Annotated in this window: 61 protein-coding genes (2 of these 61 running past the window's edge); 31 read left to right on the forward strand and 30 right to left on the reverse strand. The window is 64.9% G+C overall.

Features of this window, described 5'->3' with window-relative positions:
* The 3 genes in view from ABID37_RS15295 to ABID37_RS15305 are tightly spaced (at most 1 nt apart) and all read left to right on the forward strand, a layout consistent with a single transcriptional unit that may run on beyond the window.
* Positions 1-905, forward strand: partial view of an ABC transporter permease gene (locus tag ABID37_RS15295; protein ID WP_354196236.1) — the 3' portion only. It extends 103 nt beyond the left edge of the window; only the last 905 of its 1,008 coding nucleotides appear in the window; its start codon lies beyond the left edge, outside the window; its stop codon occupies positions 903-905.
* A gap of 1 nt (position 906) precedes the next feature.
* Positions 907-1,818 carry an ABC transporter permease gene (locus tag ABID37_RS15300; RefSeq protein ID WP_354196238.1) on the forward strand — a complete coding sequence of 304 codons (912 nt, stop codon included), beginning with the start codon at positions 907-909 and terminating at the stop codon, positions 1,816-1,818.
* Complete coding sequence (locus ABID37_RS15305; protein ID WP_354196240.1) at positions 1,815-3,449, forward strand: ABC transporter ATP-binding protein; 1,635 nt, start codon at positions 1,815-1,817, stop codon at positions 3,447-3,449. Before ABID37_RS15300 ends, ABID37_RS15305 begins: the two co-directional genes overlap by 4 nt.
* Positions 3,450-3,471: 22 nt before the next feature.
* Here ABID37_RS15305 and hemN read toward each other — a convergent pair whose 3' ends face one another.
* Complete coding sequence (gene hemN / locus ABID37_RS15310; RefSeq protein WP_354196242.1) at positions 3,472-4,818, reverse strand: oxygen-independent coproporphyrinogen III oxidase; 1,347 nt, start codon at positions 4,816-4,818, stop codon at positions 3,472-3,474.
* A gap of 154 nt (positions 4,819-4,972) precedes the next feature.
* On the opposite strand from hemN, the gene ABID37_RS15315 reads away from it, so the two are divergent.
* Positions 4,973-5,695: a Crp/Fnr family transcriptional regulator gene (locus tag ABID37_RS15315; protein ID WP_354196244.1), complete on the forward strand. Its 723-nt coding sequence runs from the start codon at positions 4,973-4,975 to the stop codon at positions 5,693-5,695.
* A gap of 42 nt (positions 5,696-5,737) precedes the next feature.
* On the opposite strand, the gene ABID37_RS15320 is transcribed toward ABID37_RS15315, so the two are convergent.
* Positions 5,738-6,232 (reverse strand): hemerythrin domain-containing protein, encoded by a 495-nt coding sequence (locus ABID37_RS15320; RefSeq protein WP_354196246.1) that lies wholly within the window; start codon positions 6,230-6,232, stop codon positions 5,738-5,740.
* A gap of 207 nt (positions 6,233-6,439) precedes the next feature.
* Here ABID37_RS15320 and ccoN point away from each other — a divergent pair, with 207 nt between their 5' ends.
* The 8 genes from ccoN (at position 6,440) to ccoS (ending at position 14,462) form a co-directional block, all read left to right on the forward strand.
* Entirely contained in the window at positions 6,440-8,062 is a 1,623-nt protein-coding gene (gene ccoN, locus ABID37_RS15325) for a cytochrome-c oxidase, cbb3-type subunit I (RefSeq protein WP_354196248.1), read from the forward strand.
* 12 nt (positions 8,063-8,074) lie between these two features.
* Entirely contained in the window at positions 8,075-8,806 is a 732-nt protein-coding gene (gene ccoO / locus ABID37_RS15330) for a cytochrome-c oxidase, cbb3-type subunit II (RefSeq protein WP_354196250.1), read from the forward strand.
* 13 nt (positions 8,807-8,819) lie between these two features.
* Positions 8,820-8,972 carry a cbb3-type cytochrome c oxidase subunit 3 gene (locus ABID37_RS15335; RefSeq protein ID WP_354196252.1) on the forward strand — a complete coding sequence of 51 codons (153 nt, stop codon included), beginning with the start codon at positions 8,820-8,822 and terminating at the stop codon, positions 8,970-8,972.
* Position 8,973: 1 nt separating this feature from the next.
* Positions 8,974-9,828, forward strand: a complete 855-nt coding sequence (gene ccoP / locus ABID37_RS15340) for a cytochrome-c oxidase, cbb3-type subunit III (RefSeq protein WP_354196254.1) — start codon at positions 8,974-8,976, stop codon at positions 9,826-9,828.
* A 194-nt stretch (positions 9,829-10,022) separates the two neighbouring features.
* Positions 10,023-11,579: a cytochrome c oxidase accessory protein CcoG gene (gene ccoG, locus ABID37_RS15345; RefSeq protein ID WP_354196256.1), complete on the forward strand. Its 1,557-nt coding sequence runs from the start codon at positions 10,023-10,025 to the stop codon at positions 11,577-11,579.
* Between the two features lie 5 nt (positions 11,580-11,584).
* Positions 11,585-12,076 (forward strand): FixH family protein, encoded by a 492-nt coding sequence (locus tag ABID37_RS15350; protein ID WP_354196258.1) that lies wholly within the window; start codon positions 11,585-11,587, stop codon positions 12,074-12,076.
* Positions 12,073-14,304: a cation-translocating P-type ATPase gene (locus ABID37_RS15355; protein ID WP_354196260.1), complete on the forward strand. Its 2,232-nt coding sequence runs from the start codon at positions 12,073-12,075 to the stop codon at positions 14,302-14,304. The genes ABID37_RS15350 and ABID37_RS15355 overlap by 4 nt, the downstream gene beginning before the upstream one ends.
* Entirely contained in the window at positions 14,301-14,462 is a 162-nt protein-coding gene (gene ccoS / locus ABID37_RS15360; protein WP_354196262.1) for a cbb3-type cytochrome oxidase assembly protein CcoS, read from the forward strand. The genes ABID37_RS15355 and ccoS overlap by 4 nt, the downstream gene beginning before the upstream one ends.
* A gap of 12 nt (positions 14,463-14,474) precedes the next feature.
* Here the strand turns inward: ccoS and ABID37_RS15365 are convergent, their stop codons facing one another.
* Positions 14,475-15,506: an AraC family transcriptional regulator gene (locus tag ABID37_RS15365; protein ID WP_354196264.1), complete on the reverse strand. Its 1,032-nt coding sequence runs from the start codon at positions 15,504-15,506 to the stop codon at positions 14,475-14,477.
* A gap of 128 nt (positions 15,507-15,634) precedes the next feature.
* On the opposite strand from ABID37_RS15365, the gene ABID37_RS15370 reads away from it, so the two are divergent.
* Genes ABID37_RS15370 through ABID37_RS15380 form a run of 3 tightly spaced genes read left to right on the forward strand, consistent with a single transcriptional unit; the run spans position 15,635 to position 20,162 of the window.
* Complete coding sequence (locus ABID37_RS15370; protein ID WP_354196266.1) at positions 15,635-17,914, forward strand: TonB-dependent siderophore receptor; 2,280 nt, start codon at positions 15,635-15,637, stop codon at positions 17,912-17,914.
* A complete protein-coding gene (locus ABID37_RS15375) occupies positions 17,908-19,095 on the forward strand; it encodes an ABC transporter substrate-binding protein (protein ID WP_354196268.1) in 1,188 nt (395 codons plus the stop codon). Before ABID37_RS15370 ends, ABID37_RS15375 begins: the two co-directional genes overlap by 7 nt.
* On the forward strand, positions 19,092-20,162 hold the full coding sequence (locus ABID37_RS15380; RefSeq protein ID WP_354196270.1) for a DUF2218 domain-containing protein: 1,071 nt from the start codon (positions 19,092-19,094) through the stop codon (positions 20,160-20,162). Before ABID37_RS15375 ends, ABID37_RS15380 begins: the two co-directional genes overlap by 4 nt.
* 32 nt (positions 20,163-20,194) lie before the next feature.
* Here the strand turns inward: ABID37_RS15380 and ABID37_RS15385 are convergent, their stop codons facing one another.
* From ABID37_RS15385 to ABID37_RS15405, 5 genes are read right to left on the reverse strand one after another with little or no spacing between them, the layout of a single operon-like run.
* The gene (locus ABID37_RS15385; protein ID WP_354196272.1) at positions 20,195-21,175 is read right to left on the reverse strand and encodes a branched-chain amino acid ABC transporter permease; all 981 of its coding nucleotides are present in this window, start codon (positions 21,173-21,175) and stop codon (positions 20,195-20,197) included.
* Between the two features lie 2 nt (positions 21,176-21,177).
* Positions 21,178-22,065, reverse strand: a complete 888-nt coding sequence (locus tag ABID37_RS15390; RefSeq protein ID WP_354196274.1) for a branched-chain amino acid ABC transporter permease — start codon at positions 22,063-22,065, stop codon at positions 21,178-21,180.
* A 7-nt stretch (positions 22,066-22,072) separates the two neighbouring features.
* Positions 22,073-22,780, reverse strand: a complete 708-nt coding sequence (locus ABID37_RS15395; protein ID WP_354196276.1) for an ABC transporter ATP-binding protein — start codon at positions 22,778-22,780, stop codon at positions 22,073-22,075.
* Positions 22,773-23,558, reverse strand: coding sequence for an ABC transporter ATP-binding protein (locus ABID37_RS15400; protein ID WP_354196278.1), 786 nt, complete (start codon positions 23,556-23,558; stop codon positions 22,773-22,775). The genes ABID37_RS15395 and ABID37_RS15400 overlap by 8 nt, the downstream gene beginning before the upstream one ends.
* A 14-nt stretch (positions 23,559-23,572) precedes the next feature.
* Entirely contained in the window at positions 23,573-24,781 is a 1,209-nt protein-coding gene (locus tag ABID37_RS15405; RefSeq protein WP_354196280.1) for an ABC transporter substrate-binding protein, read from the reverse strand.
* 341 nt (positions 24,782-25,122) lie between these two features.
* Here ABID37_RS15405 and ABID37_RS15410 point away from each other — a divergent pair, with 341 nt between their 5' ends.
* Entirely contained in the window at positions 25,123-25,284 is a 162-nt protein-coding gene (locus ABID37_RS15410) for a hypothetical protein (RefSeq protein ID WP_354196282.1), read from the forward strand.
* A gap of 59 nt (positions 25,285-25,343) precedes the next feature.
* On the opposite strand, the gene ABID37_RS15415 is transcribed toward ABID37_RS15410, so the two are convergent.
* The 6 genes from ABID37_RS15415 to ABID37_RS15440 all read right to left on the reverse strand — a co-directional run bounded on the left by ABID37_RS15415 (position 25,344) and on the right by ABID37_RS15440 (position 30,454).
* Positions 25,344-25,535: a hypothetical protein gene (locus ABID37_RS15415; RefSeq protein ID WP_354196284.1), complete on the reverse strand. Its 192-nt coding sequence runs from the start codon at positions 25,533-25,535 to the stop codon at positions 25,344-25,346.
* Positions 25,536-25,646: 111 nt separating this feature from the next.
* A complete protein-coding gene (locus ABID37_RS15420) occupies positions 25,647-25,883 on the reverse strand; it encodes a WGR domain-containing protein (protein WP_354196286.1) in 237 nt (78 codons plus the stop codon).
* Positions 25,884-26,012: 129 nt separating this feature from the next.
* Positions 26,013-26,888, reverse strand: coding sequence for a carboxylating nicotinate-nucleotide diphosphorylase (gene nadC, locus ABID37_RS15425; protein ID WP_354196288.1), 876 nt, complete (start codon positions 26,886-26,888; stop codon positions 26,013-26,015).
* A 2-nt stretch (positions 26,889-26,890) separates the two neighbouring features.
* Complete coding sequence (locus ABID37_RS15430; RefSeq protein WP_354196290.1) at positions 26,891-28,447, reverse strand: L-aspartate oxidase; 1,557 nt, start codon at positions 28,445-28,447, stop codon at positions 26,891-26,893.
* Positions 28,444-29,421 carry a quinolinate synthase NadA gene (nadA, locus tag ABID37_RS15435; RefSeq protein ID WP_354196292.1) on the reverse strand — a complete coding sequence of 326 codons (978 nt, stop codon included), beginning with the start codon at positions 29,419-29,421 and terminating at the stop codon, positions 28,444-28,446. Before nadA ends, ABID37_RS15430 begins: the two co-directional genes overlap by 4 nt.
* Before the next feature lie 64 nt (positions 29,422-29,485).
* The gene (locus ABID37_RS15440) at positions 29,486-30,454 is read right to left on the reverse strand and encodes an NUDIX hydrolase (RefSeq protein WP_354196294.1); all 969 of its coding nucleotides are present in this window, start codon (positions 30,452-30,454) and stop codon (positions 29,486-29,488) included.
* A gap of 388 nt (positions 30,455-30,842) precedes the next feature.
* Between ABID37_RS15440 and repA the strand changes: the two genes are divergently transcribed.
* The 6 genes from repA to ABID37_RS15470 all read left to right on the forward strand — a co-directional run bounded on the left by repA (position 30,843) and on the right by ABID37_RS15470 (position 35,809).
* Positions 30,843-32,045, forward strand: coding sequence for a plasmid partitioning protein RepA (gene repA, locus ABID37_RS15445; protein ID WP_354196296.1), 1,203 nt, complete (start codon positions 30,843-30,845; stop codon positions 32,043-32,045).
* Positions 32,042-33,073 carry a plasmid partitioning protein RepB gene (gene repB / locus ABID37_RS15450; protein WP_354196414.1) on the forward strand — a complete coding sequence of 344 codons (1,032 nt, stop codon included), beginning with the start codon at positions 32,042-32,044 and terminating at the stop codon, positions 33,071-33,073. The genes repA and repB overlap by 4 nt, the downstream gene beginning before the upstream one ends.
* A gap of 157 nt (positions 33,074-33,230) precedes the next feature.
* A complete protein-coding gene (repC, locus tag ABID37_RS15455; RefSeq protein WP_354196298.1) occupies positions 33,231-34,436 on the forward strand; it encodes a plasmid replication protein RepC in 1,206 nt (401 codons plus the stop codon).
* Positions 34,437-34,546: 110 nt separating this feature from the next.
* Positions 34,547-34,780, forward strand: a complete 234-nt coding sequence (locus tag ABID37_RS15460) for an AbrB/MazE/SpoVT family DNA-binding domain-containing protein (protein WP_354196300.1) — start codon at positions 34,547-34,549, stop codon at positions 34,778-34,780.
* Positions 34,777-35,181, forward strand: coding sequence for a type II toxin-antitoxin system VapC family toxin (locus tag ABID37_RS15465; RefSeq protein WP_354196302.1), 405 nt, complete (start codon positions 34,777-34,779; stop codon positions 35,179-35,181). Before ABID37_RS15460 ends, ABID37_RS15465 begins: the two co-directional genes overlap by 4 nt.
* 436 nt (positions 35,182-35,617) lie before the next feature.
* The gene (locus ABID37_RS15470) at positions 35,618-35,809 is read left to right on the forward strand and encodes a hypothetical protein (RefSeq protein WP_354196304.1); all 192 of its coding nucleotides are present in this window, start codon (positions 35,618-35,620) and stop codon (positions 35,807-35,809) included.
* 325 nt (positions 35,810-36,134) lie between these two features.
* On the opposite strand, the gene ABID37_RS15475 is transcribed toward ABID37_RS15470, so the two are convergent.
* The 3 genes from ABID37_RS15475 to ABID37_RS15485 form a co-directional block, all read right to left on the reverse strand.
* Entirely contained in the window at positions 36,135-37,286 is a 1,152-nt protein-coding gene (locus ABID37_RS15475; protein WP_354196306.1) for an FAD-dependent monooxygenase, read from the reverse strand.
* Between the two features lie 335 nt (positions 37,287-37,621).
* Positions 37,622-37,837: an amino acid synthesis family protein gene (locus ABID37_RS15480; protein WP_354196416.1), complete on the reverse strand. Its 216-nt coding sequence runs from the start codon at positions 37,835-37,837 to the stop codon at positions 37,622-37,624.
* Between the two features lie 54 nt (positions 37,838-37,891).
* Positions 37,892-38,590 (reverse strand): IS6 family transposase, encoded by a 699-nt coding sequence (locus ABID37_RS15485; RefSeq protein WP_354196308.1) that lies wholly within the window; start codon positions 38,588-38,590, stop codon positions 37,892-37,894.
* A gap of 70 nt (positions 38,591-38,660) precedes the next feature.
* Between ABID37_RS15485 and ABID37_RS15490 the strand changes: the two genes are divergently transcribed.
* On the forward strand, positions 38,661-38,765 hold the full coding sequence (locus tag ABID37_RS15490; protein WP_354196310.1) for an antitoxin Xre/MbcA/ParS toxin-binding domain-containing protein: 105 nt from the start codon (positions 38,661-38,663) through the stop codon (positions 38,763-38,765).
* The gene (locus ABID37_RS15495) at positions 38,747-39,226 is read left to right on the forward strand and encodes an RES family NAD+ phosphorylase (protein ID WP_354196312.1); all 480 of its coding nucleotides are present in this window, start codon (positions 38,747-38,749) and stop codon (positions 39,224-39,226) included. The genes ABID37_RS15490 and ABID37_RS15495 overlap by 19 nt, the downstream gene beginning before the upstream one ends.
* A gap of 31 nt (positions 39,227-39,257) precedes the next feature.
* Here the strand turns inward: ABID37_RS15495 and ABID37_RS15500 are convergent, their stop codons facing one another.
* The 5 genes from ABID37_RS15500 to ABID37_RS15520 form a co-directional block, all read right to left on the reverse strand.
* Positions 39,258-40,643 carry an FAD/NAD(P)-dependent oxidoreductase gene (locus ABID37_RS15500; RefSeq protein ID WP_354196314.1) on the reverse strand — a complete coding sequence of 462 codons (1,386 nt, stop codon included), beginning with the start codon at positions 40,641-40,643 and terminating at the stop codon, positions 39,258-39,260.
* Positions 40,640-40,918 carry a (2Fe-2S)-binding protein gene (locus ABID37_RS15505; protein ID WP_354196316.1) on the reverse strand — a complete coding sequence of 93 codons (279 nt, stop codon included), beginning with the start codon at positions 40,916-40,918 and terminating at the stop codon, positions 40,640-40,642. The genes ABID37_RS15500 and ABID37_RS15505 overlap by 4 nt, the downstream gene beginning before the upstream one ends.
* Entirely contained in the window at positions 40,899-42,008 is a 1,110-nt protein-coding gene (locus ABID37_RS15510; protein ID WP_354196318.1) for an NAD(P)/FAD-dependent oxidoreductase, read from the reverse strand. Before ABID37_RS15510 ends, ABID37_RS15505 begins: the two co-directional genes overlap by 20 nt.
* The gene (locus tag ABID37_RS15515; protein ID WP_354196320.1) at positions 42,005-42,718 is read right to left on the reverse strand and encodes an aspartate/glutamate racemase family protein; all 714 of its coding nucleotides are present in this window, start codon (positions 42,716-42,718) and stop codon (positions 42,005-42,007) included. The genes ABID37_RS15510 and ABID37_RS15515 overlap by 4 nt, the downstream gene beginning before the upstream one ends.
* A 95-nt stretch (positions 42,719-42,813) precedes the next feature.
* Complete coding sequence (locus ABID37_RS15520) at positions 42,814-43,755, reverse strand: 4-hydroxy-tetrahydrodipicolinate synthase family protein (RefSeq protein WP_354196322.1); 942 nt, start codon at positions 43,753-43,755, stop codon at positions 42,814-42,816.
* A gap of 208 nt (positions 43,756-43,963) precedes the next feature.
* Between ABID37_RS15520 and ABID37_RS15525 the strand changes: the two genes are divergently transcribed.
* Both ABID37_RS15525 and ABID37_RS15530 read left to right on the forward strand, forming a co-directional pair.
* A complete protein-coding gene (locus tag ABID37_RS15525) occupies positions 43,964-44,353 on the forward strand; it encodes an NAD(P)H-dependent oxidoreductase (RefSeq protein ID WP_354196324.1) in 390 nt (129 codons plus the stop codon).
* Positions 44,350-44,556, forward strand: a complete 207-nt coding sequence (locus ABID37_RS15530; RefSeq protein WP_354196326.1) for a hypothetical protein — start codon at positions 44,350-44,352, stop codon at positions 44,554-44,556. Before ABID37_RS15525 ends, ABID37_RS15530 begins: the two co-directional genes overlap by 4 nt.
* Positions 44,557-44,594: 38 nt before the next feature.
* Here ABID37_RS15530 and ABID37_RS15535 read toward each other — a convergent pair whose 3' ends face one another.
* Positions 44,595-45,350 (reverse strand): SDR family NAD(P)-dependent oxidoreductase, encoded by a 756-nt coding sequence (locus ABID37_RS15535; protein WP_354196328.1) that lies wholly within the window; start codon positions 45,348-45,350, stop codon positions 44,595-44,597.
* 66 nt (positions 45,351-45,416) lie between these two features.
* Here ABID37_RS15535 and ABID37_RS15540 point away from each other — a divergent pair, with 66 nt between their 5' ends.
* The 5 genes from ABID37_RS15540 (at position 45,417) to ABID37_RS15560 (ending at position 47,608) form a co-directional block, all read left to right on the forward strand.
* Entirely contained in the window at positions 45,417-45,623 is a 207-nt protein-coding gene (locus ABID37_RS15540) for a hypothetical protein (protein ID WP_354196330.1), read from the forward strand.
* Positions 45,607-46,011 (forward strand): baeRF12 domain-containing protein, encoded by a 405-nt coding sequence (locus ABID37_RS15545; RefSeq protein ID WP_354196332.1) that lies wholly within the window; start codon positions 45,607-45,609, stop codon positions 46,009-46,011. Before ABID37_RS15540 ends, ABID37_RS15545 begins: the two co-directional genes overlap by 17 nt.
* 194 nt (positions 46,012-46,205) lie before the next feature.
* Complete coding sequence (locus ABID37_RS15550) at positions 46,206-46,445, forward strand: calcium:cation antiporter family protein (RefSeq protein ID WP_354196334.1); 240 nt, start codon at positions 46,206-46,208, stop codon at positions 46,443-46,445.
* Positions 46,446-46,517: 72 nt separating this feature from the next.
* Positions 46,518-46,904, forward strand: a complete 387-nt coding sequence (locus ABID37_RS15555; RefSeq protein ID WP_435521570.1) for an ATP-binding cassette domain-containing protein — start codon at positions 46,518-46,520, stop codon at positions 46,902-46,904.
* Positions 46,901-47,608, forward strand: a complete 708-nt coding sequence (locus tag ABID37_RS15560) for an amino acid ABC transporter permease (protein WP_354196336.1) — start codon at positions 46,901-46,903, stop codon at positions 47,606-47,608. Before ABID37_RS15555 ends, ABID37_RS15560 begins: the two co-directional genes overlap by 4 nt.
* Before the next feature lie 76 nt (positions 47,609-47,684).
* Here the strand turns inward: ABID37_RS15560 and ABID37_RS15565 are convergent, their stop codons facing one another.
* The 7 genes from ABID37_RS15565 to ABID37_RS15595 form a co-directional block, all read right to left on the reverse strand.
* Entirely contained in the window at positions 47,685-47,924 is a 240-nt protein-coding gene (locus ABID37_RS15565; protein WP_354196338.1) for an FAD-binding protein, read from the reverse strand.
* Between the two features lie 391 nt (positions 47,925-48,315).
* On the reverse strand, positions 48,316-50,643 hold the full coding sequence (locus tag ABID37_RS15570; RefSeq protein WP_354196340.1) for a molybdopterin-dependent oxidoreductase: 2,328 nt from the start codon (positions 50,641-50,643) through the stop codon (positions 48,316-48,318).
* A gap of 16 nt (positions 50,644-50,659) precedes the next feature.
* The gene (locus tag ABID37_RS15575) at positions 50,660-51,622 is read right to left on the reverse strand and encodes an ABC transporter ATP-binding protein (protein ID WP_354196342.1); all 963 of its coding nucleotides are present in this window, start codon (positions 51,620-51,622) and stop codon (positions 50,660-50,662) included.
* Entirely contained in the window at positions 51,619-52,632 is a 1,014-nt protein-coding gene (locus ABID37_RS15580) for an ABC transporter ATP-binding protein (RefSeq protein WP_354196344.1), read from the reverse strand. The genes ABID37_RS15575 and ABID37_RS15580 overlap by 4 nt, the downstream gene beginning before the upstream one ends.
* A 3-nt stretch (positions 52,633-52,635) precedes the next feature.
* Entirely contained in the window at positions 52,636-53,460 is an 825-nt protein-coding gene (locus tag ABID37_RS15585; RefSeq protein ID WP_354196346.1) for an ABC transporter permease, read from the reverse strand.
* A gap of 13 nt (positions 53,461-53,473) precedes the next feature.
* A complete protein-coding gene (locus ABID37_RS15590; protein ID WP_354196348.1) occupies positions 53,474-54,457 on the reverse strand; it encodes an ABC transporter permease in 984 nt (327 codons plus the stop codon).
* A 99-nt stretch (positions 54,458-54,556) separates the two neighbouring features.
* Positions 54,557-54,877, reverse strand: partial view of an ABC transporter substrate-binding protein gene (locus ABID37_RS15595; RefSeq protein WP_354196349.1) — the 3' end only. The gene runs 1,281 nt beyond the window's last position; only the last 321 of its 1,602 coding nucleotides appear in the window; its start codon lies beyond the right edge, outside the window; the stop codon is at positions 54,557-54,559.

A 54,877-nucleotide genomic window follows, 5' to 3' on the forward strand; every position in this document is an offset into this window, starting at 1 on the left:
CCCGGCTCATCGCCGGTCCCAATGCCACTCCCGACATGGTGGAGACCATACGTACCGAATACGGGCTGGACAAGGGGCTGCTCGAGCAGTTCACCATCTATATGAGCGACCTCGCCCATGGCGATCTCGGCCGGTCTATGGTCTCGACCCGCCCGGTGCTGGACGAGTTGCTCCGCTACGCTCCCGCCACCATCGAGCTGGTGCTGGTGGCGATGGTCATCGGCATCCTGCTTGGCGTGCCCCTGGGGGTGCTGTCAGCTGTCTACCGCAACGGCCCGATCGACCATGTGACGCGCATCTTTTCCATGTCGGGCGTGGCCTTGCCCGCCTTCTGGCTCGGCATATTGCTGCAATTGTGGTTCGCGGTCGATCTCGGCTGGCTGCCCGTTTCGGGCCGCCTGCCGCTGGTGGCGACGCCGCCGCCGACCATCACGGGCATGTTCCTTCTCGACAGCCTGATCAGCGGCCAGTTCGACCTGTTCTGGACCGCGCTGAAATACATCATCCTGCCCGCCTTCGTGCTGTCCATGCCCTGCGTCGCCTCGATCCTGCGCGTCAACCGCGCCGAGATGATCGAGGTGCTGCAATCGGACCACATCGTCGCGGCGCGCGCGCACGGCATCTCGGCGCTGCGCGTGGTCGGCGTCTATGCGCTCAAGAACGCCATGCTGCCGACGCTGGCCATGATCGGGCTGCGCTTCGGCTGGATGCTGGGCACCACCGTGGTGGTCGAGACCGTGTTCGACTGGCCGGGGCTTGGCCTTTACGCCGTTTCCTCCGCGCTTTCCTCGGACTTCAAGCCGGTCATGGGCGTCACCCTGTTCATCGGCTTCCTGTTCATCGTGACCAATCTTCTGGTCGACCTTGCCTATGCCTGGATCGATCCCCGCCTGAGGAAAGCGTGATTTGACCTCTCCGACCGTTCCCTCGCAGCCGCCGACCTTCCGCGAGCGCCACGCCAGCCAGATCCGGCAATGGCGCCTGCACATGCATACCTTCCGCTCCAGCTTCTCCACCATGCTCGGCTTCACGCTGGTGGTGATCTTCCTTGTGCTGGCCGCGGTCGGGCCATGGATCGTGCCCTATCCGGAAGACACGATGGGCGCCGTGCACATGGGCAGCCGGCTGCTGCCGCCGAGCGCCGAGCACTGGTTCGGCACCGACGAGATGGGCGCCGATATCTTCTCGCGCGTGGTGGTCGGCGCGCGCACCTCCTTGTGGATCGGTCTCGTCATCACCGGACTGGCGGCGCTGATCGGCGTACCGCTCGGCATCATCGCCGGCTACAAGGGCGGCTGGGCGCGTGCCGTCATCATGCGGGTGACGGACCTGTTCCTGGCCGTGCCGGACCTTGCGCTGGCGCTGGCCATCGTGGCGGCGCTCGGCCCCGGCATCTTCAACTGCATGCTGGCGCTCGCGCTGGTGTGGTGGCCGGGCTATGTGCGCCTGGTCGAAGCCAAGACGCTGGCGGTCAAGGAAGAGCTGTTCGTGGAATCGGCACGATCCATAGGCGCCACCACGCCCTGGATATTGCGCCATCACATCCTGCCCAACTGCCTGTCGCCGATCATCGTCAAGATGAGCATGGACATGGGCATGGCCATCCTGGCGGCGGCCGCGCTCGGCTTCATCGGCCTCGGCGCGCGTCCGCCCGCGCCGGAATGGGGCGCCATGATCTCCACCGCGCGCAGCTACATGCCCGACTGGTGGTGGTATTCCTTCTTCCCCGGCGCGGCCATCTTCCTCACCGTGCTCGGCTTCAACCTGCTCGGCGACGGCCTGCGCGACATGCTTGATCCAAGGAGCCGGGAACGGTGAGCGCGCTTTTGAAGATCAGCGACTTCTCGCTGGATATAGACACGTTCGACGGCACGCTGCCGCTGCTGCGCAATGTCAGCCTCGAGATCAACAAGGGCGACACGCTGGGCATCGTGGGCGAGAGCGGCTCCGGCAAGACCATGCTGGTGCGTACGGTGATGGGCATCGGGCCCAGGCAGTCGCGCCGCACCGGCGGCGGCATAACCTTCGACGGCATCGACCTCACCGGGCTGGACGACAAGGGCTGGCGCAAGATCCGCGGCGTGCGGATCTCGATGATCTTCCAGGACCCGATGACCTATCTGAACCCGCTGTTCACGGTGGGCCAGCAGATCGTCGACGTCATCCGCGCCCATCATCGCGCCGTCGGCGAAAAGTTGCCGGGTCGGGCCGCCTGCCAGGCCAGGGCGGAGCAGCTTCTGGGACAGGTCGGCATCAACGATCCGGCGCGCGTCTACGCCCAGTATCCCCACCAGCTCTCGGGCGGCATGCGCCAGCGCGTGCTGATTTCCATGGCGCTCGCCGGAAAGCCGGACGTGCTGATCGCCGACGAGCCGACCACGGCGCTGGATGTCACCGTCCAGGCGCAGGTGCTGGCCCTGATCAACGAGCTGGTGGCGAAGCTGAATCTGACCGTCATCATGATCAGCCACGACATCGGCGCCATAGCGGCGGTCGCCTCGCGCTGCGCGGTGATGTATCGCGGCGAGATCGTCGAGCAGGGCAGGACGCGCGATATCCTCACCGCCCCGCAGCATGAATACACCAAGCGGCTGCTGGCCTCGGTGCCCGAATTCGGCGATCAGGCCGCCGTGGCGGCGAAGCCGCAGTCCGCCCCGCTGCTCGAAATCCGCAACATCGGCAAGATCTATCACTCTGCCGGCCGCGATATCCGTGCGGTCGATGACGTCAGCTTCTCGGTAGCCGAGGGCGAGGTGCTCGGCGTCGTGGGTGAAAGCGGATCGGGCAAGTCGACGCTCGCGCGGCTGCTGCTGCGGCTGATCGAACCCACTTCCGGTTCGGTTCATCTGGAAGGCAAGTCGCTCCAGGCACTGTCGCCGCAGGAATTGCGGCGGATGCGCCGTCACATGCAGTTCGTGTTCCAGAACCCGCATTCGGCGCTCAACGGTCGCCACAACATCGCCGATGCCATCGGTGAGCCGCTGCGCATCCAGGAAGGGCTGTCGGGCCGGGCGTTGCGCGCGGAGGTGGAGCGGCTGCTCGACGTGGTGCAATTGCCGCGCAATTTCGCCTACCGCTACCCGCACGAGCTGTCGGGCGGCCAGAAGCAGCGCGTTTGCATCGCAAGGGCGGTGGCGCTCAAGCCGCGCATATTGGTGCTGGACGAGCCGACCTCGGCGCTCGACGTTTCGGTGCAGGCGCAGATACTGGAGTTCCTGAGCGAGCTGCGCGCCGAGATGAACCTCACCTATGTGTTCATCTCGCATGATCTCACCGTGGTGAACCACATCTGCGACCGCATCCTGGTGATGCGCAACGGCAAGATCGTCGAGCAGGGAACGACACAGGACGTGTTCCATGCGCCGCAGCAGCCCTACACGCAGGCATTGCTGGCCAGCGCCCGCGCCACTTCCAAGGAAGCGGCACTGGCCGAAGCCGCCGCTCCATAGACGGGCGGCCCTGACCTGATCCTTACACGGCCGCGGAATGGCGGGCGGTGCCGCGGCCCAGATAGCTGTCGAACCCGGCCGCGACCGAGCGCACATGGATGCGCGCCTCCGGCTGGACGATGAAGCTGCCGCCATGGCGGACGAGCACGTCCGGAAAGCGCGAGCACATTTCGTGCGCTTCTTCCAGCACCGGTTCGGCCGTCTCGCCGAAGCGGACCGAGGCTTCATCGACCGAAAAGGCGAAATCGCACATCAGACGCTGGATCACCCAGGCGCGCACCTGGTCTTCCCCGGACAGCTCGATGCCGCGCATCACCGGCATCATGCCCTTCTCGATGAAGCGCCGGTAGACGCCCATGGCGGTGGCGTTCTGGGCATAGCCCTCGCGGAAGCCGCTGACGGACGAAGGCCCGAGCCCGATCAGCGTCTCGGCCGGATCGTCGGTGTAGCCCTGGAAGTTGCGCCGCAGCTTTCCCTTGCGGGCGGCCCGCGCCAGGCTGTCGCCCGGCAGGGCGAAATGGTCGAGGCCGATCGCCTCGTAGCCGGCGGCGCGGATCAGTCCGGCCGCCCTCACCGACTGTGCCATGCGCGCTTCGCGGTCAGGCAGGACAGCCTCGTCGATCAGCCTCTGGTGCTTCTTGAACCAGGGCACATGCGCATAGCCGAACAGCGCCACCCGATCCGGCTTCAGCGACAAGGACATCGCCACCGTCTCGGCGATGGAGTCCACGCTCTGGTGCGGCAGGCCGTAGACGAGGTCGAGATTGACCGCCGCGACGCCGCGCGCCCGCAGCCCTTCGACCACGGCGCGCGTATCCTCGAAGCTCTGCTCGCGGTTGATCGCCTTCTGCACCTCGGGGCGGAAGTCCTGAACGCCGAGGCTGGCGCGCGTGGTGCCGAAGGCGGCGATGGCGTCGAGGCGCCCTTCATCCATGTCGGTGGGGTCGATCTCGATGCTGATCGAGGCGTCCCTGTTGAAGCGGAAGGCTTCGCGCAACGCATCCATCAGCTTGTGCATGTCCTGCGGCGTCAGCAAGGTGGGAGAGCCGCCGCCCAGATGCAGTGCGCTGACCCGGACCGTCTGCGGCAGCGACGCTGCGGCCAGCACGATCTCGCGGTAAAGCGTCTCCAGATAGGAAGCGACGGGCTCGTAGCGCAGCGTGTGGTGGGTATGGCAGGCGCAGAACCAGCACAGCCGGTCGCAGAAAGGAATATGGATGTAGAGCGACACCGCCTCGTCTTCTCCCACCGCCGCCATCCAGCGGCGCACCTGCGCATCGCCCACCCCATTGTGGAAATGCGGGGCGGTCGGATAGCTCGTATAGCGCGGAGCGGTGTCGGCAAACTGGAAAGCGGGCGACGCGGACATGGGGCCTCCTTGTAGGATGGCCCCTCTCTGCCGCTACGGAAGAGCGGTTTCGTTGACTTTGATCAAACTTCCTGAGGGCAAGACAAACTGACGCGGGGCGGGCGGTCGCACGGAATGCTATCTATGTATCCATAGGTTGAAAGGTGGCGAGATCGTGCGCAAGGACGTTCATACCGACGGTATCCCCGTGCTGTGCGCGTCCTGCGAGGCGCGCCACAGGGGCGTTTGCGGCGCGCTCGACCCAGAGCAGCTCGTGGCGCTGGCCAGGACCTCGCACAAATACAATGCCGGAAGCGGCACCGAGCTTGTGGGCGATGCCGAGCAGGTGGACAGTTACGCCAATGTGCTGTCGGGCGTGGTGAAGCTGACCAAGACCCTGTCGGACGGGCGCCAGCAGATCGTCGGCCTCCAGTTCGCGCCCGATTTCCTCGGCCGGCCGTTCAAGGCCGAGAGCGAGCTCAACGCCGAGGCCGCCACCGAGGTATCGCTGTGCGCCTTTCCCCGCGCATCGATCGAGCGGATGATGCAGGATTCGCCGGAACTGGAGCGCCGGCTCTACCGGCAAACCCTCAAGGAGTTGGACGAGGCGCGCGACTGGATGGTGACGCTGGGCCGCAAGACGGCGAGCGAGAAGATCGCCTCCTTCCTGCTGATGATCGCCCGCAACATCGACCCGAACGCCGAGCCTGACAGCAGTTCCGCGCGCTTCGACCTGCCGTTGACGCGCGCCGACATCGCCGATTTTCTCGGCCTGACCATCGAGACGGTGAGCCGGCAGCTGACGAAGCTGCGGGCCGACAAGGTCATCAGCATCGAGAACAACCGCCAGGTCATCGTCCCGGATCTCGGCCGGCTGGAAGCCCGCGCCGGCAACTGAGAACGGACAGCGGCAGGCGGCTGGTTCGCCGGATGCCGGGCGTCACGGCCCCGGGCAGCGGATTTCAGGCAATACGTGTTCGCGCTCGAAGGCGACATGCCTGCGCTTGGCCTCGAAGAAGCCGCGCAGCATGAAGCCCAGCGCCTCGGGGTTCTCGACCATGCCGTCATGCCCAAGAAGCAGCAGCGCTTCGGTCAGCTCGCCGGCGAAGCACTCGTCCTGGACATGTTCCGAGAGCAGCCGCTCGACCGAATCTCTTCCCTTGCCCTGCTCCTCCAGCACGCGCCGATAGGCTGGAAACAGGGTTTCCTCCTCGAAGCGGTGGATGCCGCGCACCAGCGGCTCCAGCTCGCAGGCGATCATCAGGCATTTGCGGCGGTCGATACCGGCGGGAAGCGAGTCGGCCACTTCCTCCAGCAGTCCGCACAGCCGCAGCATCTCGACATGGGCCAGTTCCACCATCGCAACGATGCCGTCGTGGCATTGCGGTCGAGGTGGGTGGCTTCCCTGCAAGGCTCTCGTGGAGATCGAATTCATGGCGACGTACCCGTTCCGGAGCATCGGACGAAACCCTGTCCGGTTCGGAACAATCCGATGCTCGATCAACCGCTGGAGCCTCGCACAATGGCTGCGACGACGCGCCACGGCGTTGACATGGATCAATGCGCAATGCCTGCGAACCCACGATGAGTGCCCTGCCGGCGGGCGCTCCCAGCCCGGCCGGACAAGGATCGGGGACTCTGGATGACCAACGGACCATATATCGTCGGCCTGAGCCTGTTCGCGTTCATCGCCCTGATGGGCGCCGGCTTCGCGGCGGACCAGCCCTTCGCCCAGCACATGTGGGTGCTGTTCTTCATACTTGTCGGCGCGACCTTCGTGCTCATCCGTCGCGCCCGCTTCGCGCCCGCGCCGGCGGTCGATCCGTCCGCCTACATGGACGGGCCCGTCCGCTATGGCGCCATCGCCACTATGTTCTGGGGCGTGATCGGCTTCACGGTCGGCGTCGTCGTGGCGCTGCAGCTGGCCTTTCCCGACCTCAACATCGAGCCCTGGTTCAATTTCGGCCGCATGCGGCCGCTGCACACCTCGGCGGTGATCTTCGCCTTCGGCGGCAACGCGCTGATCGCCACCTCGTTCTATGTCGTGCAGCGCACCTCGCGCGCGCGCCTGTTCGGCGGCGATCTCGCCTGGTTCGTGTTCTGGGGCTACCAGCTTTTCATCGTGATGGCCGCCACCGGCTATCTGCTGGGCATCACCCAGAGCCGCGAATATGCGGAACCGGAATGGTATGTCGACATCTGGCTGACCATCGTGTGGGTGGCGTATCTGGCAGTGTTCCTCGGCACCATCCTGAAGCGCAAGGAACCGCATATCTACGTCGCCAACTGGTTCTACCTGGCCTTCATCGTCACCATCGCCATGCTGCACATCGTCAACAACCTAGCGGTGCCGACGTCCTTCGTCGGCTCGCACTCCTACTCGTTGTTCTCGGGCGTGCAGGATGCGCTGACCCAATGGTGGTACGGCCATAACGCGGTGGGCTTCTTCCTCACCGCCGGCTTCCTCGGCATGATGTACTACTTCGTGCCGAAGCAGGCCGGGCGTCCGGTCTATTCCTATCGCCTGTCGATCATTCACTTCTGGGCGCTGATCTTCCTCTACATCTGGGCCGGACCCCACCACCTGCACTACACCGCCCTGCCCGACTGGGCGCAGACGCTCGGCATGGTGTTCTCGGTGATGCTGTGGATGCCCTCCTGGGGCGGCATGATCAACGGCCTGATGACGCTGTCCGGCGCGTGGGACAAGATCCGCACCGATCCCGTCATCCGCATGATGGTCGCGGCCATCGCCTTCTACGGCATGGCCACCTTCGAAGGCCCGATGATGTCGATCAAGGCGGTCAACTCGCTGTCGCACTACACCGACTGGACCATCGGCCACGTCCACTCCGGCGCGCTGGGCTGGAACGGCCTGATCACCTTTGCCGCCATCTATTTCATGGTGCCGAGGCTGTGGGGCCGCGCGCGGCTCTACTCCGAGCGCCTGGTGGTGTGGCACTTCTGGCTGGCCATGATCGGCATCGTCGTCTACGCGGCCGTGATGTGGGTGTCGGGCATCATGCAGGGCCTGATGTGGCGCGAATACGACGAGCAGGGCTTCCTGGTCTATTCCTTCGCGGAAACCGTGGCGCCGATGTTCCCCTACTACCTCATGCGTGCGCTGGGCGGCCTGCTGTTCCTCAGCGGTGCGGTCATCATGGCCTACAACATCACCATGACCATCCTCGGCTATGAGCGCGAGGAGGAGCCGATCGGCGGCAAATCCGCCTCGTCCCGTCCCGCCATCGTGCCGGCCGAATAGGAGTTTCCCCGAATGGCTCTTCTGGACAAGCACAGGATCATCGAAAAGAACGCCACGCTTCTGCTGGTCGGGTCGCTTTTCGTGGTCTCGATCGGCGGCATCGTCGAGATCGCGCCGCTGTTCTATCTCGAGAACACCATCGAGAAGGTCGACGGCATGCGGCCCTATTCGCCGCTCGAACTGGCCGGGCGCAACATCTACATCCGGGAAGGCTGCTACACCTGCCACTCCCAGATGATCCGGCCGTTCCGCGACGAGGTGGAGCGCTATGGCCATTACAGCCTGGCGGCCGAGTCGATGTACGACCACCCCTTCCAATGGGGGTCGAAGCGCACCGGCCCGGACCTTGCCCGTGTCGGCGACCGCTACTCCAACGAATGGCATGTGCAGCACCTGGTCGAGCCGCGCTCGCTGGTGCCGGAATCGGTGATGCCGAGCTATGCCTTCCTGAAGGACAAGACGCTCGACATCCGCAACTTCGAAACGCATCTGGTCGCCAACCGGCGCGTCGGCGTGCCCTACACTGACGAGATGGTCGAGAACGCGGTGGCCGACCTTACCGCGCAGGCCGACCCGAACGCCGATACCTCCGGCGTCGAGGAACGCTATCCGAAGGCCAAGCTCGGCGATTTCGACGGCAATCCCAACCGCCTGACCGAAATGGACGCGCTGGTCGCCTATCTCCAGATGCTTGGAACGCTGGTCGACTTCTCGACCTATGACGAGCCGGAAGGCTCCCGATAGGAGGCGCAACGCGATGGAAACCTACACCTTCCTGCGCCACTTCGCCGATTCCTGGGGGCTGCTCGCCATGACGCTGTTCTTCATCGGCGTGGTGGTCTTCGCCTTCCGGCCAGGCAGCCGCGAGCAGGCCGACGAAGCCGCCCATATCCCGCTCAAGGACGACTGACATGAGCCACAAGGAAATCGACGAAATCAGTGGCGTCGCCACGACCGGCCATGAATGGGACGGCATCAAGGAGCTCGACAACCCGATGCCGCGCTGGTGGCTGTGGACCTTCTACGCCACCATCTTCTGGGCGCTGGTCTACACCATAGCCTATCCGGCATGGCCGCTGGTCAGTTCGGCCACCTCCGGCATGCTGGGCTGGTCTAGCCGCGCCGACCTGCGCACGGAACTGGCCTCGGCCGAAGTCGCCAAGGGCGATTTTGTCGCCGCCATCCAGAATGCCTCGGTGGAGGAAATCCTGGCCGACGACACGCTGCGCCAGTTCGCCATCTCGGCGGGGGCCGCCGCCTTCAAGGTCAACTGCGTCCAGTGCCATGGGTCGGGCGCGGCCGGCTCGCCCGGCTATCCGAACCTCAATGACGACGAATGGCTGTGGGGCGGTGCGCCGGAGGACATCCGCACCACCATCGCCCACGGCATCCGCTTCGCCGGCGACGACGACACGCGGGTTTCCGAAATGCCGGCCTTCAACGACATATTGAGCCGCGAGGAGCTCAACGATGTGGTCTCGCACGTGGTTGCCCTGTCGAGCGGCGGCGACCTGAGCGGTCCGGGGGCCGAGGTCTACGCCAACAATTGCGCCTCCTGCCATGGCGAGGACGGCAAGGGCGGGCTGGAGTTCGGCGCGCCGGACCTGACCGACGCCATCTGGCTCTACGGTTCCACTCCCGCCGACATCGCCGCCCAGGTGCGCCAGCCGCGCCATGGCGTCATGCCGGCCTGGGAGCCGCGCCTCGGTGAAACGACGGTCAAGGAACTGACGGTTTATGTCCATTCGCTCGGTGGGGGCCGTTGATCCCAACCTTTCGGTCCCAACCCTGACGAGGGGCCGGGCGGATAGCCGGGGGGCCGGAGGGTCCGGCAGCGATGCCGGGCCCTCTGCCGCCCGCAGATGTCACTGTGCCGCACCCCGGGCTTGACCTAAATCAAGCCGCTCCGTCCTGGCCCGGGGCATTTGCTCGGCAGCGGTATCACGGTCAGGAGAAGAGCATGTCCGGCACAGTCGAGTTCGAGCGCCACGATGCCGAGGCGGTGAACTCTGCCAAGCTGCGCCAGCCGCTCTATGCCGCGCGCAAGAAGATATTCCCCAAGCGTGCCAGCGGCTCGTTCCGCAATTTCAAGTGGCTGGTGATGGCCGTCACCCTCGGCATCTATTACCTGACGCCGTGGATCCGCTGGGACCGTGGCCCCTATGCGCCGGACCAGGCGGTGCTGGTCGATATCGCCAACCGCCGCTTCTATTTCTTTTTCATCGAGATCTGGCCGCAGGAATTCTTCCTCGTTGCCGGCCTTCTGGTGATGGCAGGACTCGGGCTGTTCCTCATCACTTCCACGGTCGGGCGCGCCTGGTGCGGCTACACCTGCCCGCAGACGGTATGGGTGGACCTCTTCCTCGTCGTCGAGCGGGCCATCGAAGGCGACCGCAACGCCCGCATCAAGCTCGACCAGGGCCCATGGACGGCGCGCAAGGTCGCGCTGCGCATCGCCAAGCACGCGATCTGGATCGCCATCGCGGTGGCCACCGGCGGCGCCTGGATCTTCTATTTCGCCGACGCCCCTACCCTTCTGATGAACTTCGTCAGCGGGCGGGCGGCGCCCGTCGCCTACATCACCGTCGCCGTGCTGACGGCCACCACCTATGTGTTCGGCGGGCTGATGCGCGAGCAGGTGTGCACCTACATGTGCCCGTGGCCGCGCATCCAGGCGGCGATGCTGGACGAGCATTCGCTGACCGTCACCTACAACGACTGGCGTGGCGAACCCCGCACGCGCGGCACCAAGAAGGCGGCGGCGCTGGGCCTGGAGGCTGGCGACTGCGTGGATTGCAATGCCTGCGTGGTAGTCTGCCCGATGGGCATCGACATTCGCGACGGCCAGCAGCTCGAATGCATCACCTGCGCGCTGTGCATCGACGCCTGCGACAGCGTCATGGACAAGCTCGGCCGCGAGCGTGGGCTGATCTCCTATGCGACGCTGGCCGATTACAACGCCAATATGGCGGTGGCCACCGCCGACGGCGCCCACGGCATCCGCCCCTCGCTGGTGCGCGACGACAAGGGGCGGAGTTCCGACAAGGTGTCCCACTTCCACCTGAAGAAACTCTTCAGGCCCCGCACCTTCATCTATTTCGGCGGGTGGACGCTGATCGGCCTGCTCCTGGTCTACGGACTGATGACCCGCGACCGGCTGGAACTCAATGTGCTGCACGACCGCAACCCGCAATATGTGGTGCTTTCGGACGGCTCCATCCGTAACGGCTATACGATCAAGCTGCTCAACAAGATCCCCGAACAGCGCACCGTCACCGTCAGCCTCAGCGAGCTGCCGGGCGCCACGATGAGCGTGCTTGGCATCGACCACGAGGAAGGCGGATCGGTGACCGTGGCGCTGGAGCCGGACCGTGCCCGCTCGCTCAAGGTCTATGTGCGCCAGCCGCGCGAAGAGGCGAAGAACCCCGGCACGGCGCAGCGGCTCCTCTTTCATGTCGAGGACAAGTCAAGCCTTGACGCCGCCGACTATGTGACCAGCTTCGAGACGCCGGAGTGAAGCCCATGAAGAGCCAGACCAGCCCGCAATTCACCGGCCGCCATTTCCTCCTGATCATGGTGGCTTTCTTTGGCGTCATCATCTCCGTGAACGTCACCATGGCCGTCTACGCCAATACGAGCTGGACCGGCTTCGTGGTGCGCAACTCCCATGTTGCCGGGCTCGAGTTCAACAGGAAGTCGCGCGAGCATCGCGCACAGGCGGCGCTGGGCTGGAAATCGGCACTGTCCGGTGCTGGCGGCACGTTCCGCTTCACTCTCGTCGATGCCGAGGGCAATCCCGTCGCGCTGAAGGCCGGAACTGTCAGTTTCCGCCGCCCGGTGAGCGATGCCGAGGATGCCACCGTGACCATGGCACCGGCATCCGGCGGCGCGCTCGATGCACCTTTGACGTTGCGCGACGGCGCCTGGATCGTCGAGATCGAGGCCGATGCCGGCCGCGACGCGCCCTGGCACGAAATCCACCGCTTTAGCGTCAAGGACGGAACGATCAGATGAGCTGCTGCGCGCCCGGAAGCGAGGAACTGGCCGCCACCTTGCGCGCCCTGCCCTCCGACGAGGAAGTCACCTTCGCCGCCCGCGACATGGGCGACGGCACGCGACAGGTGGAGCTTTCGGTTCCGGCCGTGCATTGCGCCGCCTGCATCCACGGCGTCGAGACCGCGCTCGCCAGGCTCGATACGGTCGAGCGGGCGCGTGTGAACCTGTCCACCAAGCGCGTCAGCGTGCGCTGGCGCGGCGACGAGCTGCCGCCCATCGTCCAGACGCTCGCCGACCTCGGCTATGCGCCCAATCTGTTCGACGATGCGCAGGACGGCAAGGACCCGGTGCTTTCCGAGCTGCTGCGCGCCGTCGCCGTTTCCGGCTTCGCCGCCGGCAACATCATGCTGCTGTCGGTTTCGGTGTGGTCGGGCGCGGAAGGCGCCACGCGCGACCTGTTCCACTGGGTTTCGGCGCTGATCGCGCTACCCGCGCTGGCGGTGGCCGGCGGCATCTACTACCGCTCGGCCTGGAGCGCGCTGCGCCAAGGGCGCATGAACATGGACGTGCCGATCGCCATCGGCATCACCATGGCCTATGCGCTGAGCATCTACGACACCTGGCATTCCGGCAGCCACGCCTATTTCGACGCCTCGGTGACGCTGCTGTTCTTCCTGCTCATCGGCCGCACCCTCGATCACGTGATGCGCAACAAGGCGCGCGCCGCCGTGGCGGGCCTTGCGCGGCTCAGCCCCCGCGGCGCGCTGGTGCTGTTCGACGACGGCACGCGCGACTATCGCCCGGTCGGCGAGGTGAAGCCCGGCATGCGTGTGCTGGTGGCGGCGGGCGAGCGCATACCGGTCGATGCGAAGATCGTGCAGGGCGCATCCGATCTCGACTGCTCGCTGGTCAACGGCGAGAGCGCGCCGCAACCCGTCGCCGTCGGAGCCGAGATCCAGGCCGGCACGCTCAACCTCACCGGTCCGCTGACACTGGAAGCGACCAAGCCGGCCTCTTCCTCCTTCCTTGCCGAAATGATGCGGCTGATGGAGGCGGCCGAAGGCGGACGCGCCCGCTATCGCCGCATCGCCGACCGCGTGTCGGCCATGTATGCGCCGGTGGTGCATCTGACGGCGCTCGTCACCTTCATCGGCTGGATGCTGGCCGGCGCCGACTGGCATCAGGCGATCACCATCGCCATTGCCGTGCTGATCATCACCTGCCCCTGCGCGCTCGGGCTTGCCGTGCCCATCGTGCAGGTGGTGGCGGCGCGTCGTCTGTTCGAGAACGGCATCATGGTCAAGGACGGCGCCGCCATGGAGCGCCTCGCGCAGGCCGACGCCGCCGTCTTCGACAAGACCGGCACGCTTACCCTCGGCCACCCGCGCCTGACCAATGTGCATGAGATCCCTCCGCGCCTGCTGGGCGTGGCCGCGTCCCTGGCCGCCCATTCGCGTCATCCGCTTTCGCGGGCGATCGCCGCGCAGGGCGGCGGCGCGCCCGCCCCTTCGTTCGACGAGGTGCGTGAGCTTCCGGGCTTCGGCATGGAGGCAAGCGCAGGCGACACGACCTGGCGGCTCGGCCGCGCCAACTGGGCGGCGGATGGTTCGCAAGAGAGCGGCACCGTGCTTTCCCGAAATGGCGGGATCGTCGCCCGTTTCGCCTTCGAGGACGAGACCCGCGCCGGCGCGCGTGCGACCATTGCCGCCCTCAAGGCGCATGTCGGTCCGGTGGAAATGCTGTCGGGCGATACCGAAGCGGCCTGCCGACGCGTGGCCGAAGAGCTTGGCATCGACGATTGGCGCGCTGCGCTGCTGCCGGCCGACAAGGTCGCCCGCATCGAGGAACTGTCGCGGCAGGGCCGCAAGGTGTTGATGGTCGGCGACGGGCTGAACGATGCCCCGGCGCTCGGCGCCGCCCATGTCTCGATGGCGCCGGCCACCGCCGCCGATATCGGCCGCAACGCCGCCGACTTCGTGTTCCTGCGCGAGAGCCTGTCGGCCGTCACCACCGCCATGGAGGTGGCGCGACGGGCCGGCCAGCTCATTCGCCAGAACATCGGCATCGCCATCGTCTACAATGTCATCGCCGTGCCGATCGCCATTCTGGGCTATGTCACGCCGCTGATCGCCGCCGTGGCCATGTCGGGTTCGTCGATCCTTGTCATCACCAATGCGCTGCGCCTGATGCGCGCGGCACGGGCCGGGTCATCGGCCCGGCCGGTGACGGAGCCCGTGACGGCATGAGCATCCTCATCTATCTCATTCCTGTGGCGCTTTTCCTGGGCGGGCTGAGCCTGCTCGGCTTCCTGTGGGCGCTGCGGAGCGGCCAGTACGAGGATCTCGACGGTGCCGCCCAGCGTATTCTGCTCGATCCCGAGGATGAGGATCGCAAGCAAGGCTGATTCGCTTCGGGCCTATGAAGCCGGCCGCGACACTTCACGCGGCGAGAGGCCGAACTGCCGGCGGAATGCCGTGGCGAAATTGGCCGGGCTGGCGTAGCCGGCAATGACGCTGGCCTGCTGCACGCTCGCCTCGCCCTTTTGCAGGGCTTCGAATGCCCTTTCCAGCCGCAGCCGCCTTACATATTCGAAGACCCCAAGGCCTTCGCCGAGGCGGAACAGCCGTTGCAGCCCGCTGGCACTGATGCCCGCCTCGCGTGCGATCGCTTCCACGCTCAACGGTGCGGCGGGGTCGGCGCGTATCAGGTCCCTGGCACGTTGCAGGCGCATCAGGTCGATACGCCCCAGCCCGCTGCTTTCTCCCCGATTTCGCTCGGCCCGCATGACGGCCGCAATCGTTTCGGCGACGATTTCGACCGCGCGACCTTCGAGATGAAGGCGGCGCAGTTCCGGCGTGAAGGCCGAGGGAACGGCGATCTGGCGCACTAGGTCGGCCGCGTGCGGGGTCAGGGTCCAGCGGTGATCGGCCAGATTGTCGCGCAGCAGGCCGGCCGCGAGGCTGCGTTCGCTGATCTCCTCGAGCCCCTGCACGTCGAGCCATTCGGGCGTGGCCGAGACTACGAGGTGGCGCACATGCTGCCGGCCGCGTGATGCCCGGCGGAAGCTTTCGCTGGTCGTGGTCATGATCGCCGCTCCGCTCAGGGCACCTTTCAGGCCGCCATGAAATTCGAAGCGCCTTCCGCCAAGCTCGATATCGACGGCGCCTTCCAGAAAAAAGATGCAGGAAAGGCCTTCGCTCAAGCTGGAGGTAACGGTGAAGGGACGCTCTTCCACGGCGTCGCTGACATGCAGGAAGAGCCCCTGCCGCAGCTCCTGGTGCAGGAATTCGCCGTTGATCAGCGTATCCTCCTGCGTAAGCCTGTCGTCGGAGCTGTCCACGCCGACGCCGTCCTTGTGCAGGAAGTCGGCGACGCGGATGCGCCGCGCCAGCGGGCGGGGTGCAGATGCCGGATTGACCGGCCGCCGATCAGTTTTGTCGTTGCGCAAAGGTTTCTGGTTGTCCTGCAAAGGTCCGCACGTTGCCACTTATGGCATGCTGCCATAATGACTATTTTAACTTGATATATGAAGTCAAGTTTATAGCAATCATCGCAGATACCGGAGCAGGGTCAACTATGCGCGACACAGGGGTTTCGCGGGTTTCGGGCATGGAACGCGCCGATTGGGCAAGCGGCGGCCGTGTCGCCTCATGGCGCCGCAGCGTGGCGGTCCTTCTTGCTTCGACTTTTATCTGCGGTGTTGCCGGGGTGCCGGCGCTTGCGCAGGAGGCTTCGGCCGACAGCCCCGTCGTCCTGGATACCGTCACGGTGGAGGGCGAGAGCCCGGTCGGCCCGGATCAGGGCATCGTGGCCAAGCGCAGCCGCGCCGCCTCCAAGACGGATACGTCGTTGCGCGAGACGCCGCAGGCAGTCAGCGTCGTCACCCGCGACCAGATGGATGTGCAGGGTGCCAATACGGTGGCCGAAGCGCTGCGCTATACGCCCGGCGTTCACCCCGACCCGAACGGGTATGACCTGCGTTATGACTGGCTCTATATCCGGGGCTTCAACAGCTACTCGATGATGTGGCTGGACGGCCTTGGCATGTTCGGCGATCCGAGCAACTACGCCACGCCGAGCATCAACTCCTATGCGCTGGAACGGGTCGAGGTCATCAAGGGGCCGGCTTCGGTCCTCTATGGCCGCACCGTTCCCGGCGGTCTCGTCAACATGGTGGGCAAGCGCCCGCAGACCACGGCGCATCGCGAGGCCAGCATCCAGACGAGCGGCTTCGGGGGTATTCAGGGCGCGGTCGACATGACCGGACCGCTGACCGAGGACGGCGACTGGAGCTATCGCTTCATCGGCCTTGCCAAGAACATGCACGGCCAGATCGATCACGAGCGCGACCGGCAGGTGATGTTGGCGCCAAGCCTCACCTGGAGCCCCGATACCGATACGTCGCTGACGCTCTACGGCTACTATCAGCACGATCGCCCGATCTTCAGCCCGCGCTTCTATCCCGCCGCAGGCACGCTGCTGCCCAATCCCGCCGGCGAGATTCCGCGGGACCTTTTCCTGGGCGAGCCGGATTCCGGCAGCTTCAAACGGGATTACTATCATCTCGGCTACGAGTTCGAGCACGCCTTCGACGACACCTGGACCGCGCGGCAGAACCTGCGCTACGGCCGTTCCGACCAGTATATGCATCTGGCGCTGGTCAATCCTGCTTTCGCCTTTGACGGTGCGCCGTCCGGCGAACTCAGCCGTGTCGCTGCCGTATCGGACGACCGGCTGACGAGCTTTTCGGTCGACAATCAGGCCGAGGCCCGCTTCCGCACCGGTGCCCTGGACCACACGGTTCTTTTCGGCCTGGACTATATGCACGGCGTGTCCGACACCAATTTCGGCAATTCGGCCTTCGGTGACCCGGTGCCGCCGCCGCTCGACTTCCGCGATCCCGTCTACGGTTATCCGGTGCCGATGCCCGCCTACCAGAATTCCGGCCTGCAGAAGCTCGACCAGACCGGCCTCTATGTGCAGGATCAGGTTCGTTACGACCGCTGGGTGGGAACGTTCGGCCTGCGCTACGATCTGTCGTCCATCGACAGCACGAATCGCATGAAGCCCGGCAACCCGACGGTCGCGACGAAGGACGAGGAACTGACCGGGCGCGTCGGCCTCGCCTATCTGTTCGACAACGGTCTCACGCCCTATGCCAGCTACTCGACCGCCTTCCTGCCCAATCTCGGCACGGACAAGGACGGCAACCCGTTCAAGGCGCAGACGGCGGAGCAGTTCGAGGTGGGTGTCAAATACGAGCCGGTGGACGCGCGTGGCATGATTGCCCTGTCGCTCTACCAGCTTACGCTGGAAAACGCCCTGATACCCGACCCGGATGATCCACGACCCACCCGTCCCACCAACTATGTGCAGGGCGGCAAGCAGCGTGTGCGCGGTGTGGAGATCGAGGGCCGCTACGAACTGACGCCGCAGCTCGACATCCTCGCCGCCTATGCCTATTCCGACTCGGAGGTGCTGACGACCAACAACCCGGTGTCGCTCGGCCGCGAAATGCTTCGCCTGCCGGAGCATCAGGGTATGCTGTGGGTCACCTACAGGCCGGATTTCGTGCCGGGGCTTTCCGTGGGAGCCGGCGTGCGCGCCATGTCGTCCTACCAGACCGACAGCACCTATCTGGACGAGTTGCGCATTCCCGCCCGCACGCTGGTGGACATTGGCGCCGAATATGATTTCGGGGCGCTGGACAAGGAATTCGAGGGCACCAAGCTCAGGGTCAATGTCACCAATCTGTTCGACAAGAAATATGTCACGCATTGCCTCAATAATACCGGCGGAAGCTGCAACTACGGTGCGGGACGCGCGATCACGGCCAATCTGAAATACACATGGTGACGTCTTTCATCCGGATGGCAGGAAAGGCCGGTCGCCTGTGGTGGGCCGGCCTGTTCCTGCTGTGCCTTGCCGCCGCCGTGGCGGGTGGCATGGGCACCGCACGCGCCGATATCGTCATGACCGACGCCGCCGGGCGCGAGGTGCGCCTCACTGCGCCCGCCCGCCGCATCGTCACCAACGAAAGCCTGCTGCTCCTGTCGCTGGGCCTGATCGATCCCGATCCGGTGGCGAGGCTGGCGGGGTGGGCCGCGCCGCGCCGTTTCGATGCCGGCATGTATGAGAGCTTCCGGCGGAAATTCCCGCAGATCGACGATGTGCCCATAGTCGGCTCCGTTACGCCGGCCAACGCGTCGGCGGAGGCGGTCCTGGGCGCCGGGCCCGACCTGTTCGTCGTCAGCATCTGGGATCAGGGATGGGACAGCACGGTCGAGCGGCTGGCGGCGGCCGGGGTGCCGACGCTTTTCCTGGACGGCCCGGCCAACGCCTCGCGCGGGCCCGGCGAAGCCACCGCCTTTTCCATGCGCCTGCTGGGACAGGCCATCGGCCGTGAGGCGGAAGCGTCCGGCTTCGCGGAGTTCGTTCTTTCCCGCTACGCCCATGTCGTCGAGCGGCTCGGCCAGGTTACGGACCGGCCGGACCTGCTGGTCGATGCCCATGCAGGGGTAAGCTGTTGCGCCACGCCGGGCGCGGACAACCGCCTGACCCAGCTCGTCGAGCTGGCCGGCGGCCACAGCATCGGCGCCGGGCTCGTCCCGGGCTATGACGGGCAACTCAGTCTCGAATATGTGCTCGAGACCGATCCCCGCGTCTATGTCGCCACGGGCGGGCCGCATCTCGCGCGCCAGGGCGGCCTTGTCGTCGGCGGGGGTATCAGTGACAAGGCCGCGCGCGAGTCGCTGCGCGGTGCAGTGGGGCGCAATCATCTCGACAGCCTCACGGCGGTGCGCGAAGGGCGCGCCTACGGTATTTCGCATCAGCTTTCCATCTCGGCGATCAGCGTGCTGATGCTGGAGTGCCTGGCGAAATGGCTGCATCCGGACCTGTTCGCCGACCTCGATCCTGCCGACACGCTGGCGCAAATCAACCGCAACTTCATGGCCGCGCCGCTCGAAGGCACATTCTGGGTCGGGCTGGAAGATGGTGCCGATGGACAGTTGCAAGGAAAGGAGCCGGGCCGATGAAGAGGTTCGTCGCCAGCGCGCTTGTGGAGCTTGAAGACGCCGAAGCCGTGCTCGATGCCTTGTGCGAGCACATGGTCGAGCACGGGGCACAGGTGGAGGCGGATACCGGCGGGCGCATCCTGAACTTTCGCGGCACCCGCGCGCGCTTCTCCCGCTCCGGCGGTTCGACGCAGGTCGACGCGGATGCGGCCAGTCTCGAGGATCTCTATTTCCTGCGCCTTACGGTGGCGTCGCATATCGTCGAGTTTGCGGGGCCGGGCATCCCTCCCATCGTCTGGCAGGGGGATGGCCAGGATCTGGTGCGTCCTCCCAATTTCCGCATATTGGAGGTTTTGGCGGTGCGCGATGTGACGCCGCATATGCGCCGCATCACCTTTACCGGCTCGGATATCGCCCGCTTCGATACGCTTGGCGATCTGCATCTCAATGTGCTGTGCCAGCATGCAGGCCGCAGCGAACCGCAATGGCCGACGGTGGGTCCCGACGGGCTGATCCGGTGGGAGGACGAGGCCAGCCGCCCCCAGTTCCGCAAATATACGGTCAGGTCGATCGACAAGGTTGCGGGGACGCTCGACATCGATTTCGTGCTGCATGCCGATGCCGGGCCGGGTTCCGCACTGGCGGAACGGGTGCAGCCGGGCGAACGGGTGGGGGTGATCGGCCCCGGCGGCGGCGGCCTGCGGCCGGCCGGGTGGTATCTCCTTGCCGGTGACGAAACGGCGCTGCCGGCCATCGGGCGCATGCTCGAACATCTGCCGCAGGATGCGCGGGGCAAGGCCCTGATCGAGGTTGCGGACGAAGCGGAAAAGCAGGCGCTACGGCACCCGCCGCAAATCGAGGTGGAGTGGTTGCTGCGCGACGGGGCGGCCGCCGGCACCACGACGCTGCTTGCCGATGCGGTGCGAGCCGTGCCCTTCCCGCAAGATGGGGCCTCGCCCTATGTCTGGGCTGGATGCGAATTCGAGGCCTTCCGCTCGATCCGTGCCTATCTGCGCAAGGAGCGCGGCCTCGGCAAGGACGAGCATCTGGTCGTCTCCTACTGGCGCCGCGAAGCCCCCGGCACCTGAGGGCCGCGGATGCTCCGGCCGGCCTTCGCGGTTCAGCTCTCGCCCCCTCGTCTGCCGGCGGCCAGAAGCCGGGCATAGACCTCGCCGACGATGCCGCGGCGGAAGATCAGCACACAGACCATGAAGATCAGGCCGGTGGCGATGGTGACGGGGAAATCCGAGGTCGCCAGCGAGTTCTGCAGGCCGACGACCAGACCGGCGCCGATGATGGGGCCGACCATGGTGCCGATGCCGCCGAGCAGTGTCATCAGGATCACCTCGCCCGACATCTGCCAAGCCACGTCGGTCAGCGTCGCGAACTGGAAGACGATGGCCTTCAGCGCGCCGGCCAGTCCCGACAGCGCCGCCGACATGACGAAGGCCGCCAGCTTGTAGTTGGCCACGGTGTAGCCCAGCGAGGTGGCGCGGTTCTCGTTTTCGCGGATCGAGCGCAGGATCATGCCGAAGGGCGAGTTGACGATGCGCCAGATGGCGAACACGCCGAGCAGGAACACCGCCAGCACGAAATAGTAGACGTTGAGTGGCGTATGCAGGTTGACGAGGCCGAACAGCATGCCGCGCGGCACGCCCTGGATGCCGTCCTCGCCTCCGGTGAACGGCGCCTGCACGCAGAAGAAGAAGAACATCTGCGCCAGCGCCAGCGTGATCATAGCGAAATAGATGCCTTGTCGCCGTATGGCGAAGAACCCCATGACGAGGCCGAGCACGGCCGCACCGGCGACACCGACCAATATGCCGACCTCCGGCGGCAGGCCCCAGACCTTGACGGCATGGGCGGTGAAATAGGCCGCCCCCCCGAAGAAGGCGGCATGGCCGAAGGACAGCAGCCCGGTATAGCCGAGCAAAAGGTTGAAGGCGCAGGCGAACAGCGCGAAGCACAGCATCTTCATCATGAAGATCGGGTAGATGAAGAAGGGGGCCGCGATCAGCCCGGCTATGCCGACGGCGATCAGCAGCCATTCCAGCTTGCCCGAGGTCTTGGCGCGCGCTTCTCTGAGGGTCATCTCGGCCATGGTCAGGCGTCCTTTCCGAACAGGCCGGCCGGGCGAACCAGAAGCACGATGGCCATGATGACGAAGATCACGATGTTGGAGGCTTCCGGGTAGAAGACCTTGGTCAGGCCCTCGGCGAGCCCCAGCATGTAGCCGGTGACGATGGCGCCCATGATGGAACCCATGCCGCCCACGACCACCACCGCGAACACCACGATGATCAGGTTCGAGCCCATCAGCGGGCTGACTTGGTAGACCGGCGCGGCAAGGATGCCGGCCAGCCCGGCCAGCGCCGAGCCGAGCCCGTAGGTCAGCGTCAGGAGCAGCGGCACGTTGACGCCGAAGGCCTGCACCAGCCGCGGGTTCTCCGTCGCGGCGCGCAGATAGGCGCCGAGCCGCGTCTTCTCGATGGCGAACCATGTGCCGAGGCACACGGCCAGCGAGGCGATCACCACCCAGCCGCGGTAGTTGGGCAGGAACATGAAGCCGAGATTGGTGCCGCCGGCAAGCAGCGGTGGCACCGAATAGGGGTTGCCGGAAACGCCGTAGAGGTAGCGGAACACGCCCTCGATCACCAGGGCGAGCCCGAAGGTGAACAGCAGTCCGTAGAGAGGGTCGATGTTGTAGAGCCGGGACAGGGCCAGCCGCTCGATGACGATGCCGATGATGCCGACGATCGCCGGCGCGATGATCAATGCCGGCCAGTAGCCGATGCCGAAATGGACGAGCAGCAGGTAGCCGATGAAGGCGCCCAGCATGTATTGCGCGCCGTGGGCGAAATTGATGACGCGCAGCAGGCCGAAGATGATGGCGAGGCCGAGGCTCAGCATCGCATAGAAGGAGCCGTTGATGAGGCCGACCAGCAACTGGCCAAGGAACGCCTGAACGGGAATGCCGAATATGGTCGTCATGTCGCCCTCATACGCCCAGCACCTCGTGGAGCTGCTCCATCCGGCCGGACAGTTCGCCGACCGGGAAGCCGCCCACCACCTTGCCGTGCTCCATCAGGTAGAAGCGGTCGGCGATGCGGCTGGCGAAACGGAAATTCTGCTCGACCAGCAGGATGGTCATGCCGCGTTTCTTCAGCGTGGCGAGAAGATCGCCGATGCGCTGGACGATGACCGGCGCCAGCCCCTCGGTCGGCTCGTCGAGCAGCAGCATCTTCACGCCCGTGCGCAGCATGCGCGCGATGGCCAGCATCTGCTGCTCGCCGCCGGAGAGCTTGGTGCCCTGGCTGTTGCGGCGTTCCTTGAGGTTGGGGAACAGGTCGAAGATTTCCTCCACGCTCATGCCGCCGGGAGCCACCACCGGCGGCAGCAGCAGGTTCTCGTCCACGGTCAGCGTGGCGAAGATGCCGCGCTCTTCCGGCACATAGCCCAGGCCCGCATGCGCCGTCCGGTGCAGCGGCATGCGCATCAGGTCCTGGCCGGCGAAGGAAATTTCGCCGGTGCGCTTGCGGATCAGGCCCATGATGGCGCGCAAGGTGGTGGTCTTGCCGACGCCGTTGCGGCCAAGCAGCGTCACCGTCTCGCCCTCGAAGACCTCGAGATCGACGCCGTGCAGCGCATGGCTTTCGCCGTACCAGGCGTTGAGGCCACGAACCGACAGAAGCGGCGCCTCACTCATGTTCCGTCCCCATATAGGCGGTCCTGACCCGCTCGTCGCGGCTGACGCTGGTGTAGTCGCCGGCAGCGAGAATCTCGCCGCGTTGCAGCACGGTGATCCAGTCGCACAGGTCCGCCACCACGGCCAGATTGTGCTCGACCATCAGCACGGCGCGATCGCCGGCCACGGAGCGGATGATGCCGGAAACCATGCCGACGTCCTCGTGACCCATGCCGGCCATCGGCTCGTCCAGCAAAAGCACCTTGGGGTCGAGCGCCAGCGTGGTGGCGATCTCCAGCACGCGCTTGCGGCCATAGGAAAGATCGCCGGCCAGCTTGTGGCGCACGTCTTCCAGCCCGACCGCGGCCAGCAGTTCCTCCGCTCGCGGGGTCAGCCGGTCGAGCGCCGAAAGAGGCCGCCAGAACTGCACGGCAAGGCCGTTCGGGCGTTGCAGCGCCACGCGTACATTGTCGAGCACGCTGAGGAAGGGGAAGATGGCCGAAATCTGGAACGAGCGCACCAGCCCCATGCGCGCCACCTTCGCCGCCGGCATGTTGGTGATGTCCTGTCCCAGCAGCTCGATGGTGCCGGCGGTCGGTTGCAGGAACTTGGTCAGCAGGTTGAAGACGGTGGTCTTGCCGGCCCCGTTGGGGCCGATCAGGGCATGTATCTTGCCATGATGGATGTCGAGGTCGACATTGTTGACGGCAACGAAACCGGCAAAATCACGACGCAGGCCGCGGGCGCTCAGCACCACCCGCGGCTGCTCCGGGCCGGCTGTGGCAGCAGGAGCCGCCATGCCTGCCGCGACCGTCACTGGGTGACCAGCGGACAGCCGCTTTCGGCCGGCTTGATGTAGGCCTCGTCACCGGGGACCGTCGCCAGCACCTTGAAGTAGTCCCATTCCTTGGTGCTTTCGGCCGGCTTCTTGACTTCCATCAGATAGACATCGGAGACCAGCCGCCCGTTCGGCGTGACCTTGCCGCCACGCGCGAAAACGTCCTCGACCGGCATTTCGTGCATCAGCTTGGCCACGGCTTCCGTCTCGTCGGTGCCGGCCTTGTCGATGGCCTTGAGATATTGCAGCACGCCGGAATAGGTTCCGGCCTGGATCATGTTGGGCATGCGGCCGGTCTTGTCGAAATAGCGCTGGGCGAATTCACGCGATTCATCGTCGCGGTCCCAGTAGAAGCTTTCCGTCAGCGTCAGCCCCTGCGCGGCCTCAAGCCCGAGGCCGTGCACCTCGGCAAGGGTGAACAGAAGCGCCGCCATGCGCTGGCCGCCGGCGACGATGCCGAATTCCGCCGCCTGCTTGATGGCGTTGGCGGTGTCGAGCCCGGCATTGGCGAGGCCGACGACCTTGGCGCCGGACGCCTGCGCCTGCAGCAGGAAGGAGGAATAGTCGGTCGTGGCGAGCGGATGGCGCACCGCGCCGAGAACCTGCCCGCCCTGCGACTTGACGAAATTCGCGGTCTGCTCCTCCAGCGAATAGCCGAAGGCATAGTCCGCCGTCAGAAAGAACCAGGTGTCGCCGCCCTGCTTGACCAGCGCGCCGCCGGTGCCCACGGCCAGCGCGTGGGTGTCATAGGCCCAGTGGAAGCCGTAGGGCGAGCAGGCCTTGCCGGTCAGCTCGGTGGTGGCGGCGCCGGTGACCAGATCGATCTTCTTCTTTTCAGCCGAGATGCCCTGCACGGCCAGCGCCACGGAAGACGTCGTCAGTTCCATGATCGCGTCGACCTGTTCGGTGTCGTACCATTGCCGGGCGATGTTGGAGGCGATGTCAGGCTTGTTCTGATGGTCGGCGCTGATGATTTCGATCGGGGCGCCCTGCAGCGTGCCGCCGAAGTCCTCGACAGCCATCTTCGCGGCCTCGACCGACCATTTGCCGCCGAAATCGGCGTAGACGCCCGACTGATCGTTGAGAATGCCGATCTTGACCTTGCCGTCGGACAGTTCGGCCGCCGTTGCGGGAATCGCAGTGGCAGCCACCAGTGCCGCCGAAATCAGGGACAGAAGCTTCACGTAGTTACCTCCCATTTGGCCGCCTTCTCGAAGGGACGGCTGATCCATATGCCATGAACACTGGTCGCCTACGCTCGATGTGGTCGCGGCAGTCGCCTCCTCTCACATGCTCGACCGACGGAATCCGCGCCATGGCGGCCATGTCGTAAATGCTTGCGCGGGGATGCTAACACCGTTGTCGGTTCGGGAGAAAGCAGAGTTCGTCTAAGACGATAGTCGTATTGGGTACCGGCGGGCCAACGGCCGCCATATGAAACTTTTGGCGAACAAGCTTGATTTGCCGGTCCCCTGCGCCACCTTATATCAGCAAGATGATATATAATAACCGAAGATACGTTCCCGTGCAGGAAGCCGACGGAAGCTGGACGGCGTGGGATACCGTGACGGAAGCAATTGCCACCCTGGGCGGTCAGGTTCTCGACCATCGGCCGAGATACCGGATAGAAGCGGCCTGCGCCGTCCTCAATCGCATCGAAGCCCAGAACTCGGCCGGCACCGGCTAGCGGCGTGCCGAGCGCCGTTTTTTGCAGATGCGGCCTCATCACCGGCTGCTTGGGCGGGATCACCTGGCGTTGCGCGACTGCGACGGGAACTCGATGACCTTCGCAGCCGGCCGCGCGTGCTCCGCCGCCGCCACTGCCTCGATCAGGAGGTCCAGCGCTTCGCGTGCCTTGCGGCAGGTGTCGTCATTGCCGCCGAGATAGTGGTAGGCGCGTTCAAGATGCAGGCGGGCGGCCGATAGATCTCGTGTCAAACTGCTCTCCATCAATGCCCGCCTGTCCGTTCATCTCACGGGCATGCCAAAAGAGAGCAAAAATCCACCGCTGCCTTTGAATCAAATGCAACCGAACCGGTTCCCGGCGGGTCAGGAATAGCCGCGCTTGCGCTTTGCCCGCTCCAGCCGGGCAAATGCGGTATCGACCTGGCTCGAATCGTCGAAGGTCTCGACCATGACCTGGCCGCTGGTGCCGATCCGGCCCCAGTTGCGGACAAGCGAGGCGCCGCCGAAGAGAGTCGGCTGGATCGTCAGCATATAGAAGCGACGCATGTTCCGGTTCGTATCGATGCGTCGAAGGTGGAGGGCGTTCGTGTCGCTGGACATGGCCCAATCTCGCCCGGCTGCGGATCGGCGTCCAACGAGTTCCGTGAATCGGTTGCCCTGATCGATTCACCGCGCTGATGGATATGCCGCAACCCTGTCCTGTTGCGGCATGCCCCTCCCCGGCCCCTGTCACGCGGCCTGCTGGTGCCCTTGCGCGTCGCTATCCAGCCCGATGTCGAGGATCGGCGCACTGTGCGTCAGCCAGCCGATGGAGATGAGATCCACGCCGGTCGCGGCGACCGCCGGGGCGGTCCGGGGCGTCACCCGGCCGGAGGCTTCGGTGAGCGCGCGCCCGCCAACCATCGCCACCGCCTGTTTCAACTGCCCGACCGACATGTTGTCGAGCAGCACGGCATCGACGCCCTCGGCCAGCGCGACCTCGAGCTGCTCCAGCGAATCCACCTCGACCTCGATGCGCACCATATGGCCGGCGCCGGCGCGCGCCCTTGCGATGGCGGTGCGGATATCGCCGGCGATGGCGATGTGGTTGTCCTTGATGAGCACGGCGTCGTCGAGGCCGAAGCGGTGGTTGGCGCCGCCGCCGGCGCGCACCGCATATTTTTCCAGCGCGCGCAGGCCGGGCGTCGTCTTGCGCGTGCACACGATCTGTGCCTTGTGGCCGCGTACCGCCTGCACCACGGCAGAGGTGGCGGTGGCGATGCCGCTAAGATGGCACAGGAAATTCAGCGCCGTGCGTTCCGCGGTGAGCAGCGCGCGGGCAGGTCCATGAACGGTCGCAATGACATCGCCTGCCGCAACAATGCTGCCGTCCGGGCGCTCCCTGCGTATCTCCACGCGCGGATCGATGATCGTGAATGCGCTGGCGGCAACGTCGAGGCCGGCGATCGCGCCCTCCTGCCGCGCGGCCAGCACCATGGTCGCGACGACGTCGGCCGGTACGACCGCATCGGTGGTCAGATCGCCGGCGCGACCCAGATCCTCCAGCAAGGCGGCACGCACCAGCGGCTCGTAGAGAAGGCTTGGCAGGGTGGATAAAGATGTCATGGTCAGGCACTCCGGGCAAATGGCATGGCGGTGTCGGAAAGGGTTTCGGCTGCTGCGAGCGCATCGTCGAGCGTGAGCAGCGACGGGGTGGCCTTTTCGGCCTGCAAGGGGAAGTCGGCCCGATAATGGGCGCCACGGCTTTCCTCGCGCCGCAGGGCGGCGACGGCCATCATCAGCAAGACGACGGCGGGGTCGGAAGCAGGCCCGCCGCCGGTGGCGAGCGGTGCCAATGTGGCGATGGCCTCGTGCAAGGTTTCGCCGTCGCGCTCGATGCCGAGCGCTTGAGCGGCGCAGGACCGTACGAGGGAGGCATCCGGCGCCGGTGGCAGTGTGGCAGGGAACGGCCGCGTCCGAACGGCCGGGTCCGGCGCGGCGGCAGCGACGCTTTCCGCCACCCAGGCGGCAGACACGACCGCTTCGATCAACGAATTGCTGGCCAGCCGGTTGGCACCGTGCAGTCCGGTGCGGGCCACCTCGCCGCAGGCCCAAAGGCCGGACACGGAACTGCGGCCTTCCGCATCCACGGCGATGCCGCCCATGTGGTAGTGGACGGCGGGCCGCACGGGGATCGGCCGGGTTGCCGGGTCGATGCCGGCTTCGCGGCACAGTCGGTCAATGGTGGGGAAACGCGTGGCGAAGGATGCACCAAGGCTTTGCCTCGCATCGAGAAAGGTGCGGTGGCCGGCGGCACGGTGTCGCCATACGCCCCGCGCCACCACATCGCGCGGTGCAAGCTCTCTACCGGGTGTTGCAGCCAGGAAGCGATCTCCGTTCTCGTCGATCAGCAGAGCCCCCTCCCCTCGTACCGCCTCGCTGACCAGCGGCAGCGATCCGCCGGCGGCAAGGACCAGTGCGGTCGGATGGAACTGCACGAACTCGGGATCGGCGAGCACAGCGCCGGCACGGGCGGCGAGCGCCAGCCCCTGCCCGCAGGAGCCGAGCGGATTGGTGGTGTCCGGGAACAGGCCGCCGACGCCGCCGGTCGCCAGTACCACGCGGCTGGCCGAAAGCACTGCCGCGCCGGCCGGCCCGGCGGCAAGCAGGCCGGCAATGGCACCGTCCTCCACCAGCAGGCGACGCGCCTCCCAGCCTTCCAGCATGGTGATCGACGGCGTGGCGCGCACGGCCGCCGTGAGGGCCCGCACCAGTTCGCGTCCGGTGGCGTCGCCCGCCGCATGCACGATGCGGCGGCGCGAATGCGCCGCTTCCAGCCCCAGCCGCAGGGTGCCGTTGGGCGAGCGGTCGAAGGCGACGCCGAACCGTGCGAGTTTCTCGACCGCCAGCGGCGCGGCCTCGACCACACGGCGCACCGCGGTTTCATCGCAAAGGCCATCGCCGGCCGCGAGCGTATCGGCATGGTGCAGGTCGGGGCTGTCGTCGGCGTCGAGACTGGCGGCCAGCCCGCCCTGCGCCAGAATGCTGGAGGAGAAATCGCCTAACCACGCGCGTGACAGAAGCACCACCGGCTCCGGCGCCAGGAGCAGTGCCGTCATCAGCCCGGCCACGCCGCTGCCGACGACGACCGGCCGGCCGCGCAGATCGTGCGGTTCGACACTCATACTGCGAGCATCCGCTCCACCGCGCGGCGGGCGCGCTCCGCCACCAGCGGATCGATGGTCACCTCATGGCGGTTTTCCTCGAGGGCCTTGCGAATATTGGCGAGCGTGATGCGCTTCATATGCGGGCACAGGTTGCACGGGCGCACGAAATCCACATCGGGATGGTCGATGGCGACATTGTCGCTCATCGAGCATTCGGTCATCAGCACGACGCTGGCCGGCCGATGGCGGCCGACATAGTCCGACATTGCCGCAGTCGAGCCGGCAAAATCCGCCTCGGCCACCACCTCGGGCGGGCATTCGGGATGAGCAAGCACGGTGACGCCCGGATGGGCCTCGCGCAGCTCGCGAATGTCGGCCGGGGTGAAGCGCTCATGCACCTCGCAATGGCCTTTCCAGGGAATGATCTCGACATCGGTCTGGGCGGCGATGTTCTGGGCCAGATATTCGTCGGGAAGCATCATCACCCGGGGCACGCCAAGCGATTCCACCACCGCCAGGGCGTTGCCCGAGGTGCAGCAGATGTCGGATTCGGCCTTCACCGCCGCAGAGGTGTTGACATAGGTGACGACCGGCACGCCCGGATAGCGACGGCGCATCAGCCGCACGTCCTCGGCGGTGATGGAATCGGCCAGCGAGCAGCCGGCGCCGAAATCGGGGATGAGCACGGTCTTGCCCGGATTGAGCAGCTTGGCCGTCTCGGCCATGAAATGCACGCCGGCCAGCACGATGACCTCGGCATCCACCTCCATCGCCTTGCGGGCCAGCGCCAGGCTGTCGCCGACGATATCGGCGACGCAGTGGAAGATTTCCGGGGTCTGGTAGTTGTGGGCCAGAATGACGGCGTCGCGTTCGCGCTTGAGCTTCAGGATCGCGTCGATGTCCTGGGAAAACACCGGCCATTCGATCGGCGGGATTACCCGCTGCACGCGGTCGTAGAGGGACGCGGCGGTCGGCAGCGGCATGGCGGTCATCGGCATCTCCATTATGCTCCAGATGAGTATAATGGAGATATGCTTACTTGGAGCATAAGAGATGTCAAGAGCGCGTGAGCGGTAATTTCGTGCCAGCGGCGGCCCGCTCGGCCTGCACGGCGTGACGGAAGCGGAACAGCTTGGCCGGCCTGCCGCCCGTGTCGGAGGTCGTCTCGCCGGTTTCCTCGACCAGTTCCTGCTGCTCGATGAGGCGGCGGAAATTCTGCTTGTGCACCAGCCGGCCGGCCAGCGCCTCGACCGTGCGCTGGAGCTGGAGCAGGGTGAAGGTGGGCGGCATCAATTCGAAGACGACGGGGCGGTATTTGATCTTGGAGCGCAGCCGGGCAATCCCGGTGGCGAGGATGCGGCGATGATCCAGCGCCATCGCCCTGCCCGGCATTAATTGGCCGGAAGCTGGCCCCTGCCCCCGCTGCGCCTCCTCCACCAGCCCCGCTTCATAGAGCAGTTCGTAGCGCTGGAGGACGAGTTCCTCGTTCCACGGCCGGTCACCGAAACCGAAGGCGACGGCGATTCGCTGCCGCCGTTCAGCACCTGCCCCCTCAAGTTTCGCGCTTGCCGCCCATCGGTGCAGCGCCGGTTCCAGCAAGTCGGTAACCAGCGGCGGAGCGCCGGCGCGATGGTCTTCCCACGGGAAATAGTCGTACCAGCTTCGCCAGCGGCGCGACGAACTGCCGGGACCCTGCTCGTCGCGGGTGAGCGCCAGATAGCTGATGGAAATGACGCGCTGCTGCGGTTCGTCGCCGATACGGTCGCGATCGGCGAAGGTGTAGAGTTGCTCGATATAGCCGAGCGGATGCCTCGTCTGGTGTTCGACCCATGTCCTGAGACCGGATTGCAGGGAACGGTGGCCGAGTTCGAACGGCCCCGAAGGCAGCGTGTCGGCCTCGCCGATGGTCAGCGCGCAGGGCTCGTATCCGTTTACCGCGACAACCACCGCGATCAGATCCACATGGACATCGTGGGCTCTGCCGGCTTCCGTCGGGTTGCTGTTTCTGGCTGCCTTTTCCTGCATGTCGTTCGGGGCTTCGGCCGTCCTCTCAAGCTCTTGGCAACAGATGCTGCGAGATTGGTTAGGCGCCAGCGTGGCCTGTGTGGGCATCGAGGTCAATGTGGGCAGGTGAAAGCCCTGTGGGTTGTCGCGCGCGCTGGGGTTTGAAGCAGATGAGAGGCACACATGCGGATGAGCCGCTCGCTAGGATTCGGGCAACATGCCATCGACAGGATGAAGAGCGGCTGGTGATTCGGCGAAAGTTGACTGCAGTCAACTGGCTGGATTCCTGAGGATAGCGAGCCCGTTAACTTTTCGTTAAGACTAAACTCCTTGCTGCATCGAAAGAATCAGCGCTAGATGCACTTTGATCGCTGGAATGGCGTTTTAAGCGCATGTGCGGAATTTTTCGATGAATTTGAAAGCTGACATCCCGGACGAGATCGAGGAGGTCGACCTGCTGGTGACGCAGCAGGCGAACGACCTGTCCGCCATGCTTCATGAGCACCGGCTGGCGATGTTTCCTCCGAATGCGCAAAAGACCTTGCGCCCGTTCCAGCTTTCCGAAGTGGCCTACTATCTCGGGGTTACCAGCGGCTATCTGAAGAACCTTTCGCTCGAGGGCAAGGGACCGCAGCCCATGGTCACACCGTCGGGCCGTCGTTCCTATACGGCGGAGCAGATGGTGGCGATGCGCCACTTCCTCGATAAGCACAGCCGCACGGCCCGCTATGTTCCGCACCGCAAGGAGGGCGAGCACCTCCAGATCGTGGCTGTGGTCAATTTCAAGGGCGGTTCGGCCAAGACCACGACCGCTGCCCATCTGGCGCAGCACCTGGCCCTCACCGGTCACCGCGTGCTGGCCATCGACCTCGACCCGCAGGCGTCGCTTTCGGCACTGCACGGCTTCCAGCCCGAAATCGATCACAACGAGTCGCTTTACGAGGCCCTGCGCTATGATGACCAGCGCAAGCCTCTGTCCGCCCTGGTCAAGAAGACAAATTTTCCCGGGCTCGATGTCATTCCGGCAAATCTCGAGTTGCAGGAATATGAGTATGACACCCCGCTCGCGCTGTCGCGCGATGACGGTTCCATGGGGCGCATCTTCTTCGGCCGGCTGGACGAGGCGCTGGCGGACGTCGCCGACGATTACGACGTCGTGGTCATCGATTGCCCGCCGCAACTCGGCTACCTGACCCTGACCGCCTTGTCGTCCTCGACCGGGGTCCTGATCACCGTCCATCCCCAGATGCTCGACGTCATGTCGATGTGCCAGTTCCTCATCATGATGGGGGAGGTGATGGGCACGCTGAAACGGGCTGGCGCCAATATGCGGCTCGACTGGCTGCGCTATCTGGTGACCCGTTATGAGCCGACCGATGGACCGCAAAGCCAGATGGTGGCCTTCATGCGGGCGATCTTCAAGCAGCATGTGCTCGTGAGTGAGATGCTGAAGTCCACGGCCGTCTCGGATGCGGGGATCACCAAGCAGACGCTGTACGAGGTCGAGCGCGCCCAGTTCACCAGGGCCACCTATGACAGGGCGATGGAGTCCCTCCACCGCGTCAACGGTGAGGTCACCGAACTCATCCACAAGGCATGGGGTCGTCGCTGATGTCGAGAAAGAACCTTTTGTCATCCCTCACGGAACGGAAGTTGACCGCAGTCAACTCCGCCCCCGCCGACGGGATTTCACCCTCCCCGGCGCTGGAGAGAAATCGCAGTCGCGGGGCCTTCGGCGCCATCACCCGCTCGATCGATGAACTGGCCGAGAAGGCGCAGGCGGCCCGCGACATCGAGGCCCGGCTTCTCGAAGGGGCTGCCATCATCGATCTTGATCCGGACCTGATCGACGCCTCCTTCGTCGCCGACCGCATGGGCGATGACGAAGCGGCCTTCAATGAACTGCTGGAGGCCATCCGGGAACACGGTCAGGGCTCGCCAATCCTCGTGCGGCCCCATCCCGGCAGCGAAGGCCGCTACATGATCGTCTTCGGCCACCGGCGCCACCGCGTGGCCAAAGCCTTGGGTCGCAAGGTGAGGGCGGTCGTCAAGGAGATGGAAGACCAGGATCATGTGATCGCCCAGGGTCAGGAGAATTCCGCCAGGGCCGATCTCTCCTTCATCGAGAAGGCGGTCTTCGCCAGCAATCTCGAGGGCAAGGGCTATGACCGCGACGTGATCATGCAGGCTCTGTCGGTCGACAAGACGGTGGTTTCCAAGATGATCTCGGTGGTCGGCGACATTCCGGCCGAGATGCTGGAAGCCATCGGACCCGCTAGAAGCAGCGGGCGGGATCGCTGGTACAAGCTGGCCATTGCATGCCGGGATGGTGACGCACGCCGCCGAGCAGGGGAACTGGTGGCGACGCCAGACTTCCGTTCCTCCGACAGCGACCAGAGGCTCGTTTTTCTCGTCAACCATCTTGAGGAGGCCAAGCGGGGAGCAAAGCCCGTGCGCCAAAGGAAGGCGGCTGCGGCCTGGGCTCCGGCTGACAGATCGGTTGCCGTTGTCGCCAAGCCCGGCCCCAAGGGCTTTTCCCTCGACCTTACGGAAAAGGAAGCCAAGCCCTTCGGTCAATGGATTTCAAGGAATCTGGACAGCCTCTACGAGGCGTTCAGGCAGTCGAAACAGGAGAACTGAACCAGCAAAAGAAAAAGGCCCCCAGGCGACTTGCGTCGTGGAAGCCCTTCTCGATGTTTAGCAGCTAGAGAATCGCATTTCCACGAATCACTGTCAAGAGTCGTAACCGTCGTTCTGGCGGACAGGTTTCTTTTGCCTGATCGGAAGGTGAAAGAAAATGCAGACGCATATTGCAACGACGCCCTTCGGGCGGCGGCCGATGTCGCTTGCCATGTTTGCAGCACAAAAAAAAGCTGCCGATATCCCCGAAGGCAAGGTGGCGGACAAGTGGCAGGTCTACCGGGATCTCTGTGAGGGGAAGTCAGTCGTCGGCGTCAGCGATCGGTCGCTGGCGATCCTGGCAGCGCTTCTGTCGTTCTATCCGGATAGTGACCTGTCGGAGGAAAACGGCCTGGTCGTATTCCCTTCGAACAAGCAGCTTGCACTGCGCGCCCACGGCATGTCGGATACGACCCTGCGGCGCCATCTGGCAGCGCTGGTGGAGTGCGGTCTGATCATCCGGCGGGACTCTCCAAACGGCAAGCGCTACGCCAGGAAGAGCAGGGCAGGGGGCCTTGAAGAGGCATTCGGCTTCTCTCTTGCACCCATGCTGGCGCGCGCCGACGAATTCGCCCGGGCCGCCGAAAGCGTGCGCGCCGAAATCGAGGCCCTCAAGCGGCTGCGGGAAAGGATCACGCTGCTGCGCCGTGACATCGGCAAACTGATCGAAGTGGCTCTCGAAGAGGCCATGCCGGGGGACTGGGGCGGTCTGTGGAGGCGCTACAGGACGGTGGTCGAGGCCATTCCGCGTCGCGCAGTCATAATCGATCTTGCACCAATTGCGAACGAGCTGGCTGCAATCCGGGAAGAGATCGATATGTTGCTGGATTCGCATATGAAAACCCAGAATCCGGCTGGCATTGAATCCCATACTGGGCGGCAGCAATCTAATTCAAACACTAACTCTCCTATTGAATTTGAACCTGCTTCCGAAAAAAGCATGGGCAAGGTCGAGCCAACCGGACGAACAGCCGTACCACCGAATGCCTATCCGCTCGGGCTCGTGCTCAAGGCCTGCCCGGAAATCCTCGACTACGCGATCGACGGCATCGCCAACTGGCGCGATTTCATGGCGACCGCGGCCCAGGTCCGGGGTTATCTTGGAATTTCCCCCTCCGCCTATGCCGATGCGCTCGAAATCATGGGGCAGGAGACCGCCTCCATCGTCATTGCCTGTATTCTGGGGCGGGCACAGGAGATCAATTCCGCTGGCGGCTATCTGCGAGCGCTGACAGAAAAGGCCGGGGTAGGCGAGTTTACCGTCGGCCCGATGCTGATGGCCGCTCTGCGGGCAAATGCGGAGCCTGTCAGAAGGGCAGGGTAGGGGATGCCAAAAGAGGAACTTGTTGCGTCTCCCCGCAGGCTTTTAGTTGAAATTCTACAGCCTAGGTAATACCTTCTGAAAAACAGTCATTACCTCGTGAGGCGATCATTATGGCAACCACGGTCACAGCAAAGGGGCAGGTGACTATCCCCAAGCCGGTTCGCGACCTTCTTGGCATCGAACCGGGCAGCAAGGTCGATTTCCGGCGCGCGGCCGATGGCAGTGTGGTGATCGCACGGGCCGACGGAAAGGCGCCGAAAAACCGGTTCGCCCGCCTGCGGGGCCATGCGGGGGTGGGCCTGAACACCGATGCGATCATGGCGTTGACGCGCGGTGAAAAGTGACGCTGGTCGACACCAATGTGCTGCTCGATCTGGTCACCGACGATGAGCGCTGGGCGGACTGGTCAATCGCGCAACTCGAGGCCGCGAGCCTGCGCGGGCCGCTTCTGATCAACGACGTCGTCTATTCCGAGCTTTCGGTGCGCTATGAGCGTATCGAGGATCTGGAGGATTTCATCGAGGCAGCTGAGCTTGAGCTGGTCCAGATGCCGCGCCCGGCGCTGTTTCTGGCCGGCAAGGTGTTTGCCCGCTACCGCCGTTCTGGCGGAGCGCGCACCGGTGTGTTGCCCGATTTCTTCATCGGCGCCCATGCGGCTGTCTCCGGCATGCGGCTTCTGACGCGCGACACCGGCCGCTATCGCAGCTATTTTTCCGGGCTGACTCTGATCACGCCCGAAGGGTGAAATAAGCGGCCTCATCCGGGCTGCGGCTTGGGCTTGCCAAGCCCTCTTCGGACTTAAAGCTCCAAAGCCGATCTTTCAGCGATACGACCCGGACTGGTTTGCCGTTCACCAACTGCATCCAAGGTTGGCGATCGCGTTGAGATACCCTGAGATGAAGGCCGAAAAAGAGAAGGTTCCGGGATGACAATGGGCGGGCGGCCGGCCGATCGCCGCGACGCGGGCCAGACCGGCGAGCTTTCGGGTGGTCCGTGAGGGCGCGCAGACCGATGCCGGGCAGGGATTTCGACCCTTTGCGCCGCGACAGCGCCGGTTTCGGCCCGATGACCGTCAACGACCGATAAGGCAACATTATCGGACATGAGAGGTACGGGACGGGGTGTGCGGTTTTAGACGGTAGTTCTGGCACAAAACGCGCACCCGATCTATGCTCCGCCGCATGGATTCGCACGCCCTGGCCTCTTCATCCTCCCCCGTGCTCCCCGCCGCCCTTCCCGGCTGGGCCGTGCCGCGCGGCGGTGCGGCGTTCGCCGCCGGCGTCGCTTTGAAATCGCTCGACGATCTCGTTCGCGCCGCGCCGGCCTGGGCCATTCGCCACGGACACGAAGACTGGATCGGAGATTCCTTCTAAGGCTCCGCATGACGACCGCAGATCAGTCATTGATGATCCCGCAGTCGGCCATATGACGCGTTTAGGCCTGAATCTGGAAACGGTTTTCCGCTCCGCCATCAGTGGCGGCATTTGTGAAACGTCGTGAAATCAGCAACCTCACAATTGGATTTACTGGTCAGCGGTTCGGGTCCCAGGGCAACGCCCCGGCTAAGGATGCTGTAGCCATGTATATCTTGGTGCGAGTTGCAGACCGCGACAGCTCAAATGTGGCTGCTTCGGACCTCAAGTTCGTCGTTCCAGGGCGGTCATGGCAAATCGGCTTTATGACAGGCCCGATCAATATTCATATGTATCGAGAATGCGGTCGGCCACTCCTATGCGCTTGTCGGCATTTCGGATGAGTTCGTCTTTGGCGACTAGCAAGTTCAGCGGCGGAGCCAACCGCCTGTTCCATCGACAGCCAGTCGTTCGCGAAAATATAGACAAAGGCATTGCGGTCGTAGCGTGTCTTTCCATAGGCCGTTATAAGGTCGTCGATCGTTCCGTGCTCGCCCAACAGATATCGGGCGAGAACAAAGCCGTCCTCGGCGGCCATGGCCGCTCCGGCGGTCAAGTGAGGAGGCACCACATGCGCCGCGTCACCTCCCATGGTGACACGCCCCCTGTGCCAGGGATAGGGAACGATGAAGGGCTCCAGCGCGCCGTAGACGATGGGGCTTTCCCGGTTGAGGTCGTTGGCAATGTCCGCCACATAACCACCGAATTGCAAGAGCCTCTCCTGCAGCAGGACATGCATGTCCTCGCGCGCGAAAATCTCGCCAGGGTTCTCGGGCCGGATGTTGAAAAGGTACATCTTGTCGCGGGAAATCGGGATTGCCCCGGCCTTTCCGCGGATGCCCTGCATGAACTCCATTCCGGTAACGCAGGACGGCCGGTCTACCTGCAGGCGCCATGCGCCTATGCCGGAAGGACGGGGGCCGAACATATCCCCGACGATGAATTGACGTACGGTGGAGCGAATACCGTCGAAGCCCGCCACCGCGTCAAACTCGCCATTGCTTCCGTCGCTGAATCCGATCGATACGCCAAGAGGACCGCTGAAGTCGGTCACCTCTATTCCAAATCGGAAACTTACGCCGAGAAAGACGGCGCGCTTGTAGAGAATCGAATGAAGGCTTGCTCTTGGCAAGGCACAGAATGCAGGAAACCCGGCTCCGCCCATAAGGAAGCGGTGCTCGACGATCGGCGTCCTCTCCTGATCGAAAATCGTCATGTGATCGTATGAAAACCCTGTATCGAGGATTTCTTCGAGGACGCCGAATTCGCGATAGATGCGGAGAGCGCAAGCGGGCTGACCAAGTCCCACGCCCGGTACATTGAAGTCCGGGCGCTTTTCTATCAGTTCGACTTCAACACCCTTGATCGCCAGCGAGATCGCAGCGCTCAACCCGCCTACGCCGCCACCGACAACGAGTACCTTGCCAATCCTGGGCATCAATTGTCTCCCTTGCAGTTCGATCCATGTTGTCAAATCAGCCAGCGGCTTTGAAAATCCCGATATGCTCGACACCGATCCCTAAGCGGGATCGGAGACGGCCCAGTCGGAAGTGGGGTCGGCTGCCGGCGCCGTTGGGCCGCTCTGTAACGAGCAGCGCAATTGCTCTTTATTTTTCGATGCCTGACCCTGAACGGAAAGGGCATCGTGCTTTGCGTGCATCGCGGTTTGCCGTGACGAGTCAGCCTTACGACCAGACGCTGCGAGAAGCTTTCTCGGCGGCGCATGACGCGTATCCGGACCAGGCCGTGACTCAATGTCGATACGGAAGCAGTTCAACTGGATACTTTTCTTTCCATGACTTCCTCGTGCGTCAGGCCGCCAACGCGCGCGTTCAGTCGCTTGCCCGAAGAGGCGCAGAATATGATTGCAATCTCGTCTGATTGGGGCCCGCCGGGAACACTGACCGTCATCCCGTCATAATGAGAACGCACATAGACGTCGTATATGTGATTCATCGGAATATCGATCTTGTCGCCAGGGCAGGCCAGCTTTTTTGTCGCAAACTCTGACTTTGGTCGTTGAGAGCCGCAGTCCGTGCGCGATCAGGCGGCCAGAATTTCGAACTGCTCGGCGATTGACGGGCAGGGATTGTAGGCAAACCTCGCCTGTCGTTTGCGCATCATGTGAACCATTTCGATCACAGACAGGATCGTTGCTGCGCTGGCGATTGACTTGAAGCCGAGCATAGGTTGGATCCGACTCTTGACGCGGCGGTGATCCTGCTCGATGCGGTTGTTCAGATATTGGCTTTGCCGGATGCGGATTGGCTTCAACAATCGTCGTGATCGATGTCGCAGTCGGCTTTCGCCATCGCAGGCAATGATTGCTTCCCGGTTCGTCTGGCTGCCGTCGATGACAATACGATCGGGTCGACCATGACGTTGCAAAGCCTTGCGCAGAAAGCGTTTTGCAGCCGATAGGTCGCGGTGCTCGCTGAAGAAGAACTCGACCGTATCGCCGACGCTGTCGATGGCCCGGTAGAGATACATCCATCGACCACGGACCTTGATGTAGGTCTCGTCTATATGCCATTTGCCGGTGACTGGACGCTTGCGTCGGTTGAAGCGTTCCAGCAGCTGAGGTGAGAAATGCACGACCCAACGATGCACAGTGGAGTGGTCGACACTTAAGCCTCGCTCGGCCATCATTTCTTCCAGATCGCGCAGGCTCAGATTGTAGGCCAGATACCAACGAACGCAGAGCAGGATCACTGATCGGTCGAAATGGCGACCTCTGAACATGGAAAGCTCTCCCTGAAACGTAACTTTCTCATGCCAGAGACAGATTGCCATTCAGTTTGCGACAGAGCCTATGGAACTCGGCGGCGAAGCGCCGCTCGTCGTGGCCCAGACCGAAGCCGGCGCGCGGGTGATCGAAACCATCCTCGGCAAGATCGCATGGGGCGCCGCCGCCTGATGCTGCTCTGGCGCCTATCGGGCAAGCAATATGCGCGGGCGCTCGACGGCGGCTACGGCCTTCATTTCGAAGGGCGATGGAACAGCGTGGGCCACGCCGTCACCTATTGCGCGACCTCGCCGGCCCTGTGCGTCCTTGAAAAGCTCGTCCATGTCGAGGGCCCCGCGCTTTTGCCGGAACTCGTCATGGTCACCTATATGTTTCCAGACACCGTCGCCGTGGAAGACGTCGAGCTGGCCGATCTGTCTCCGGACTGGCGTCGCCACGAGGGCTGGAGCCAGGAAAGGGGCGGCAAATGGCATGAGGAACGCGCAGCGCCGCTGCTGCGCGTCCCCTCCGCCATCGTGCCGGTCATCGATTCCCCGGACCGCAACGTCCTGATAAATCACACCCACCCGGCCATGCCCGCCATCCGCATCGTGCGCGAGCAGCCCTTCTCGCTCGACCTGCGCCTGTTCTGAGCCATTCCGCGCACCGGGAAGGGAGAACTGCTCAGGCGTCGGAGCCGGTGTGGCGCATGCCCAAATGGCTTTCGGCGAGTTCGGCCACGGTGATGGGCCGGGCCGGCACACGCAGGCTTGGCCGCTCGAACTGTGCGTGGGGAATTTCGTGGGCCAGAAGGCTGGCCAGCGAGACGGTGCATTGCCGGCCCTGACAGGGCCCCATGCCGCAGCGGGTCGCCGCCTTGAGGGCGCGCGTGCCCGCGGCTCCTTCGGCGATCTTGCGCCGCACCGTTCCCACGCTCACCTCCTCGCAGCGGCAAAGCGTGGCGTCGTCGGGGGCCTGTTCCGGCAACAGCGTCGGGGCATAGTAGGCGTCGAGGAAGCGGCGTGCGGCGAGCAGGCGTCGGCGTTGCCGCAACAGGGGGGCGGTCGCCGTCTTGTGGCTTTGCGCGTCGACAAAGCCGAGCGTATGCGCGGCGTCGAGCGCCGCGAGCCTTCCCGCCAGCATGGCCTGATAGCCGCCATGGATGGCGACGGAGTCGCCCGCCGCCCAGACATTGTCGAGGCCGGCGACTTTGGTCACGCCTTCCATCACGAGTTCGTAGCAGGAAAGCTCGCAGTTCCATGTCGTCTTGGCGCCGAGCGAAACCGCCAGATTGTCGTTCGGCACCACGCCGTCATGCAGCGCCACGAGATCGACGGGCATCTCCATCGTCCGCCCTCTGGCGCGGAACCGGATCGTCTCGGCTTGCGCGGTCCCGTCGATGCGGATGTCGCGCGCGCCGGCATGAAGCGGAATGCCGAGGCTTCTGGTCCGTACCAGTAGGCCGAGCCCCTTCATGAGAAGCGCGGGATCGAACAGCAAGCCGGCCGCCTTCGGCAGCGCCGGGAGCAGGCGCGACGACGGAGTCGTCTGTATGATGGCCGCGGGTCGTGCGCCGGCCTCGGCGAACTGGATGGCGCACAGCAGGAGCAGCGGGCCGTTGCCGGCGAGCACGAACCGCCCAGCCGGCACGCATCCGCTTCCCTTCATCAGGGATTGCAGCGCGCCAACGGTCACCACGCTGGGCAGCGTGTTGCCCGCAACGACGGCGGGACGCTCCATCGAGCCCGTCGCCAGAACGAGCGCGCCGGCAACGAGGCTCCCGGTCTCGCCATTCATGCTGTAGAGCAGGCGCGAACCTTCTCGCGCCCAGACGGCGGCGCCGGGCAGATGTGCCGCGCCGCTCGCCTGAAACGCGCTTGCCAGCGGCTGCCCCCATTTCTCGTAATGCCCGGTCATCGGCCGGGTGATGCCGCGCAGGATCTGCCCGCCCGCCGCCGGCTGGTCGTCGAGCACCGCGACCGACAGGCCGAGCCTGCGCGCCTCCACCGCCGCGGCCATGCCGGCCGGACCGGCCCCGACGATGGCGATGTCGTAGCGGTCCCGCGTCATATGTCGCTGCTCCGCTCGACGACCATTCCGTCCCTGATCCGCGTCAGGCAGATCTGGACGTTGGTGTGCCCGTCGACGGTCATGGTGCATTCGAAACATGCGCCCATCAGGCAGTAGGGAGCGCGCTTCGCGCCGGAGGGCGTCAGGCGGGTGAAGCCCACGCCATGGCGCAGCAGGCAGGCGGCGACGCTTTCGCCCTCGAAGGCGGCAAGCGGCTTGCCGTCGAAGGTGATGATCGCGGATGCGCGCTTTTCGTCAAGCCGGCGAAACAACATGGAAGCGCTCGTCCGAGAATGTGGAAACCGCAGGCGGTAGTTCGCCCGCGGCAATGGAAGGCCCGACGATGCCGGCATGGATGGCGGTCAGGGTGATGCCGCTGTGGCAGGCGATCGCATAGGCGCCCGGGCAGGTTCCGGAACTGGCGTAGACCGGCCTGCCGTCGCGGGGCATCACCCGGATCGCGCCCCAGCTGCGCAGGATGCGCCTGGACGCCAGAAACGGGAATTCCGCAATGGCGCGCTGGGCGTGGGAGGCGATGACGGAAAGGGTCGTTCCCGGCACGGCCATATCGTCCTCGTGGCTGTTGCCGAAGATGACGCTGCCGGCCCGCGCCTGCCGGGTGGTGGGCGTCGGATAGTCGATGACCTTCCTGAGCCGTTCCGTCACCACGATCTGCCCGCGGACAGGCTTCAGCGGAACGGTCATGCCGGCGGTGGCGGCAAGCTCCTGCGTGGCGAGGCCGGCGGCGACCACCACGCGATCCGCACGCATGCCGAAACCCTCGCCGTAGACGGTGAGGTGCGATCCGTTCATGCCGATGCGCGTGGCCTTGTGTCCGTACAGTATGTCGATGCCGAGCGCGGCGGCGCGCTTGCGCAGGGCTCCCATCAGGAGAAGGGGATTGACGTGCCCGTCGGACGGGCACCAGCTTGCGCCGAGCACCTTCGGCCCCACATGCGGCACGCGCTGGCGCACGAAGCCGGCGTCGACGAATTCCACGTCGTTTTCCGGGCCCAGCCGGGCGGCCATCTTGTCCACCATGGCGCGCCGCGCTTCCACCTCGGCCTCGTCGAGGCAGAAGCTGAAGCCGCCGCGCTGGTCGTATTCCACGTCGATGCCGGTGGTTTGCTCAAGCTCCGCGGCGAAGGCGGGCCACAGGCGCGCGGACTGTCGCGACCACCGCGCATAGGGCACATGGTCCGCACCCTTGCTCTGCACCCACACGAGGCCGGCATTGCCGTAGGACGCGCGATTGTCCGCGTCGGCGCCGTCGAGGATGACCACGCCGAGGCCCGCACGCGCGAGGCCGAGGGCGATGGAGAGCCCGACGATGCCGCCGCCGATGACTATGGCGCGCTCGCTCAAGCTTCACCCCGCGCGAGATAGTCGTGAGGCGCGACCGCCCCGGCAAGCCATTTCACCAGCGTGACGACATCGAACACGGGGCGGTCGAGATGTTGCGCGAGCCGGGCGGCATAGGGCGGCATGTTGGTGCATTCGAGCACGATGGCGCCGACAGCCGGCTCACGGGCGAGCAGCCTTTCGCCGGCGTCGAGCACTTCCTTCAACAGCAGCCGGGGATCGGCCGGCGCATCCTGCGCGATCATCTTCCAGAACATGCCGTCGCGCGGCAGGCCCTCCATCGGCACCGGATGATCGACGCCCACGGCGGTCATGTGGCGTTTCGTGATGCGGGCGGCGTCCATGGTCACGACGCCGACCTTCTCGCCGGGCCTCAGCATCCGCTCGACCATCGGAACCTGCAACAGGCTGGAAGTGGCCACGGGCACCGGCAGGGCTTCGGCCAGCCGTTCCTGATGCAGGGCGAGGAAGCCACAGGTCGTGGAAATGGCGGCGCAGCCTTCGGCGACGAGTTCGCGCCCCGCATCGATGAAGGCGTCGACCAGGCCCTGCGCTTCGCCGTCGATCACCCGCAAAGCGCTGGCGTTGCGCACCGTTCGGTAGATCACGGGGAAATCCCATGTGCGGGGATTGCCGGCATCGCCCGGAATCCGTTCGAACGCGGTGTCCAGTATCAGCATGCCGATGGGACGTCTTGACGGAGCCGTGTTCATGGGCGCAACTCGGGAATGCGGCGGAAATGCCGGAGAAAAAAACGGAGGAAGCAGCAAGCTCCCTCCGGAAACGGTCGGCATCGGCAGGCTGCCGGTTATTCGGCGGCGAGACCCAGCGGCTGTCCGGAAAGGTTGTACTTTTCGAGAAGGCCGAGCCGGCTGACGATCTCGATGCCACGGTCGAGCGCCGGGCCCTGAAGCGCGGTCAGCGGGCGGCGCAGGTCGCCTGCCGGCAGGCCGATGGCGCGCATCAGCGACTTCACGGCGACCGGATTTATGGCCGAATAGGTGTAGTGCAGCAGCGGCAGCAGGCGCAGATAATTCTCGCGGAAGGCCATCGCGTCCTCGCCGGTCTTCCACGGCTTCGACATCTCGGCGATATCGGCGGGCGCGATGTTGCCGGTCATGTTCGCGGTGCCGTGGCCGCCGAGCGTCATGGTCGGAACCACGAGGCCGAGATTGGGCGAGTCGCAGCACATCACCGAAACGTCCGGATTGGCTGCCAGAACCTGTCCGACCTGACCGACGCGGCCGGTCGATTCCTTGTGCACCACATAGTTCGGATGTTTGAAGAGGCGCAGCAGCGCCTCGTGGCCGAGGTCGGTCTTGACGCGCGGGGGGTTGTTGTAGATGCCCATCGGCAATTCGACGGAGTCGGCCGCTTCGAGGAAATACGCCTCGATGTCGGCTTCCGACGCGCATATATAGGCGGGTGCGGCGAGGATCGCGCCGTCCGCTCCTTCCGCCTTGGCAAAACGCAGCATCTCGATGGTTGAGGCGGTGTCTCCGCCGGTGCAGCCGTAAAACAGCTTCATGTCGCCGCTTTTCATGCGGGCCGTGCGCGAAACGATCTCGCGGCGCTCCTCCTTGCTCAACATGGAGATTTCGCCGGTGGAGCCCAGAATGAGCACCGCCGACGTGCCATTGTCGCGCTGGAACTTCAGAAGCTCCTCGAATGCGGCGAAATCGACGGTTCCATCCTGATTGAACGGCGTGATGAGCGCGACAAACGAGCCTTCGATCCGCATTTTCGACATCTGTGCTTCATCCCTTCTTGCGAGGGCCATTCAATACCCGCCCTCCAGTGAACGATTAAAACATATATTTGAAATAGGCGTTCGTCAACGCTCCCCTCGCCTGCATGTTTCTGCGCGAGCGCCGAATGGCGAGGCACCGCCGTTTTGACCGTGGTCAAGGTCACCGTTCCTCTATCGGGTAGCTTTCGTAATCATTTGGAGAATCGTCATGCCGCGCCGTCTCCTGATCATCCTCGGCCATCCGGACGGCAATCCGAAGCGATTATGCCGCGCGCTGGCCGAGGCCTATGCCGAGGGCGCACGCTCGGGCGGGCACCGGGTCCGGTTGATCGACATCGCAACGCTCGACTTTCCGATCCTGCGCACAATGGAGGAGTTCGCCGGACAGCCCTTGCCGGTCACGCTCGAAGATGCAGCACAGGCGATCAGGGACGCCGAGCACATCGTCTTCGTCTTTCCGCTCTGGCTCGGCACCATGCCGGCCCTGCTGAAAGCCTTTCTCGAACAGGTGATGCGTCCGGGCGTCGCCTTCGCCTATCCCGAGCGGGGCAAGGGCGGCTTCGCCAAAACCCTGCTCAAGGCCGCTCGGCCCACGTGATCGTGACCATGGGCATGCCGGCCTCCTTCTACCAGTTCTGGTATCTCGGCCACGGCATCGCCGGCATGCGCCGCAACATCCTCAACTTCGTCGGCATCAGCCCGGTGCGGGAGACGCTGTTCGGTATGGTGGAAGGCGTTGGCGACAACAGGCGCGAAAAATGGCTCGTGAAAATGCGCACCCTCGGCAAGCGCGCCGGCTAAGCCCAAAGGCTTGCACATGGCTGTGCCGCTCAGGCGCCTTATCGCGCCGTATAGCCGCCATCGATGAGATGATAGCTGCCGGTGATGAAGCTCGCCCGGTCCGAAAGCAGGAAGCATGTCAATGCGGAAACCTCCTGCGGCGAGCCGAGCCGGTTTATCGGATGAAGGCCAGCCAACTGTCCAATCGTCCCGGCATCGAGGTTGTTCGTCAGGAGCGGCGTGTCGATGAAGGCCGGGCCCATCGCGTTGATGCGGATGCCCTGCGTGGCGTATTCCACCGCCGCGGTCTTCGTCAGGCCGACCACGGCATGCTTGGCCGCCACATAGGCGCAGGCATCGGCCCACCCGACGGAACCGAGGATCGACGCCATGTTGACGATGGCGCCGCCGCCCGATTTCAGAATCGCCGTGATCTCGTATTTCATGCCGTAGAAGACGCCGTTCAGGTTGACGTCGATCACCTTGCGCCAGCCGTCGAGAGGATAGTCGGCCGTCAGTTCGTTCGGCCCGCCGATGCCGGCATTGTTGACGGCCAGATGGAGCCCTCCGCAGGTCTCCACCGCGAAGGCGACCATGCGCTCCACCGAAGCGGCGTCCGCAACGTCCGCAGCGAAGGCATACGCCGTTCCGCCATCGGTACGGATCGCCGCGGCGGTCCCTTCCGCGGTGTCGAGATCCAGATCCGCCGCGACGACGACCGCGCCCCTTGCGGCCAGTTCCCGCGCGATTGCCGCCCCGATGCCCGAACCAGCACCCGTGACAATGGCAATCCTGCTCTCGAAATCCTTCATCATGACCGGACACCTCCATGGGAAATCAAAGATGGCATCCAGCATATCCTGCCTGCGGCGGGTCCCGTCTTGATCCACCTCAAGAACATCGCCGCCGGAAGCCGTAAACTGCAACGAATGCGTATGCTGAAGGCTTCCCAGCAGGCGTTCATCAAGGGCAGCACCGCCTCGATCGGTTCACTTTTGACGCCAATCAAGGCTTCGCCTTGCGGCAGGCCCATACTTCGCGCATCGACAGGCCGCCACAAGGAGAAGCCCGATGATCCTGCCGCATGATGCCATCGTTGCCGTCGTGGACGGGGAGAAGCTGCGCCTGTTCCGCAACCGGGCGCCCGCGCCGAATATCCGGCTCGTCGAGCTGGACGTGCCGGAGATCGACGCCGTCAATCAGGGGTCGGGGATGCGGCACCGGAGCGTGGCGGCCAATCCCGATGAGGCGCGCCTGCGCGAGGACGATTTCGCCGCCGCCGTCGCCGGCTTTCTGAACCGGATGGCGCTGGAGGGCCGTATCGGCGCGCTCTACGTGGTCGCCGATCCCCGCTCGCTGGGCGAGTTGCGCCGGCACTATCACGACGAGACCCGCTCCAGGCTGGCCGGCGAGATGGCGAGGGATCTGACCGGACACACGGTCGAGGCCATCGAAGCCGCGCTGGCGAAGGAGTAGCATGGGCCGTCGCCGGGCCATCGCCCCTACCCCGGCCCGTCATGCCGCAGCGGGGCGGGGGCCAGTGTGAGCGCGCTGGCGTCGTGCCTGTTCGGGCTTCTCCTGCTCATCGCCGGAGCGGAGATGATCGTGCGCGCCGGTTCCAGGCTCGCGGCGCTCGTGGGCGTCCCGCCATTCTGATCGGGTTGACAGTCGTGGCGGTCGGGACCAGCACGCCCGAACTTGCCGTGGGCATCGAGGCGGCGTTGCAGGGCAACGGGTCGCTGGCCGTCGGCAACATTGCCGGCACCAACAGCTTCAACATCCTGTTCATCCTCGGCCTCAGCGCCCTACTGATGCCGCTCTCGCTGGAGATGCGCACATTGCGTTTCGACCTGCCGGTGATGGCGGCGGCCGCGCTGGCGCTGCTCCCATGGCCTGGGACGGCGTGTTGACGCGCATGGAAGGCATGGCGCTCGTCCTCGCCGGCATCGCCTATACCGGAGCCATCGTCCACGGCGCGCGCCGTGAAAGCCGGGCTGTCATCGCGGAGTTTTCGAGGGAGTACCCTGGCGGATGCCTATCCGGCGGAGCTTTCCGGAGGCCAGCAGCAGCGGGTCGGCATAGCACGGGCGCTCTGCATGGAACCTTTGCTGCTGCTGTTCGACGAGGCGACTTCCGTGCTGGACCCCGAACTGGTCGGCGAGGTGCTGGCAGTGATGCGGCGGCTGTCGGATGAAAAGAGAACGATGCTGGTGGTCACGCACGAGTTGAGGTTCGCGCGTGAGGCGGCCGACCGCATCGTGTTCATGGAGGCAGGCAGAATTGTCGCCGACCTTCCGACATCCGTTTTCTTCGAGGAGCCGCCCACCCCGAGGATTGCGGCATTCATTGCAGCGAGCCTGGGAAAATGATCGATTTCGCCATCGCATATCTGCCCTTGTACTTGAAGGGCGCACTGGTGGGCCTTGGGCTGACGGCGGCCGCCATGACCGGAGCGCTGGTCATCGGCGTCGCCGTGGCGATGGGCCGGCTGTCGCAGAACCCCGTCCTCAGATACCTGACCATCAGCTATGTCGCGGTCTTCAGGGCCGTGCCGCCGCTGGTCCTGCTCTACATCGTCTATTTCGGTCTGCCTGCATGGGCGGTGGCGATGGAGAGCGACGTGCTGATCGCGATCTTTTCGCCGCTGGACAATCGGCTGCTGGCGGCCACGCTCGCCTTCTCCGTCAATGCTGGCGCCTATGTGGCGGAGATCGTGCGCGCCTCGATCCTGTCGATACCCGCGGACCAGATGGAAGCGGCCCGTTCGATCGGCATGACCTATCCGAAGGCCATGCGCCGCATCATCCTGCCGCAGGCTTTCCGCACGGCGTTTCCAACGCTTTGCAACGAATTCATCATCATCCTGAAAGGCACCTCGCTGGCCTCGGTGATCGGCGTCACGGAACTGATGCGCAACGCCCAGATGGTGGCATCCGCGACCTTCCGCAACCTCGAGGCCTATGTGCTCGCAGCACTTCTTTATGTGGTGCTCGTGATCCTGCTCCAACTCGCCTCCACCCGCATTGAGCGCTGGATGGGCGGGCGCGGGAGTGCCGCACGAGCATCAGGTTGAGCGGGCGCAATGGTTGTTTTCTCACGTAACAGCATCAGGTTAGCGATCGGTTCCGGACCTCCTGGACCTGCAACGACTATGCGGCATGGGAGGACGCCGCCGCCGATGTGCCCGCGAGCCGTCCGAACACGGCGCCGGCCATGAGGCCCGTGCCGCCCGGATAGTTGAAGTAGAACAATCCACCCACGAGTTCGCCCGCGGCGAACAGTCCCTCGATAGGAACCATATCCACATCGAGCACTTGCGCTTCCTCGTTGATCCGCAGCCCGCCAAAGGTGAAGGTGACGCCGCAGCCGACCTGGAACGCTCGCAGCATGCGATCAGACCGTGCTGGAAGCCGGCGAAGCCATCATCGTGGTGACGCCCACTGCCGGCGCATATGGGCGCGACTAAGAAGTATGCCGGCTTGTCGCAAACGGCCCCTCACCCCGCTTGCGGGGAGAGGGGGACGTCGGCGTTGCGGATAGTTTACGGTAGGTTATCGCATCCGGAAATACCCCCACCCCTAACCCCTCCCCACAAGGGGGAGGGGAATTCTGCAACGACAGCGTCCGGCATCGAATGTCGAAGATTATGCTGCGACACTGGTGAAATCATCCCCCTCCCCCTTGTGGGGAGGGGTTAGGGGTGGGGGTTTGACAGCGGGCATGAAGAGCATAGCGGATCGACAACAATCCGCCCTGTCATCCCGAGCCGTTCTCCGAAGGTCAGGCGGCTTCGAAAGGGGGCTGGCCGAGGACGCGGACGGGTCGCAGCGCGCCGTCGTAGCGCTCCACCTCGACAAGGCAGGTCTGGGCGCTCGGCCCCTGTCCCAGACGCGAGGTGCCGATGTCCTTGGTCAGCACATTGGGATTGCCGTGGTTTTCGAGCGGCCGGCCGGTGGCGTCCGTCAGGGGCTCGAAGGTGGCGCCGGTCGGCAGGCAGACCACGCCGGGCATGACGCCGTCCGAGATACGGACCCCGGCAAGGCATGCGCCCCGGTCGTTGAAGACGCGCACGATGTCTCCCTCCCTAAGGCCGCGGGCCTCAGCGTCCGCAGGCGACATATAGATGCCGGAGCGGCCGCCGACCTTGTTCGCCCGGCTGATCGCGCTTGCGTCCATCTGGCCGTGCAGCTTGTCGGCTGGCTGGTTGGAGATCATGTGCAGGGGGAAGCGGGAGGCAAGCTCGGCGCCGAGCCACTCGGAAGGCTCCCGCCATACGGCCAGTCCGGGGCATTCATCATAGCCGAAATCGGCCACGGTCTGCGAGAACAGCTCGATCCTGCCGGACGGCGTGGCGAGCGGATGAGCCTCGGGATCGTTGCGGAATTCCTCGAACAGCGTGAAGCTGCCCTCGGGATCGGGAATGCGCACATGTCCCGCCGCCCAGAACGTCTCGAAATCCGGCGGATTGAAGCCGCGGGCCGCCATGCGCGTGCAGAAGCGGTCGTAGATATTGCGCAGCCACTGTCCCTCGGTGCGGTTCATGTGGAAGGCTTCCCCCGCGCCCAGCCGGTCCGCGAGCTCGCTGAAGATGCGGAAGTCGTCACGCGCCTCGCCCACCGGGTCGACGGCCTTGTGCATGGCGAAGAGATAGGGATCGCGCGAGGAGCCACCTATGTCGTTGCGTTCGAGCGTCGTCGTCGCCGGCAGGACGATGTCGGCGTGGCGCGCCGTGGCCGTCCACCATGGCTCGTGCACGATGACGGTGTCGGGGCGCTGGAACGCCTCGCGCAGGCGGAACAGGTCCTGATGGTGATGGAACGGATTGCCGCCCGCCCAATGCACCAACTTTATGTCCGGATAGGTGAAGCGGCGCCCGTCGAAGTCCACTTCCTTGCCGGGCGAGAGCAGCAGGTCGGCGATGCGGGCGACGGGTATCTTGAGGTCGCCCTCGCGCGGGATCGCCGGCATGCCGGAAATGGGCAGTTCGTAGAGCGGATTGCCCATGCCGTTCATCGAGCCGTAGCCGTAGGCAACGCCCGCGCCCGGCAGGCCGATCTGGCCGAGCATGGCGGCCAGCGTGGCAAGGCCCCAGTAGGGCTGCTCGCCATGCTCCGCCCGTTGCAGCGACCATGCCGCGCTCAAAAGCACGCGGCGGCCGATCAGCCGTTCGGCGAAAGCCGCGATTTTCTCAGCACCGATGCCCGTGATCGGGGCTGCCCATTCCGGCGTCTTGGCGATGCCGTCCGTTTGGCCCGTCAGATAGGCCTCGAAGCGGTCGAAACCGACGCAGTAGCGGTCGATGAAGGCCCGGTCCGTCCTGCCGTTGGCGTGCACCACATAGGCCAGCGCCAGAATGAACGCCATGTCGGTGCCGGGACGGATCTGTAGCCATTCGGCGCTGATCGATGCCTCGGTATCGCCGCGCAGCGGGGAGACGTTGGTGAAGCGGATGCCGCGCCGCGCCGCTTCGGCCATGAAGTCGTCGAAGGGATGCAGGCCCGCCCCGCCCGACTGGATCTGCCAGTTCTTCGCCGCGATGCCGCCGAAGGCGACGAACTCCTCGCAATGTTCGAGAATCGCTTTCCAGTCGGTGACCGGCCCGGCGACCGTCCGGTCGTCGCCGAAGATATGGGGCAGAAGGCGCATCGCCGCGCCATAGCTGTAGTTGGTGACCTGCCCGGTACAGCCGCCGATGGCGCCCATGAAGCGGTGGACGAGCGTGCGGGCATGATGCAGGCGCCCGGCGCTCGACCAGCCATATGAGCCGCCGAAGATCGCGGCGTTGCCAAAGGTGGTGCGCACGCGCTCCAGTTGGGAGGCGGCCATGTCCAGCGCCTCGTCCCACGGCACGTTGACGAACACGTCCGAGCCGCGCCCGTTCTCCGGATGCGGCTTGCCCTTCGCGACCGTGTCGAGCCACCCGCGCCGGATGGCAGGGCGCGCGATGCGGTTTTCGGCGTAGAGCATTTCCGGCCATGCCTCGATCAGCCGGCTCGGATGGGGGTCCCCCGAAAACGGCGTGACGCCGACCAGCCGCCCCTCCTCGACATGCGCGTCGAACGCACCCCAGTGCGACAGGGTGGGAAACACGGTGCGGCTGCGCGGCATGGTGTCTTTCCTCCGGTCAGGCTGCCGCCGATACCCGGCTGGCCCATTCTTGAGCGCGATGGCAGGCAACTTTATGGCCGGCCGCCTCTTCCCGCAATTGCGGCTCTTCCTGAGCGCAGCGCTCTATGGCCAGGGGGCAGCGAGTGCGAAAGCGGCATCCCGACGGCGGCGACAACGGGTTGGGCAGTTCGCTGTTCAGCTTCACCTCCGGCCCCGCCTGCATCTCCCTGTTGTCGGTGGTCTGCATCAGGGCGCGGGTATAGGGGTGAAGCGGCGACTTCCATATCCGGTCCACCGGCCCGATCTCGACGATGACGCCCAGATACATCACCGCGATCCAGTGCGACACATAGCGTATGACTTCCAGATCGTGGGAGATGAAGAGATAGGACAGGTCCTGCTCGCGCTGGAGATCGACCAGCAGGTTGAGGACCTGCGCCTGCACCGACACGTCGAGCGCGGAGACCGGCTCGTCGCAGATGATGATCTTCGGTTCGAGCGCGAGCGCGCGGGCGATGCCGACGCGCTGGCGCTGCCCGCCGGAAAGCTGGTGGGGTAGCCGGTCATGCATCGTTTCGGGAATGCCGACACGGTCGAGCAGGGCCTTGACCCATTCGCGGCGTTCCGCACGGCTGCGCAGGCGGTGAACCTTCAGCGGCTCCTCGACCAGTTCACGCACCGTCAAGCGCGGATTGAGGGAGCCGTACGGGTCCTGGAAGATCATCTGCATGTCGCGGGCGCGGCTGCTGGGGCGGCGGGGGTCCACCGCCGTTCCGTTGATCGCCAGATTGCCGGAGGTCGGCTTGTTGAGCCCGACGATGGCCCGCGCAAGGCTGGACTTGCCGCAGCCGGATTCGCCCACGAGCCCGAGGGTCTGGCCCGCGCCAATCTCGAAGCTGACCCCGGCGACAGCGTGAACGGTGCCCTTGCGGGTCTTGTGCCGCACCACGAGGTCGGCGACTTCAAGGCGTCTGGTCATGCCGGCACCTCCTGGAGCGGGTGATAGCAGGCGAAGCCGGCAGGCCCGACATATTCGAGGGGCGGCGGCCGCACCTCGCATTCGGCGGTGCGCCGGTTGCATCTGGGCGCGAAGGCGCAGCCCGCGGGCCGGTCAGCGGGTGCTGGAACCGTGCCCGGAATCTCGCGCAGCCGGTGCGCGGCTCCGACGAAGCTGCCATGCGGGCGCGCGGCCAGAAGCCCTTCCGTATAGGGATGGCTCGGGTCGTTGAAGACCTTCGAGACATCCCCGGTTTCGACGATGCGGCCGGAATACATCACCGCCACGCGGTGCGCGACCGTGCGCACGGCATGCAGGTCATGGGTGATGAACAGCATGCCCACGCCGAGGTCCCGCTGAAGCTCCTTCAGGAGGTCGAGGATCTGCGCGGAGATGGTCACGTCCAGCGCCGTGGTCGGTTCGTCGGCGAGGATCAGCTTCGGGTTTCCCGCAAGCGCCATGGCGATCATCACGCGCTGGCGCATGCCGCCGGAAAGGCGGTGCGAATATTCCGAAAGCCGTGAACCGGCCGCCGGAATGCGCACCATGTCCAGCAGTTCCAGCGCCCGCTTGCGGGCCTGCGAGCGCGACATGTCGTTGTGCAGGACGATGGACTCCACGAGCTGCCGCTCGACGGTCAGCACCGGGTTCAGCGCCGACAGCGGGTCCTGGAAGATCATCGCCACGGTGGAACCGCGAATGCTCCTGATCTCACGGTCGTTCATGCGAGCGATGTCGCGGCCGAGAAGGTCGATGCGGTCGGCCTCGACATCCATGGTCTGCGCCTTGTGCAGGCGCATCAGCGCCATAGCGGTCAGCGACTTGCCGGCTCCCGATTCGCCCACGAGGGCCAGCGTCTCCCCGACGCCGACGGAAAAGCTCACCTTGTCGACCGCATAGGCGCGCGCCTTCGAGGCGAGCTTCACCGCGACCGAGAGATTGTGCACGTCGAGCAGCGGACGCGGCGCCTGTGCGTTTTTGATGCCCGCCATCGCTCAACGCCTCCTGAGATGGGGGTTGAGGGCATCGTTGATGGCGTCACCCAGCAGGTTCAGCGCCAGCACGGTCAGCACCACGAACAGGCCGGGGATGATGCAGATGAACCATGTCGTGCGGATGGACGGACGCCCGACATTGATGAGCGTGCCCCAGCTCATGACGTTGGGATCGCCCAGCCCGAGGAAGGACAAGCCCGCCTCGGTGATGATCGCGGTGGCGACGAGCACGGCGGCGGCCACGATCACCGGAGAGAGTGAATTGGGCAGCACTTGCGTGAGGATGATCCGCGGCGCGGACATGCCGATCACCTTGCACGACTGGACATATTCGCTTTCCCGCACCCGCAGGACCTCGGCGCGTGTCAGGCGCGCCACCGGCGGCCAGGACACGGTGGCGATGGCCAGGATGATCGTGGCGATGGACGGCGACAGGATCGAGACCAGAACCACGGCGAACAGGAAGCCCGGAATGGTCTGGAAGGCGTCGGTGATACGCATCAGCACCGCATCCGCAGCCGCGCCGAAATAGCCCGCGACGGCGCCCACGGTGATGCCGATGAGCAGGGCGCAGGCGGTCGCGACGATGCCGACGAGCAGCGAGACGCGCGAGCCGTAGAAGACGCCGGCGAGGATGTCGCGGCCGAGCGCATCCGTGCCGAAGATCAGCCCCTCGCGCTGTCCCGGCCACAGATAGGGCCGGGCGACCAGCGACCACGGGCCTTTCGGGAAGACATAGGGAGCGGACAGGGCCATTCCCACGATGATCAGCAGGGTGATCAGCCCGATTATGCCAGCGGGAGAAAGCAGTACACGGCGTAACATGGTCGAATACTCTCTATCGGCTGACTTCCACGCGCGGATCGAGCAGCGTGTAGATGATGTCGATGATCAGATTGACCATGATGATGATGAAGGAGCACACCAGAAGGACACCCAGGATCAGAGGGTAGTCGCGCTCGAATACGGCGTCATAGGCCAGCCGCCCGACGCCGGGGAGGCTGAAGATCGTTTCGGTAAGCACCGCGCCGCCGAAAAGCTCGGCGATCTGCAAGCCGACCATGGTGACGACGGGCAGCAGCGCGTTGCGCAGCGCATGGCCGATGATCACGTTGTAGGTGCTGAGGCCCTTGGCATAGGCGGTGCGGATATAGTCCTGCTCCAGCACCTGCAACATCGAGGCGCGGGCAAGGCGCGTGTAGATCGCGATGTAGAACAGGGAAAGCGACAGCACCGGCAGGATGAGATGGGTCACGACATTCGTGACCAGCTCCAGCCAGTTGCCGCCGAAGCCCGGCGTCATCAGGCCGCCGATGGGCAGGAGCCTCAGCTTGACCGAGAACACGATCATCAGGCCGAGGCCGGTCAGGAAGATCGGCGTGGCGTAGAACACCAGCACGACCATGGAGATGACCACGTCGATCAGGCGATGGGAATGGCGCGCGGCGACGACACCCGCCATGGTGCCGATGAAGACGGCGGTTATCACCGAGCAGACGACCAGCAGGATGGTGGTCGGCAGCCGTTGCAGCACCAGCGAAAGAACGTCGGTGGAATTGCGGAACGAATAGCCGAGGTCGCCGCGCAGCACGGCGCCTATATATTCGAGAAGCTGGACCAGGACCGGTCTGTCGAGGCCGTAGCGCGCGCGCAGGTCCGCCATCATCTCGGCGTCCATGTCGCCGCGCTGCCCGCCCAGCACGTCCACCATGTCGCCCGGAACCAGATGCAACAGGAGGAAGGAGCCGACGATGACGATGGCGATGATGACCAGCGACTGGGCTCCGCGCCACCCCAGATAGGTCCAGAATTGCCTGTCCAACGCAAAATCTCCGGTTCCGTTCAGATCCTTTTCGAAGGAGAATCGCTCCGAAAGAAGGCAACCGGCCGCCTGTCCGGCAGCCGGTTCCTGCAAGCCATGTTACTTGGCGGGCTCGAGCCACACTTCGGCGAAGTTGCTGTAGGTGCCGTTGGCGTCGATGGAGTGGTTCTTCAGGCGCTTGGACGCCGTGGTGGTGCTTTCGACGGCCACCAGGGGAAACGCCGGCAGGTCTTCCATCGCGAGCTTCTGGAACTGATGGTAAAGCTCCTTGCGCTTGGCCGGGTCCATCTCGGCGGCGGCATCCTCGAGGATCTTGTCCATCTCCGGGTTCTCATAGTGAGAACCGTTCGAGAAGCCGACGCCGATCTTGAAGCTCGGGCCCCAGAAGGTGCGCTGGGTGCCGACGGTCGGGTCCGAGCC

The organism is Aquamicrobium terrae (assembly GCF_040545735.1).
GTDB classification, from domain to species: domain Bacteria; phylum Pseudomonadota; class Alphaproteobacteria; order Rhizobiales; family Rhizobiaceae; genus Mesorhizobium; species Mesorhizobium terrae_A.

Bases quoted from the DNA above. Each gene is read 5' to 3' on its own strand.
- ABID37_RS15350 (WP_354196258.1), top strand. From the start codon at position 11,585: ATGAAGAGCCAGACCAGCCCGCAATTCACCGGCCGCCATTTCCTCCTG.
- ABID37_RS15505 (WP_354196316.1), bottom strand. From the start codon at position 40,918: ATGTTGTTTCGCCGGCTTGACGAAAAGCGCGCATCCGCGATCATCACC.
- nadC (WP_354196288.1), bottom strand. From the start codon at position 26,888: ATGACATCTTTATCCACCCTGCCAAGCCTTCTCTACGAGCCGCTGGTG.
- ABID37_RS15525 (WP_354196324.1), top strand. From the start codon at position 43,964: ATGCCGCGCCGTCTCCTGATCATCCTCGGCCATCCGGACGGCAATCCG.
- ABID37_RS15395 (WP_354196276.1), bottom strand. From the start codon at position 22,780: ATGAGTGAGGCGCCGCTTCTGTCGGTTCGTGGCCTCAACGCCTGGTAC.
- ABID37_RS15375 (WP_354196268.1), top strand. From the start codon at position 17,908: ATGGTGACGTCTTTCATCCGGATGGCAGGAAAGGCCGGTCGCCTGTGG.
- hemN (WP_354196242.1), bottom strand. From the start codon at position 4,818: ATGTCCGCGTCGCCCGCTTTCCAGTTTGCCGACACCGCTCCGCGCTAT.
- ABID37_RS15390 (WP_354196274.1), bottom strand. From the start codon at position 22,065: ATGACGACCATATTCGGCATTCCCGTTCAGGCGTTCCTTGGCCAGTTG.
- ABID37_RS15495 (WP_354196312.1), top strand. From the start codon at position 38,747: ATGGGGCGCCGCCGCCTGATGCTGCTCTGGCGCCTATCGGGCAAGCAA.
- ABID37_RS15565 (WP_354196338.1), bottom strand. From the start codon at position 47,924: ATGCTGCGAGCGTTCCAGGTCGGCTGCGGCGTCACCTTCACCTTTGGC.
- ABID37_RS15570 (WP_354196340.1), bottom strand. From the start codon at position 50,643: ATGCCGCGCAGCCGCACCGTGTTTCCCACCCTGTCGCACTGGGGTGCG.
- ABID37_RS15400 (WP_354196278.1), bottom strand. From the start codon at position 23,558: ATGGCGGCTCCTGCTGCCACAGCCGGCCCGGAGCAGCCGCGGGTGGTG.
- repA (WP_354196296.1), top strand. From the start codon at position 30,843: ATGAATTTGAAAGCTGACATCCCGGACGAGATCGAGGAGGTCGACCTG.
- ABID37_RS15515 (WP_354196320.1), bottom strand. From the start codon at position 42,718: ATGAACACGGCTCCGTCAAGACGTCCCATCGGCATGCTGATACTGGAC.
- ccoN (WP_354196248.1), top strand. From the start codon at position 6,440: ATGACCAACGGACCATATATCGTCGGCCTGAGCCTGTTCGCGTTCATC.
- ABID37_RS15420 (WP_354196286.1), bottom strand. From the start codon at position 25,883: ATGTCCAGCGACACGAACGCCCTCCACCTTCGACGCATCGATACGAAC.
- ABID37_RS15560 (WP_354196336.1), top strand. From the start codon at position 46,901: ATGATCGATTTCGCCATCGCATATCTGCCCTTGTACTTGAAGGGCGCA.
- ABID37_RS15460 (WP_354196300.1), top strand. From the start codon at position 34,547: ATGGCAACCACGGTCACAGCAAAGGGGCAGGTGACTATCCCCAAGCCG.
- ABID37_RS15385 (WP_354196272.1), bottom strand. From the start codon at position 21,175: ATGGCCGAGATGACCCTCAGAGAAGCGCGCGCCAAGACCTCGGGCAAG.
- nadA (WP_354196292.1), bottom strand. From the start codon at position 29,421: ATGACCGCCATGCCGCTGCCGACCGCCGCGTCCCTCTACGACCGCGTG.
- ABID37_RS15490 (WP_354196310.1), top strand. From the start codon at position 38,661: ATGGAACTCGGCGGCGAAGCGCCGCTCGTCGTGGCCCAGACCGAAGCC.
- ccoG (WP_354196256.1), top strand. From the start codon at position 10,023: ATGTCCGGCACAGTCGAGTTCGAGCGCCACGATGCCGAGGCGGTGAAC.
- ABID37_RS15380 (WP_354196270.1), top strand. From the start codon at position 19,092: ATGAAGAGGTTCGTCGCCAGCGCGCTTGTGGAGCTTGAAGACGCCGAA.
- ABID37_RS15370 (WP_354196266.1), top strand. From the start codon at position 15,635: ATGCGCGACACAGGGGTTTCGCGGGTTTCGGGCATGGAACGCGCCGAT.
- ABID37_RS15535 (WP_354196328.1), bottom strand. From the start codon at position 45,350: ATGATGAAGGATTTCGAGAGCAGGATTGCCATTGTCACGGGTGCTGGT.
- ABID37_RS15500 (WP_354196314.1), bottom strand. From the start codon at position 40,643: ATGACGCGGGACCGCTACGACATCGCCATCGTCGGGGCCGGTCCGGCC.
- ccoO (WP_354196250.1), top strand. From the start codon at position 8,075: ATGGCTCTTCTGGACAAGCACAGGATCATCGAAAAGAACGCCACGCTT.
- ABID37_RS15580 (WP_354196344.1), bottom strand. From the start codon at position 52,632: ATGGCGGGCATCAAAAACGCACAGGCGCCGCGTCCGCTGCTCGACGTG.
- ABID37_RS15485 (WP_354196308.1), bottom strand. From the start codon at position 38,590: ATGTTCAGAGGTCGCCATTTCGACCGATCAGTGATCCTGCTCTGCGTT.
- ABID37_RS15355 (WP_354196260.1), top strand. From the start codon at position 12,073: ATGAGCTGCTGCGCGCCCGGAAGCGAGGAACTGGCCGCCACCTTGCGC.
- ABID37_RS15475 (WP_354196306.1), bottom strand. From the start codon at position 37,286: ATGCCCAGGATTGGCAAGGTACTCGTTGTCGGTGGCGGCGTAGGCGGG.
- ABID37_RS15575 (WP_354196342.1), bottom strand. From the start codon at position 51,622: ATGACCAGACGCCTTGAAGTCGCCGACCTCGTGGTGCGGCACAAGACC.
- ccoS (WP_354196262.1), top strand. From the start codon at position 14,301: ATGAGCATCCTCATCTATCTCATTCCTGTGGCGCTTTTCCTGGGCGGG.
- ABID37_RS15520 (WP_354196322.1), bottom strand. From the start codon at position 43,755: ATGTCGAAAATGCGGATCGAAGGCTCGTTTGTCGCGCTCATCACGCCG.
- ABID37_RS15335 (WP_354196252.1), top strand. From the start codon at position 8,820: ATGGAAACCTACACCTTCCTGCGCCACTTCGCCGATTCCTGGGGGCTG.
- ABID37_RS15430 (WP_354196290.1), bottom strand. From the start codon at position 28,447: ATGAGTGTCGAACCGCACGATCTGCGCGGCCGGCCGGTCGTCGTCGGC.
- ABID37_RS15470 (WP_354196304.1), top strand. From the start codon at position 35,618: ATGGATTCGCACGCCCTGGCCTCTTCATCCTCCCCCGTGCTCCCCGCC.
- ABID37_RS15545 (WP_354196332.1), top strand. From the start codon at position 45,607: ATGATCCTGCCGCATGATGCCATCGTTGCCGTCGTGGACGGGGAGAAG.
- ABID37_RS15440 (WP_354196294.1), bottom strand. From the start codon at position 30,454: ATGCAGGAAAAGGCAGCCAGAAACAGCAACCCGACGGAAGCCGGCAGA.
- ABID37_RS15320 (WP_354196246.1), bottom strand. From the start codon at position 6,232: ATGAATTCGATCTCCACGAGAGCCTTGCAGGGAAGCCACCCACCTCGA.
- ccoP (WP_354196254.1), top strand. From the start codon at position 8,974: ATGAGCCACAAGGAAATCGACGAAATCAGTGGCGTCGCCACGACCGGC.
- ABID37_RS15585 (WP_354196346.1), bottom strand. From the start codon at position 53,460: ATGTTACGCCGTGTACTGCTTTCTCCCGCTGGCATAATCGGGCTGATC.
- repC (WP_354196298.1), top strand. From the start codon at position 33,231: ATGCAGACGCATATTGCAACGACGCCCTTCGGGCGGCGGCCGATGTCG.